General features: G+C 65.4%; 52 protein-coding genes (2 of these 52 only partly in view). 15 read left to right on the top strand and 37 right to left on the bottom strand.

What is annotated here, in order from left to right; genetic code table 11:
* The 5 genes from RT97_RS05485 to RT97_RS05465 all read right to left on the bottom strand — a co-directional run.
* Nucleotides 1-716 carry the 5' portion of an enoyl-CoA hydratase/isomerase family protein gene (locus RT97_RS05485; RefSeq protein WP_042577754.1) on the bottom strand. It extends 76 nt beyond the left edge of the window, so only the first 716 of its 792 coding nucleotides appear in the window; its start codon is at nt 714-716; the stop codon falls past the left edge of the window.
* A 20-nt stretch (nt 717-736) separates the two neighbouring features.
* Nucleotides 737-1,891, bottom strand: coding sequence for a thiolase family protein (locus RT97_RS05480; RefSeq protein WP_042577753.1), 1,155 nt, complete (start codon nt 1,889-1,891; stop codon nt 737-739).
* Complete coding sequence (locus tag RT97_RS33030) at nt 1,888-2,256, bottom strand: zinc ribbon domain-containing protein (protein WP_155403737.1); 369 nt, start codon at nt 2,254-2,256, stop codon at nt 1,888-1,890. Before RT97_RS33030 ends, RT97_RS05480 begins: the two co-directional genes overlap by 4 nt.
* Nucleotides 2,253-3,122, bottom strand: coding sequence for a Bug family tripartite tricarboxylate transporter substrate binding protein (locus RT97_RS05470; protein WP_253278138.1), 870 nt, complete (start codon nt 3,120-3,122; stop codon nt 2,253-2,255). Before RT97_RS05470 ends, RT97_RS33030 begins: the two co-directional genes overlap by 4 nt.
* Nucleotides 3,123-3,342: 220 nt before the next feature.
* Nucleotides 3,343-4,044: a TetR/AcrR family transcriptional regulator gene (locus RT97_RS05465; RefSeq protein ID WP_080898180.1), complete on the bottom strand. Its 702-nt coding sequence runs from the start codon at nt 4,042-4,044 to the stop codon at nt 3,343-3,345.
* Nucleotides 4,045-4,884: 840 nt separating this feature from the next.
* Here RT97_RS05465 and RT97_RS05455 point away from each other — a divergent pair.
* The 3 genes from RT97_RS05455 (at nt 4,885) to RT97_RS05445 (ending at nt 13,633) form a co-directional block, all read left to right on the top strand.
* Nucleotides 4,885-5,175, top strand: coding sequence for a response regulator (locus RT97_RS05455; protein WP_042577750.1), 291 nt, complete (start codon nt 4,885-4,887; stop codon nt 5,173-5,175).
* Between the two features lie 317 nt (nt 5,176-5,492).
* Nucleotides 5,493-7,097 (top strand): hypothetical protein, encoded by a 1,605-nt coding sequence (locus tag RT97_RS05450; protein WP_253278157.1) that lies wholly within the window; start codon nt 5,493-5,495, stop codon nt 7,095-7,097.
* A 1,142-nt stretch (nt 7,098-8,239) separates the two neighbouring features.
* Nucleotides 8,240-13,633, top strand: coding sequence for a trifunctional serine/threonine-protein kinase/ATP-binding protein/sensor histidine kinase (locus RT97_RS05445; RefSeq protein ID WP_172672160.1), 5,394 nt, complete (start codon nt 8,240-8,242; stop codon nt 13,631-13,633).
* A gap of 57 nt (nt 13,634-13,690) precedes the next feature.
* On the opposite strand, the gene RT97_RS05440 is transcribed toward RT97_RS05445, so the two are convergent.
* Together RT97_RS05440 and RT97_RS05435 are read right to left on the bottom strand one after the other, a co-directional pair.
* Nucleotides 13,691-14,320, bottom strand: coding sequence for a response regulator transcription factor (locus RT97_RS05440; RefSeq protein ID WP_042577748.1), 630 nt, complete (start codon nt 14,318-14,320; stop codon nt 13,691-13,693).
* Between the two features lie 50 nt (nt 14,321-14,370).
* Nucleotides 14,371-14,748, bottom strand: a complete 378-nt coding sequence (locus RT97_RS05435; RefSeq protein WP_253278137.1) for a response regulator — start codon at nt 14,746-14,748, stop codon at nt 14,371-14,373.
* Between the two features lie 372 nt (nt 14,749-15,120).
* On the opposite strand from RT97_RS05435, the gene RT97_RS05430 reads away from it, so the two are divergent.
* The 3 genes from RT97_RS05430 to RT97_RS05420 are packed head-to-tail and all read left to right on the top strand — an operon-like array spanning nt 15,121 to nt 18,127.
* Nucleotides 15,121-16,107 carry a LysR family transcriptional regulator gene (locus tag RT97_RS05430; RefSeq protein WP_042577747.1) on the top strand — a complete coding sequence of 329 codons (987 nt, stop codon included), beginning with the start codon at nt 15,121-15,123 and terminating at the stop codon, nt 16,105-16,107.
* Nucleotides 16,108-16,151: 44 nt separating this feature from the next.
* Nucleotides 16,152-17,132, top strand: coding sequence for an oxidoreductase (locus RT97_RS05425; protein ID WP_042577746.1), 981 nt, complete (start codon nt 16,152-16,154; stop codon nt 17,130-17,132).
* Complete coding sequence (locus RT97_RS05420) at nt 17,129-18,127, top strand: Bug family tripartite tricarboxylate transporter substrate binding protein (RefSeq protein ID WP_042577745.1); 999 nt, start codon at nt 17,129-17,131, stop codon at nt 18,125-18,127. Before RT97_RS05425 ends, RT97_RS05420 begins: the two co-directional genes overlap by 4 nt.
* Nucleotides 18,128-18,135: 8 nt before the next feature.
* Here the strand turns inward: RT97_RS05420 and RT97_RS05415 are convergent, their stop codons facing one another.
* The 7 genes from RT97_RS05415 to RT97_RS05385 all read right to left on the bottom strand — a co-directional run bounded on the left by RT97_RS05415 (nt 18,136) and on the right by RT97_RS05385 (nt 24,255).
* On the bottom strand, nt 18,136-18,630 hold the full coding sequence (locus RT97_RS05415; protein ID WP_042577744.1) for an Ohr family peroxiredoxin: 495 nt from the start codon (nt 18,628-18,630) through the stop codon (nt 18,136-18,138).
* Nucleotides 18,631-18,679: 49 nt separating this feature from the next.
* Nucleotides 18,680-20,227 (bottom strand): amidase, encoded by a 1,548-nt coding sequence (locus RT97_RS05410; protein WP_080898178.1) that lies wholly within the window; start codon nt 20,225-20,227, stop codon nt 18,680-18,682.
* A complete protein-coding gene (locus RT97_RS05405; RefSeq protein ID WP_042577743.1) occupies nt 20,224-20,802 on the bottom strand; it encodes a YceI family protein in 579 nt (192 codons plus the stop codon). The genes RT97_RS05410 and RT97_RS05405 overlap by 4 nt, the downstream gene beginning before the upstream one ends.
* Before the next feature lie 96 nt (nt 20,803-20,898).
* Nucleotides 20,899-21,654 carry an SDR family oxidoreductase gene (locus RT97_RS05400; RefSeq protein WP_042577742.1) on the bottom strand — a complete coding sequence of 252 codons (756 nt, stop codon included), beginning with the start codon at nt 21,652-21,654 and terminating at the stop codon, nt 20,899-20,901.
* Nucleotides 21,655-21,689: 35 nt separating this feature from the next.
* Nucleotides 21,690-22,169, bottom strand: coding sequence for a carboxymuconolactone decarboxylase family protein (locus tag RT97_RS05395; RefSeq protein ID WP_042577741.1), 480 nt, complete (start codon nt 22,167-22,169; stop codon nt 21,690-21,692).
* Nucleotides 22,170-22,386: 217 nt separating this feature from the next.
* Nucleotides 22,387-23,553, bottom strand: coding sequence for a LysR family transcriptional regulator (locus RT97_RS05390; protein WP_253278136.1), 1,167 nt, complete (start codon nt 23,551-23,553; stop codon nt 22,387-22,389).
* 66 nt (nt 23,554-23,619) lie between these two features.
* Nucleotides 23,620-24,255, bottom strand: coding sequence for a peroxiredoxin-like family protein (locus tag RT97_RS05385; RefSeq protein WP_042577740.1), 636 nt, complete (start codon nt 24,253-24,255; stop codon nt 23,620-23,622).
* Between the two features lie 259 nt (nt 24,256-24,514).
* Here RT97_RS05385 and RT97_RS05380 point away from each other — a divergent pair, with 259 nt between their 5' ends.
* Nucleotides 24,515-25,495, top strand: a complete 981-nt coding sequence (locus RT97_RS05380) for a LysR family transcriptional regulator (protein ID WP_042577739.1) — start codon at nt 24,515-24,517, stop codon at nt 25,493-25,495.
* A 16-nt stretch (nt 25,496-25,511) separates the two neighbouring features.
* On the opposite strand, the gene RT97_RS05375 is transcribed toward RT97_RS05380, so the two are convergent.
* Nucleotides 25,512-28,331, bottom strand: coding sequence for an ATP-binding protein (locus RT97_RS05375; RefSeq protein WP_080898177.1), 2,820 nt, complete (start codon nt 28,329-28,331; stop codon nt 25,512-25,514).
* Between the two features lie 83 nt (nt 28,332-28,414).
* On the bottom strand, nt 28,415-28,807 hold the full coding sequence (locus RT97_RS05370; protein ID WP_042577738.1) for a nuclear transport factor 2 family protein: 393 nt from the start codon (nt 28,805-28,807) through the stop codon (nt 28,415-28,417).
* A 326-nt stretch (nt 28,808-29,133) separates the two neighbouring features.
* Between RT97_RS05370 and RT97_RS05365 the strand changes: the two genes are divergently transcribed.
* On the top strand, nt 29,134-29,835 hold the full coding sequence (locus tag RT97_RS05365; RefSeq protein WP_052810558.1) for a response regulator transcription factor: 702 nt from the start codon (nt 29,134-29,136) through the stop codon (nt 29,833-29,835).
* Nucleotides 29,836-29,850: 15 nt separating this feature from the next.
* On the opposite strand, the gene RT97_RS05360 is transcribed toward RT97_RS05365, so the two are convergent.
* Nucleotides 29,851-30,486 carry a DsbA family oxidoreductase gene (locus tag RT97_RS05360; protein WP_253278135.1) on the bottom strand — a complete coding sequence of 212 codons (636 nt, stop codon included), beginning with the start codon at nt 30,484-30,486 and terminating at the stop codon, nt 29,851-29,853.
* A 283-nt stretch (nt 30,487-30,769) separates the two neighbouring features.
* Between RT97_RS05360 and RT97_RS33700 the strand changes: the two genes are divergently transcribed.
* The 4 genes from RT97_RS33700 to RT97_RS05345 are packed head-to-tail and all read left to right on the top strand — an operon-like array spanning nt 30,770 to nt 33,628.
* Nucleotides 30,770-31,243 carry a hypothetical protein gene (locus RT97_RS33700; RefSeq protein ID WP_253278134.1) on the top strand — a complete coding sequence of 158 codons (474 nt, stop codon included), beginning with the start codon at nt 30,770-30,772 and terminating at the stop codon, nt 31,241-31,243.
* Nucleotides 31,183-31,812, top strand: a complete 630-nt coding sequence (locus tag RT97_RS05355) for a catalase (protein ID WP_253278133.1) — start codon at nt 31,183-31,185, stop codon at nt 31,810-31,812. Before RT97_RS33700 ends, RT97_RS05355 begins: the two co-directional genes overlap by 61 nt.
* A 27-nt stretch (nt 31,813-31,839) precedes the next feature.
* A complete protein-coding gene (locus RT97_RS05350) occupies nt 31,840-32,595 on the top strand; it encodes an SDR family oxidoreductase (RefSeq protein ID WP_042577736.1) in 756 nt (251 codons plus the stop codon).
* A 49-nt stretch (nt 32,596-32,644) separates the two neighbouring features.
* A complete protein-coding gene (locus tag RT97_RS05345; protein ID WP_042577735.1) occupies nt 32,645-33,628 on the top strand; it encodes a quinone oxidoreductase family protein in 984 nt (327 codons plus the stop codon).
* Nucleotides 33,629-33,642: 14 nt separating this feature from the next.
* Here RT97_RS05345 and RT97_RS05340 read toward each other — a convergent pair whose 3' ends face one another.
* The 11 genes from RT97_RS05340 to RT97_RS05290 all read right to left on the bottom strand — a co-directional run bounded on the left by RT97_RS05340 (nt 33,643) and on the right by RT97_RS05290 (nt 42,413).
* Nucleotides 33,643-33,900 carry a ubiquitin carboxyl-terminal hydrolase 14 gene (locus RT97_RS05340; protein WP_042577734.1) on the bottom strand — a complete coding sequence of 86 codons (258 nt, stop codon included), beginning with the start codon at nt 33,898-33,900 and terminating at the stop codon, nt 33,643-33,645.
* A 27-nt stretch (nt 33,901-33,927) separates the two neighbouring features.
* Nucleotides 33,928-35,619, bottom strand: coding sequence for an electron transfer flavoprotein-ubiquinone oxidoreductase (locus RT97_RS05335; protein WP_042577733.1), 1,692 nt, complete (start codon nt 35,617-35,619; stop codon nt 33,928-33,930).
* Nucleotides 35,620-35,631: 12 nt separating this feature from the next.
* Nucleotides 35,632-36,531, bottom strand: a complete 900-nt coding sequence (locus RT97_RS05330) for a glutathione S-transferase N-terminal domain-containing protein (protein WP_042577732.1) — start codon at nt 36,529-36,531, stop codon at nt 35,632-35,634.
* 205 nt (nt 36,532-36,736) lie between these two features.
* Nucleotides 36,737-37,156 carry a cupin domain-containing protein gene (locus tag RT97_RS05325; RefSeq protein ID WP_042577896.1) on the bottom strand — a complete coding sequence of 140 codons (420 nt, stop codon included), beginning with the start codon at nt 37,154-37,156 and terminating at the stop codon, nt 36,737-36,739.
* Nucleotides 37,157-37,287: 131 nt separating this feature from the next.
* Nucleotides 37,288-38,574: an NADH:flavin oxidoreductase/NADH oxidase family protein gene (locus RT97_RS05320; protein ID WP_042577731.1), complete on the bottom strand. Its 1,287-nt coding sequence runs from the start codon at nt 38,572-38,574 to the stop codon at nt 37,288-37,290.
* 10 nt (nt 38,575-38,584) lie between these two features.
* The gene (locus RT97_RS05315; protein ID WP_042577730.1) at nt 38,585-39,079 is read right to left on the bottom strand and encodes an Ohr family peroxiredoxin; all 495 of its coding nucleotides are present in this window, start codon (nt 39,077-39,079) and stop codon (nt 38,585-38,587) included.
* A gap of 56 nt (nt 39,080-39,135) precedes the next feature.
* Entirely contained in the window at nt 39,136-39,537 is a 402-nt protein-coding gene (locus tag RT97_RS05310) for a carboxymuconolactone decarboxylase family protein (RefSeq protein WP_042577729.1), read from the bottom strand.
* The gene (locus RT97_RS05305) at nt 39,534-40,664 is read right to left on the bottom strand and encodes a bifunctional alpha/beta hydrolase/OsmC family protein (protein ID WP_253278132.1); all 1,131 of its coding nucleotides are present in this window, start codon (nt 40,662-40,664) and stop codon (nt 39,534-39,536) included. The genes RT97_RS05310 and RT97_RS05305 overlap by 4 nt, the downstream gene beginning before the upstream one ends.
* 98 nt (nt 40,665-40,762) lie before the next feature.
* Entirely contained in the window at nt 40,763-41,365 is a 603-nt protein-coding gene (wrbA, locus tag RT97_RS05300) for an NAD(P)H:quinone oxidoreductase (RefSeq protein ID WP_042577727.1), read from the bottom strand.
* A gap of 45 nt (nt 41,366-41,410) precedes the next feature.
* Nucleotides 41,411-41,770 (bottom strand): hypothetical protein, encoded by a 360-nt coding sequence (locus RT97_RS05295; RefSeq protein ID WP_253278131.1) that lies wholly within the window; start codon nt 41,768-41,770, stop codon nt 41,411-41,413.
* Nucleotides 41,771-41,777: 7 nt separating this feature from the next.
* Nucleotides 41,778-42,413, bottom strand: a complete 636-nt coding sequence (locus tag RT97_RS05290; RefSeq protein ID WP_042577726.1) for a glutathione S-transferase N-terminal domain-containing protein — start codon at nt 42,411-42,413, stop codon at nt 41,778-41,780.
* 304 nt (nt 42,414-42,717) lie between these two features.
* Between RT97_RS05290 and RT97_RS05285 the strand changes: the two genes are divergently transcribed.
* On the top strand, nt 42,718-43,659 hold the full coding sequence (locus tag RT97_RS05285; RefSeq protein ID WP_437184092.1) for an RNA polymerase sigma-70 factor: 942 nt from the start codon (nt 42,718-42,720) through the stop codon (nt 43,657-43,659).
* 57 nt (nt 43,660-43,716) lie between these two features.
* On the opposite strand, the gene RT97_RS05280 is transcribed toward RT97_RS05285, so the two are convergent.
* Nucleotides 43,717-44,544 carry an alpha/beta fold hydrolase gene (locus RT97_RS05280; protein ID WP_042577724.1) on the bottom strand — a complete coding sequence of 276 codons (828 nt, stop codon included), beginning with the start codon at nt 44,542-44,544 and terminating at the stop codon, nt 43,717-43,719.
* A 1,069-nt stretch (nt 44,545-45,613) separates the two neighbouring features.
* Here RT97_RS05280 and RT97_RS32015 point away from each other — a divergent pair.
* Nucleotides 45,614-46,459 carry a hypothetical protein gene (locus RT97_RS32015; protein WP_052810557.1) on the top strand — a complete coding sequence of 282 codons (846 nt, stop codon included), beginning with the start codon at nt 45,614-45,616 and terminating at the stop codon, nt 46,457-46,459.
* A gap of 551 nt (nt 46,460-47,010) precedes the next feature.
* Here the strand turns inward: RT97_RS32015 and RT97_RS05270 are convergent.
* From RT97_RS05270 to RT97_RS05255, 4 genes are all read right to left on the bottom strand, one after another.
* Entirely contained in the window at nt 47,011-47,796 is a 786-nt protein-coding gene (locus RT97_RS05270) for a hypothetical protein (RefSeq protein WP_155403736.1), read from the bottom strand.
* Between the two features lie 119 nt (nt 47,797-47,915).
* A complete protein-coding gene (locus RT97_RS05265; protein WP_052810556.1) occupies nt 47,916-48,395 on the bottom strand; it encodes a YkgJ family cysteine cluster protein in 480 nt (159 codons plus the stop codon).
* A gap of 245 nt (nt 48,396-48,640) precedes the next feature.
* Nucleotides 48,641-50,446: a DUF262 domain-containing protein gene (locus RT97_RS05260; protein ID WP_042577722.1), complete on the bottom strand. Its 1,806-nt coding sequence runs from the start codon at nt 50,444-50,446 to the stop codon at nt 48,641-48,643.
* A gap of 178 nt (nt 50,447-50,624) precedes the next feature.
* Nucleotides 50,625-52,385 carry a hypothetical protein gene (locus RT97_RS05255; RefSeq protein ID WP_042577721.1) on the bottom strand — a complete coding sequence of 587 codons (1,761 nt, stop codon included), beginning with the start codon at nt 52,383-52,385 and terminating at the stop codon, nt 50,625-50,627.
* Between the two features lie 151 nt (nt 52,386-52,536).
* Here RT97_RS05255 and RT97_RS33025 point away from each other — a divergent pair, with 151 nt between their 5' ends.
* Nucleotides 52,537-52,800, top strand: coding sequence for a hypothetical protein (locus RT97_RS33025; protein ID WP_155403735.1), 264 nt, complete (start codon nt 52,537-52,539; stop codon nt 52,798-52,800).
* 252 nt (nt 52,801-53,052) lie between these two features.
* Here RT97_RS33025 and RT97_RS33020 read toward each other — a convergent pair whose 3' ends face one another.
* From RT97_RS33020 to RT97_RS05235, 4 genes are all read right to left on the bottom strand, one after another.
* A complete protein-coding gene (locus RT97_RS33020; protein WP_155403734.1) occupies nt 53,053-53,673 on the bottom strand; it encodes a hypothetical protein in 621 nt (206 codons plus the stop codon).
* 21 nt (nt 53,674-53,694) lie between these two features.
* A complete protein-coding gene (locus RT97_RS05250; protein WP_042577720.1) occupies nt 53,695-54,126 on the bottom strand; it encodes a hypothetical protein in 432 nt (143 codons plus the stop codon).
* 353 nt (nt 54,127-54,479) lie between these two features.
* Nucleotides 54,480-55,406 carry a DNA-binding protein gene (locus RT97_RS05245; protein WP_253278130.1) on the bottom strand — a complete coding sequence of 309 codons (927 nt, stop codon included), beginning with the start codon at nt 55,404-55,406 and terminating at the stop codon, nt 54,480-54,482.
* Between the two features lie 379 nt (nt 55,407-55,785).
* Nucleotides 55,786-55,954, bottom strand: partial view of a hypothetical protein gene (locus RT97_RS05235; RefSeq protein WP_155403733.1) — the end only. The gene runs 260 nt beyond the window's last position; the window shows 169 of its 429 coding nt (coding positions 261-429); the start codon falls outside the window, past its right edge; its stop codon occupies nt 55,786-55,788.

The raw sequence follows: 55,954 nt of genomic DNA, 5'->3' as shown, positions 1-55,954 counted from the left end.
ACCAACGCGGCCGCGTATCGCTCGTACTCCAGGCCTGCATCGATGCCCACCTGCAGGCCCGTGTCCACCGCGTGCTTGATGTGGCGCACCGCAAGCGGCGCGTTGGCCGCCATGCGCGCGGCCATGGCCATGGCTGTGGGCATGAGCGCTTCGGGCTCCACGACGTGGTTGACCAGCCCGATGGCCAGCGCGCGCTCGGTGTCGATGTGGTCGCCGGTGAACATCAGTTCCTTGGCGATGCCGGGGCCAACGAGGCGCGGCAGGCGCTGCGTGCCGCCCGCGGCGGGCAAGGCGCCGATGCGTGCCTCGGGCAGCGCCAGCTTTATGCCGCGTGCGGCGATGCGTACGTCGCAGCACAGTGCGATCTCCAGGCCGCCACCCATCGCCACGCCATTGATGGCGGCGATGACCGGCTTCTCGAATTGCTCGATGGCGCGGAAAAGCTCGTGCGTGGCCTTCTGCTGGAGGTGGTACTGGGCTTGCGGCATCGCGCTGTGTGCGCGCTCCTTGATGTCGGCGCCGGCACAGAAGGCGCGGTCGCCTGCACCAGTTACAACGACGCAACGCACCGCCTCGTCATGGCGAGCGCGCTCCAGAAAGGCGTCGCGCAGTTCGGCCTTCATGGCGCCGCCGATCGCATTCATGCGCTCGGGGCGGTTCAGGCGAATCACGGCCACCGCATCGGTGACCTCGTAGAGAAGGGTGTCGTAGTTCATCTGGGTGCTTCTTGCCTGCATCAGGCACGTGCGAGTACGTGAGCGACGGCCACCGAGCCAAGCCCGATCATGTGGGCCAGTGCGAGACGGGCGCCGGGGTGTTGGCGGCCGTCGGCTTCGCCGCGCAGCTGCCGCGCGATCTCGGCCACCTGGCCGATACCGGTGGGGCCGAGCGGATGGCCCATACCGATGAGTCCGCCCGAGGGATTGATCGCGCAGCGCCCGCCAATGTCGGCGTCGCCGCGCGCTACGTAGAGCGCCCCTTCGCCCGCGTCGCACACGCCCACTGCTTCGGTGTAGAGCAGCTCCTCGATGGTGAATGCGTCGTGAAGTTCGACGATGTCCAGTTCCTTCGCACCGATGCCGGCCTGCGCGAGTGCGGCGGCGGACGAGGTGCGCACCAGTTCGACAAGGGCCGGCGCGTCATTGGCCGGCAGCGCTTCGCTGCTGGCGACGGAGGACAGCACGCGCACCGCGCGTTCACGCGGCACGCCCAGCCGGCGCAATGCGTCCTCGGAGACCACGATCACCGCCGCTGCGCCTTCGCCTCTTGGGCAGCACTGCATGGCCGTGAGGTCACCCGCGACAAGCGCCGACGCCAGCACCTGCGCCATCGTGCGCGGCTTGCGAAACTGCGCGTACGGATTGCGCGCGGCGTTGCCATGGTTCTTGACCGCCACGCGGGCCATGTCCTCGATCGTCAGGCCGTAGTCGCGCATGCAGCGCCGCGCCAGCAGCGCGAATTTCACCAGGGGAACGTTCGCTGTGGGGCTGAGCGGCGTCAATCCGTCCTTGAGTACCGCGCGTCGCCCGTCGCCGAACTTGTCCACGCCCATGGCGAGCACCACGTCATGTTCGCCACTGGCCACTTGAAGGCAAGCAATGCGAAAAGCTGTCGAGCCGGACGCCGATGCGTTCTCCACCTGCAGCACTTCCAGGCCCGTCGAGCCGAGGTGGCGCAGCATCACGCGGCCGGCCGCCATGCCGAGTGCGGCGGTGCCTACGACAGCTGAGCGCACTTGCGGCCAATGCATGCCGGCATCGGCCAAGGCTTCTCGCACGGCATGCAGACCGAGTTGGACATAAGGCGTCTCGGACGGAAAGCCGTAGGGGTGCAGGCCGATGCCCACGACGTACACGGCACGTTCGCCCAGTAGGGAAGATGCGCGCGTCATGCGTTCACCTCGCGAGCGAGTGGGCGAAACACCCAGTTGCCAGGCACGTCGGCGGCAGCTGTCTGCCAGACAGGTGCGAGTGCCATGCCGAGCGCGAGCACGGTTTCGTCGGGCACGTCGATGCGGGCTTCTTCCACAAGGCCCGGGGCGAGTTCCACTTCGCCGATCACGGCGGGGACTTCCAGGCCGGGCGCCAGCGGCGAGTAGACGGTGGCGAAGTTCAGCAGGCGCATGGGAACAGCACATGCTTCGGGGCGCAACTGCGCCTTCGCCGCGCCGCAGTGGCGACAACCGGGCACCTCTGCCGGAAAGCTGGTGCCGCCGCACGCGTTGCAGCGCGCAAGTTCAAGGGTGGGGGTGCTCATTCGATCTTCATTCCAGTCTGTTGCACGAGCAAGCGCGCTTCTTGACGTTCTTGGTCCATCGCGCGGGCGAAGGCCTCGGGCGTGCTGCCCAGCACGTAGGTGCCGAGTTCTTCCAGACGACTCTTGACAGCGGGCTGCTTGAGCGCATGGCTGAAGGCCTCGTGCAGACGCTTCACCACGGGCTGCGGGGTACCGGCGGGAGCAACGATGCCCAGCCATGTCGTCACCTTGAAGTTGGGCACGCCGGCCTCGGCCACCGTGGGCACGTCAGGTAGATCGGCCACGCGGCGATCTCCCGTGACCGCGAGCGGCCGCAAGCGGCCGTCGCGGATGAATGGCATCGTGGTCGAACGGCTGTCGGGCATGAAGTCCAACTGGCCGCCGAGCAAGTCGGTAATCGCCGGTCCGCTTCCCTTGTAGGGCACATGCACCAGCGAGGCGCCGGTGCGCATCTGGAGCGTCGCGCCGGCCAGGTGCATCGAACTGCCGTTGCCGGCCGATCCATACGAAAGACCGCCCGCCTTGGACTTGGCGCGGCTCACAAGGTCGGCCACCGAGTTCAGCGGTGACTTGGCCGGCACCACGATCACCATCGGACTTTCCGTGATCTGTGTGACGGGCGCAAAGGCCTTGGCCGGATCGACCGGTACCTGCTTGTAGAGAAAGGGGTTGAAAACCAGCGGCCCAGGATTGCCCAAGAGCAACGTGTAGCCATCGGGCTCCGCGCGGGCCACCACCTCGTTGGCAATATTGCCGTTGGCGCCGGGGCGGTTGTCGATCACGATGGGTTGGCCCAGGCGCTTCTGCAGTTCAGGCTGAAGCAGTCGCGCGACGATGTCCGAGGCGCCGCCGGGCGCGAACCCCACGACAAGGTGAATCGGCTTGGTCGGAAAGTCGTTTGCTTGAGCACAGAGTGCGGTGAAACTCAACGGCACGGAGCACAGGAGCGGGCGGAGCCACTTGGTGCGCATGATGAGGACGTCTCCAAAGTAAAAACTAGAAATCGATCGGGCAGAGCTCCGCCTGCTCGCCGGCCGGGAGGGGGGCGAGAGGGCAGGGGGTGGCGGCGGAGGGTGCGGGCGGGGTTCAGCCCGTTGTCGGCTTGAGCCAGCGGGCGCGCAGGCCGTCTTTGAACGTTTCGATCGCAGAGGCGATGTCACTGGTCTGCGGATTCAGCATGGCCTGCATGCGCAAGCCGCGTGCGGTTGCGATGAGGAGTTGGGCTTCACGCGCGGGATCAACGTCGACGCGGATCTGGCCCGCGTTCTGACCGTTCTCGATCTGGCGCGCAAGCGCGCGGTGCCAACGCGCGCTGATGGCCGCAAATGTCGAGCGGATATGGGGCGCAGGGCCGAGCGACTCCTGCATCAGCATGAAGAAGGCGCGTGAACTGTCGCGCGGGGTGTCCATCCCCTCGAGGTAGCAATCGATCTCGCAGAAAAGCGCATTGATACCGGACAGGCCGCGCATGCGCTCCAGCAGGCGCTCTCGATGGTCAGCGGCGATCTTTTTGATCAACTCGTCGAGCAGCCGGTCCTTGTTGCCGAAGCGATGCTGCACGAGCCCTCGGCTGTAACCTGCCTCGACACCGATCGCTTCGAGCGTCGTTTGGGTGTAGCCATTCTTTGCGATCAAGTGAGTGGCCGCCTCGAGCATGCGGCGGTCCGACTCCGCAACGCGCTCGGCCTGCGTTCGCCGGGACTTGGGGGCGGTGGTGGTCGCGCTGTCGTTGGCCGACCGCGGAGGGGCCTCGCCGTCAAGAGGCACCAAGGGGCGTGTCTGTGTCATGCGGTCAATGCTATTTACTTGCGAGCATGATTGCAAGTATGTTTTGACCTAGGGATTTCCCGTCCTTAGACTGTCACTCGACTATTCGTATGCAGCCTTCGGCTGCTCCTTGCCCATTAACGTAGGGGCCAGCGCATTAGAGTCTGACGCAACGGCCGGCTGCCGGCCGGTTTCGGCCATGACCAGTCATTGACAATGCTCACCCGAAAAGATGGCCAAGTTCTATCTAGGCGCAAAGCTAGACGCAGTTCTCCACCTCATTGAGGGTGCGGTTGCACTCGGCCTCATTTCCGGGGCCGCCTTGGCCGCCATCGTTGGGCAACTGATCCTGGGAGGCGTACTTGCCATGTTGGCAATCGGGATGTTCTTGCGTTTCAAACGCGGCCGCCTGCGCGAGTAAATGTGCTGCTGCAATCGGCCACAACCGGTCCGTCGCTTCCCTCCCTCAACTGTTTCGAACCTGTGTATGTGGCCCTTCAAGAAAATCGCGACGGCCTCGCCGAAAGCGGTCATCCCAACCCGGGAAATGATTGCGGAGGCCAAGGCCAACCCGGGTGGCTGGGTCTACCAAATCGCGGGAAGCTTCGGCCCGAACGATCGAATCCCTCCGGAGTTCATTAAGGGCGCCTTCAAGGTCGATGAAGATGGCAACATCACGGGTGATTTCCAAGCGAACCCGAGGTCGGGGTGGACCCTGAACCTTGGCTTGCACAGCCGGATCCGGCCAGGACCAGACCTTCGTGGTCGGGGCAGAATGTGCTTAAAAGCAGCCGTTCCCGGGCCACGAGATGAAATTTCGCATCGAACACATCTTTCACCAGCAGCGCCCAGTGTCGCTCTTTGCGCGACAACTCGAACCGGGTGAGTTCGCTGTCTCAAGCGGAAACCGAGGGACGACCGTTCGAACTGCTGCTTTGCGACTACCGCTTGGCGAGCGGTGGCAGCGGACTCGACGCGGGCCTGCGCCTGCGTTGGCGCAACGGCGTGCGTTTGCCGCTGCTGATGGTCACCGGCGAGACCGCGCCGGAGCGGCTTCAGAGGGTGAGGGAGTCGGGCGTGCCTGTGCTTTTCAAGCCGGTCGACGCAGACCGGCTGCTGCACGCCATGGACAGCGCGTTGAAGGGCGCCTGACTCAGGTGTCGGGATTCGTGGCCAAGCGTGTCGTCGATCCCTTCTTCACGGACCCGACCGGACAAGGCAGCGGGCTTCGCCTGCCAGTAGGCGACGGATTCGTGCAGCAGTCCGGTGAGCCGTTGAGCGTCGATGGCGAGCGCGCTCACGGCACGACGCCCTCGAAGTGCGTATCGGGCATTCGCAAAAGTCACGTCAGAGGTGCTTGCCCTGGGTGCCGTCCGATGACCCTCCCGCCGCCAAGTGGGGCTGCGATGGCTCAAGCGTCGGTTTGGCGACTGAGTTCTGCGCGTCCCAGAGGTGTAATGCGCAGGATGGTGCCCATCGAAAACGCCTCGATGCCCGACCGCACGGTCATCGAATGGGACAAGGACGACCTCGACGCGCTCGGCCTGCTCAAGGTGGATTGCCTGGCGCTCGGCATGCTCACAGCAATCCGCAAGGCCCTGGACTTCATCGGGCTGCGCAAGGGCTGTGTTTTCGGCATGCAGGACATTCCGGCAGAGGACGGCGACACCTACGACATGATTTGCAAGGCCGACACCGTCGGTGTCTTCCAGATCGAAAGCCGCGCGCAGATGAGCATGCTGCCGCGGTTAAAGCCGCGCTGCTTCTACGACCTGGTCATCGAGGTGGCCATCGTGCGGCCCGGGCCGATCCAGGGCGGGATGGTGCATCCGTACCTCGCGCGGCGGCAGGGCAGGGAGCCCGTGGTGTATCCGAGCGAGGCATTGAAGGAAGCGCTGGGCCGCACGCTGGGCGTGCCTGTGTTCCAGAAGCAGGTGATGCAGATCTCCATCCTCGCGGCCGGCTTCACTCCCGGGGAAGCCGACGGGCTTCGGCGTTCGATGGCGGCCTGGAAGCGCAAGGGCGGGCTGGAGCACTACTACTCGAAGATCGTGGACGGCATGACGTCGCGAGGCTACGAGGAGAGCTTCGCGAAGGCGATCTTCGAGCAGATCAAGGGGTTCAGCGAGTACGGCTTCCCGGAAAGCCACGCCGCTTCGTTCGCGCTGCTGGTCTACGCGAGCTGCTGGATCAAGTGCCATCACCCTGCGGAGTTCCTGGCGGCCATGCTCAATTCGCAGCCGCTGGGTTTTTACTCGCCGTCTCAGCTGGTGCAGGACGCGCGCCGGCATGCCGTCGAGGTTCGGCCCGTCGATGTGATGTACAGCGACGTGGACTGCACCTTGGAAGACCTGCATCACGAACCTGCGGTGCGACTCGGGTTGCGCATGATCGCCGGGCTCAAGGCGTCGTCAGCCGATCGCATCGTCGCGGCGCGCAGTCAGCAGGTCTTCGACAGCGCCGAAGACCTGGCGCTGCGTGCGCGGCTCGAGTTGCACGAGTTGAAGCTGTTGGCCGCCGCCGATGCACTGATGAGCCTGTCGGGTCACCGGCGCCAGCAGGTCTGGGAGGCGGCGGGGCTGCATGCTGCGCCGGGCCTACTGCGCGAGGCACCGGTTGACGAGGACTTCCTCGCGCTGGACGAAGCGCCGGAGGGCGAGGAGATCGTGTTCGACTATGCGTCCACCGGGCTGACCTTGCGCCGGCATCCGCTGGCTTTGCTGCGAGAACGCCTGACGCTGCGCGGTCTGATGACCGCACAGGACCTGGAAGGGATCGAGGATGGCGAGCACGTGAGCCACTGCGGCATCGTCACCCTGCGTCAGCAACCAGAGACGGCGAAGGGCACGATCTTTCTGTCGTTGGAAGACGAGACGGGTGTCGTCCAGGTCATCGTTTGGAAGAGCCTGCGGGAAGTGCAGCGCCAGGAGCTGCTCGGTGCGCGGCTCATGGTCGTGCACGGCAGGTGGCAACGCGAAGGACTGGTGAAGAACCTGATCGCGGTGCGGCTGGAAGACCTGACGCTGTTGCTCGGTCGGTTGGGCGCGGCCACCATGAGTCGGGATTTTCGTTGAGTGGCCTTGAACAGAGGACCACGCGCCGAGGAGGTGCGCGAGGACCTTCCATCTCCTCGGCGTGCTGCAACTGGCGACTTTGGCAACTACTGCTACGGGGAAGAGGCCAGGCTGGACGGCACGTCGTGCCGCATCAGGGCAGGCGAACCGCCGCGGCAGGTTGGGCTTAGTTGTACACGCAATCAGGGCCAGCGACCTGTGGCTCGCCGCATGGTGCGGCCCGCGGCACAGAAGAACATCCTTTGGCGTGGCGACCCATGAAGTTGTCGAATTGCATGCTTCGGCGGGTTATGCTTGCGTCAGCAACACCGCCACGCTTTCCTCGGTTGAAAGGCCAGGAGTCCATCACGGAGCGCACCAGGGTTGGTTACGTCGGACCCGTCAGTGTCGAAGAAGCCTCGCATTCGCGAGGCTTTTTTATTTCCGCTGGTTGTGTTCGCCGTGTCGACATGCTCTCGATGCGACTGGAAGACCCAGCGTCGCCGGAATGGCTGAGCGCATCGGCCAAGGCTAGTCGGTATTTCCATTGGACAGGGGTGAATCTTTTCATCACTGCCTGGCATTCGCCGCGTCGAGGCAATGATCCCGGTTCGCTCATGCTGGACCGACCCGAGGGGCCCATCTGAACGCTGAATGGGTTGCGCTTGGCTGCCGAAAGGAGCAACCAACGCGATCGACTCGCCCGAGATCGCTTACGCGACGTAACACGAACGCCATGCCCCCGCGCCAAGCGCGAAGATGCGCCGAAGGAGATCGCAACACGCTCATCGTCTGTCAAAGCGAACTCTGTGATCACTCTCGGCCGGATCGCGGTCGATGACCGCGGCGCTGAAGTCGACGTTGTTGGCTCATCAATGGTCGATACCGGCGGGTGTCGCAATGACGCTGCGTCCCGGGAATCAACCAATCGGACCAAAAGGCATTAAGCACTAAAAGTGTCGCGCGACTCTCGTCTTCGAAGATCGATACCAAAGTAGGGATAGACGATGTATGCGCAAACATTCATGATCGGGAAACGACTATGTCCAAAGGGCCCGATGCCAGAGAGCGGATATTCATTTGAAGTCCTCAGGCCCGGAACAGACTTCACCTTGTACAGACGCCGTGCCCCCGGCAGGCCGTCTGTGCTTGCGCTCGCTCTCATGGCACCCTCGTCCGCGCGCAGCGTCAGGCGCTTGGTACATGAAAACTCGCTGGCCGGTGATCTGGATTCGTCCTGGGCGGCACGCCCGCTCGCCCTGACGCGGTTCGAAGGCCGGCAAATGCTGCTGCTTGAGGACGCAGGTGGCGCGCCGCTGGACGTTATCCTCGCCAAGTCGCGCAACGAAGCCCTCGATCTGCCACAGCAGCTGCGATTGGCGGCCGACCTGGCCAACGCCATTGGTCACATTCATCGACAGGGCCTCATCCACAAGGACATCAAGCCAGAGAACGTGCTGGTCGACAGCGAAGGGCAGGTGCGCCTGACGGGCTTCGGCATTGCGTCCCGCCTGCGCAGCGAGCGCCAAGCGCCGGCGCCTCCCGAGGTCATCGCGGGCACCTTCGCCTACATGGCGCCGGAGCAGACGGGTCGCATGAATCGCTCAATGGACGCGCGCAGCGACCTGTATTCGCTCGGCGTCACCCTGTACGAGCTGTTCACGGGCCGCTTGCCGTTCACCGCCAGCGAACCGATGGAATGGATCCATTGCCACATCGCGAGACAGCCTCTGCCACCGAGCGTACGCGCCGACGGATTGCCTCAGGCCATCGACGGCATCGTCTTGAAGCTGCTGGCCAAGAACCCCGAAGATCGCTATCGCACGGCCAAGGGTGTCGAGGCAGACTTACGCACGTGTCTTGCGGCCCAAGTTGCGCATGGCACCGTCGAGATGTTCGCGCTGGGTGAACAAGACTTGGGGGAAGCGTTGCTCATCCCCGAGAGGCTCTACGGCCGCGACGTGGAGATCGCTGCGTTGCTGGCCGCGTTCGACCGGGTCATCGTTCAGGGCAGCTGCGAAATCGTCTTGCTGTCGGGCTATTCGGGCATCGGCAAGTCGTCGCTCGTCAACGAGCTGCACAAGGCACTCGTTCCGCGTCGTGGCATGTTCGCCACCGGCAAGTTCGACCAGTACAAGCGTGACATTCCGTACGCCACGCTGGCGCAGGGCTTTCAGGGCCTGGTGCGCGAGCTGCTGAACAAGAGCGATGCGGAGCTTGCGCAATGGCGCGACGCCCTGCTCGTGGCGCTGGGTCCCGATGGGCAGCTCATGGTGAACATAATTCCCGAACTGGCGCTGGTCATCGGCGAACAGCCCGCCGTCGTGCAGCTCGATGCGCAGTCGGCGCAGGTGCGTTTTCACCGGGTGTTTCGCGACCTGCTCGGGGTTTTTGCCACGCCGGACCATCCGCTGGTCCTGTTCATCGATGACCTGCAATGGCTGGACTCGGCAACCCTCGAGTTGCTCGAGCGGCTGGTGACGCGCAAGGAGGCGAACCACCTCATGTTCATCGGCGCCTATCGCGACGACGAGGTCGGCGACGCGCACCCGCTGAGCCGCACGCTCGCGGGCATCCGCTCCGGCGGCGGCGCCGTGTGCGAGATCGCGCTGGGGCCCTTGCAGGTGGACCACCTGGCGCAGCTTTGCGCGGACGCGCTCGGCACCGACGCCGCGCGGGCGCGCCCGCTCGCCGAACTGGTGCGCGAGAAGACAGCGGGAAACCCCTTCTTCGCCGTGCAGTTCATCACCGCGCTGGCCGACGAGGGATTGCTCGCCTTTGACGCCGGCACCACCGCCTGGCGGTGGGACATTGCAGGCATGCGCGCCAAGGGCATCACGGACAACGTGGCGCACCTCATGTCGGCCAAGCTCAGACGCCTTCCCCGCAGCACACAGGAGGCGCTGGGCCAGCTTGCCTGCCTGGGCAACGGTGCGGCAATCCGAACGCTGGCGCGGGTTCGAGAAAGCGCCGATGCCGAGGTGCAGGCGGCCCTGCAGGACGCCGTCGACGCGGGCCTGCTCCTGCATGCCGGCAACGCCTTCAATTTCGTGCACGACCGCGTCCAGGAGGCGGCCTACGCGTCGATCCCCCAGGCGGCTCGGGCTCGGGAACATCTGCGCATCGGCCGGGTGCTCTTGTCGCTGACGCCCGCGTCGGAACTCGACGAGAAGGTCTTCGAGATCGTCAACCAGTTCGAACGCGGCGCGCCGGCCATCGAATCGCCCGTGGAGCGCGAGTCGACCGCAGCGCTCTACCTCATGGCCGGCAAGCGCGCGAAAGCCTCCAGCGCCTACGCTGCCGCCAGGGCGTACTTTGCATCCGGCCTCGGCTTGCTGGGCGAGAGCGGCTGGGCGCACCATCACGCGCTCGCCTTCGAGCTGCAGCGAGACTGCGCCGAATGCGAGATCGTCTGCGGCGAGATGGCCGGCGCCGAAACGCGCCTGGCCGAACTCGCGCATCGGGCGCAAGGGCTGATCCCGCGGATCGAGGTTGCGTGCCTGTCGGTGCTGCTGTATTTCACGACGGGAAGGAACGAGCGCGCCGTCGATGTGGCCCTGGCGATCCTGCCGAGCGTGGGCATCGCCTGGACCTCGCGTCCCGCCGAAGAAGAGGTTCGCCGCGAATACCTCGAGATGAAGGAGCGCTTCGCGCCCCGTCAGGCGTCGGCGCTCATCGACATGCCTGTCATGGACGATCCAGTCTGCATCGCCACAATGGCGATCCTGACCGAGTTGTTTCCAGCGGCGTATGCCGTCGACCGGCATCTCCTCGGGCTCGTGCTGCTGCGAATGACCAACCTCAGCTTGCAGCATGGCAACTGCGAGAGTTCGAGCGTTGCCTACTCCGCGCTCAACATGGTGCTGGGCCCGCAGTTCGGCGACTACACCACCGCCTACGCGCTGGGCCAGCTTGCGTGCGACTTGGTGGACCGCCGTGGCATGGACCGTTTCAAGGCGCGCGTGTACTCGTGCTTCGCGGCCTTCACGATGCCGTGGATCAAGCACCTGCCGCTGTGCGAACCGCTCATGACGCATGCCTTTCGCGTGGGCAGCGCGATGGGCGACAAGGCTTTTGCCGCCTACAACTCACGCAACCTGATCACGCACCTGCTTGCATCGGGTGTTCCCCTGGGCCAGGTGCAACGTGAAACCGAGCAGGTCATCGCCTTCGCGAGCGGTGTCGAATTGGGACTGCCCACTGATCGCTTCATCGGGCAGCTCGATCTCGTGAGGAAGCTTCGCGGCCTGCAGACCGAGCACCGGCCCGACGACGATGCATGGGCTGGCCAGGACGTGGAGCCGCATCCCGGCCTGGCGATGATGGTCTGCTACTACTGGGTGTTCCGGCTGCAGGAGCGCTTCTTCGCGGAAGACTTCGAGGCGGCGTTGGCCGCCGCCGGGCACGTGGAAGGCATTCGCTGGGCCATGCGCTCTTCCATCGAAGAGGCCGAATACGACTTCTACGCGGCATTAACTTGCGCAGCCGCGGCCGACAGCGACGCCGTCGGCCAGCGAGAAAGCCGTCTGCGGGAGCTTGGCGTGCACTACGCCCGGATCACCGCCTGGGCGGAGAACTGCCCGGAGAACTTCGGCAATCGCAAGGCGCTGGTCGGCGCCGAGATCGCACGGCTCGAAGGCCGCAGCCTGCAGGCGCAGGCCCTGTACGAAGAGGCGGTTCGGCTCGCACGCCGCTACGGCTTCGTGCAGAACGAAGGCCTTGCCAACGAGCTTGCCGGTCGGTTCCATGCCGCCTGCGCGCTGGACACGGCGGCCGACGCCTACTTGCGCAACGCACGGGCCTGCTACGAGGAATGGGGCGCGATGGCCAAGCTGAAGCTTTTCGACGCGCACTATCCGCATCTGCGCGAGCGCGCGCCGCCCGGCGCCGGCATTGCGACCATCGAGAAGCCGGTGGCGCAACTGGATGTCGAGACCGTCGGCAAGGCCTCCAAGACGCTGTCGAGCGTGATGATCCTGCCCAGCCTGCTCGAAAAGCTCATGCGCCTGGCCGTCGAGCATGCCGGCGCCGAGCGCGGTCTTCTGATCCTAGTCCATGCGGGCGAGCCTCATGTCGAAGCGAAAGCCTTCACCGGCCAGGGCCGCGTGGAGGTCGTGGTGCAGAGCGTGCGTGTCCTGCCGTCCGACCTGCCGCAGTCGGCGCTGCACTATGTCCTGCGCACGGGCCAGCGGGTGGTGCTGGACGACGCCTCCGCCGACGGCCTGCATGCGCTGGACGCCTACGTTCGCAGCAACAGGCCCAGGTCGGTGCTGTGCTTGCCGATCTTCCGGGAGGAGGACGTCATCGGCGTGCTGTACCTCGAAAACAACCTCGCCACGCGCGCGTTCACCGCGGACCGGGTGGCCGTGCTGGACTTTCTTGCGTCGCAAGCGGCCATCTGGCTGGAGAACGCGCGGCTGTATTCCGATCTGCAGCGCAGCGAAACCTGGTTGAGGGAAGCGCAGTACCTCAGCGCGACCGGGAGCTTCTATTGGCATGTCGCCACCGACGCGATCACGTTCTCGGCACAGACCTACCGGCTTTACGAGCTCGACCCCGACGAGCCGATCACGCCGGCGCTGATTGCCGCCCGCTACCATCCTGAAGACCTCCCGGTGCTGGAAGAGATGATTGCCATCGCGCGCGGCCCGGCGACCGATCTGGACTACAGGGTGCGCATGGTCATGCCCGATTTCTCGGTCAAGCATTTCCATCTGGTGGCGCATGCCACGCGCGACAAGAATGGCGAAGTCGAATACATCGGCGCCGTCCAGGACGTCACGCAGCGCTACCTGGCCGAAGAGGCGCTCGGCAAGGCGCGCTCCGAACTGGCGCACGTGGCCCGCATCACCACGTTGGGCGTGCTGACCGCATCCATTGCGCACGAGGTCAACCAACCCTTGCTGGGCATCGTCACCAACGCGAGCACCTGCCTGCGGATGCTGGCCGCCGATCCGCCGAACATCGAGGGTGCGCGCAAGACCGCGCAGCGCTCGATACGCGACGGCCATCGCGCAGCTGATGTGATCAAGCGCTTGAGGGCGCTGTTCGGCCAGAAAGGCACCATCACCGAGCTGGTGGACCTGAACGAGGCGGTGCGCGAAGTGCTTTCGCTGTCGTCCATCGAGCTGCAACGCAGCAGGGTGATGCTCCAGATCGACCTGGCGGCGGACTTGCCGCCGGTGCTCGGCGACCGGGTGCAGCTCCAGCAGGTCATGCTGAATCTGCTGCTGAATGCATCGGACGCCATGGCCGACGTCTACGACCGCCCGCGCCAGCTGACGATCGCAACCAGCGTCGACGAAAACGATGAAGTGCGCCTGACCGTGCGCGACACCGGCAGCGGGCTCGACCCCAAGGGCATGGACCGGCTCTTCGAGGCCTTCTACACCACGAAGGCTGGTGGCATGGGAATGGGGCTGTCGGTCAGCCGCTCCATCATCGAAAGCCACCATGGACGTCTGTGGGCGTCGTCGAACGACGGCGCGGGCGCCACGTTCTCGTTCTCGGTGCCGCGCGGCGTGCCGCCGCCGGACGGCGCGTTTTCGGCGCCTTGAGGCCTCGGCGCTCGCGTCCGTACCTCAGCGTCAGCGGTCAGCGGCCGTCAACGGTGGTCATCGGCCTGGTGCGGCCGGCAGCCCCAGTCGCGCCGCCATGTTCACCAGGTCGGCCAGCGAGTTGGCGTTCATCTTCTGCATGACCCGGCCGCGATGCGCCTTCACAGTGATCTCGCTGATGCCGAGCTCGCTGCCCACCTGCTTGTTGAGCAGGCCGGAGACAACCAGCGCCATGACCTCCCGTTCGCGCCGGCTCAGCGCCTCGTGGGTCTCGCGCAGCGTACGCATGCCTTCTTCGCGGGCCAGCGCGATGCGGCTGGTGTCGATGGCGTGGCTGATGGCGGTGATCAGCACTTCGTCGTCGAAAGGCTTCGTCAGGAACTCGATCGCACCGGCCTTCATGGCCTGCACCGTCATCGGCACGCTGCCGTACCCGGTGATGAAGATGATCGGCATGTCCGTGCGGTCCACGCCGATCTGCTTTTGCAGGTCGAGCCCGTTGAGGTCGGGAAGGCCAACGTCCAACACCAGGCAGCATGGCGCGCAAGGGCGTTCGCGGGCAAGGAAGTCGCGGGCCGACGAGAAGGTCTCGGGCGTCCAGCCGGCGCACTCCACCAGAGACTCCAGCGACTCGCGCACGGAAACATCGTCGTCGACGATAAAGACAAGGGGCGTGGTGCTGATCATGGCGTGTGCGCTAGGGCTCATGGTCGCATGGATACGGCCGGGCAAACTGTCTATTCCCGCTGCAGCGCGGTATTCAGCGCGTCAAGCAGTGCGCTTTCGCTGAAGGGCTTGAACAGGCAGTCCACCGCGCCTTGCTCAATCATCAGCGGGCGGATCGATTCGTCGGCGTGCGCGGTGATGAAGACGATCGGCACCGCATGGCCCCGCAGCCGCAGCTCGCGCTGCAGTTCGAGGCCCGAAATGCCCGGCATCGTCACGTCCAGGATCAGGCAATGCGTCTTGTCGATGAAGCCGGATGCCAGGAACTCTTCGGCCGAGGCAAAGGTTTCGACGGCAAAGCCGAATTCGTTGAGCAGGTCGGGCAGCGACTCGCGCACGGACTGGTCGTCGTCGACGACGGAAATAAGTGAGCGGACCACCGCCATCATGAATGCCTCATTGCTTGCTGCGCCGCGGCACCGGGCCCATGCCTTCGCCTGTGCATGCCTGCCATCGGCATCGCCTCCGCTTGCCTGTGGTCGTTATCCATTCAGGCCCTTTCCGTGACAGTCGCCAAGTCGCGAGAATGCGCCAGGCGGTTACAAACGTCCATGACACCTTGGTGTTGGTTTTCCATCATTCGCGGTTCGGACGGTTCGGTCGGTTCGGGCCGGCCTGCCGCCGGACACCATTCCTGTCATACCTTGGTGTCGCCGACACCAACGTCCAATGGCGGTGGCACGCGGCTGGCGTTCTGATCGGGGGGTGTGGAAGTCGGCGCTCGGCCGGCTTCCAGGCCGAACCCTCCCCAGAGAGCCCTCATGCCTTCACTTCAAGCAAGCCCCGCGCCCGGCAGCAGCAGCGATGCGGTGGCATCGAACTTCTCCACGAGCTATGCCGGCGTCGTCACGTTCATCGCGGTGGCGACCGAGGGCAGCTTCGCGCGGGCGAGCGACCGGCTGGGCGTCGGGCGCTCGGCCGTGAGCCGCAGCGTGCAGAAGCTGGAGGCCAATCTCGGGACGCGGCTGTTCCATCGCACCACGCGGGCGACCTCGCTTACCGCCGAGGGTGAGCTCTTTTTCGCCAACTGCCGCCCCGGCGTGGAGCAGCTTGCACAGGCGCTGGACAACATGCGCGAGCTGCGCCAGGGCCCAGTCCGCGGCCATCTGCGCGTCGGCTCGACCGTGGGTTTCGGACGCAAGGTCGTCGCGCCGCTGCTCAAGGGGTTCAGGCAAAGCTATCCGGACGTCCACATCGACCTCGTGCTGGACGACAGCCTGAACGACTTCACGCAGGACGGCATCGATCTTTCGTTTCGCAACGGACGCCTGGAAGACAGCCAGATCATCGCCAGGCAGATGATCCCGATGCAGATGCTGGTGTGCGCGTCGCCCGGGTATGCGCTCGCGCACGGGCTGCCCGGCACCATCGAGGAGATTGCCGAGCACCGCTGCATCAACTTCCGGCTGGCGTCGGGGCGCATGTACGAATGGGAATTCAAAGCCGGCGGCATCATGCAAAAACTGCTGCCCGGCGCGCTGTACACCTTCAACGACGCCGACCTGGTGCTGCAGGCGGTGCTCGACGGGCAAGGCATTGCGCAGATGGCGGCCTACCAGGTGTGCGACCTGTTGCGCAGCGGCGATCTGGTTGCGTGCCTTCTGCAACACGCGCCCGACGACAGCGGGCACTACCTCTGCTATCAGAGCCGGCAGCATCTTCCCGAAAGAATGCGCGTCTTCATCGACTACATGGCGGCGGGCATCCGCGCGCTCGACCTGTCGTGCGCCGCGGACTGCACCGGATGACGCCGTCTCTGACCTCACCATTCTTCAAGAAGGAAAACGGCGACATGCCATTCAATCAGGTTCCCATCGGCACCGGCTTCAACGCGAGCACCACGGCCGAAGAAGCCATTGGCCAGACCTCCCTGGCCGGCAAGACGGCCATCGTCACCGGCGGATATTCCGGGCTGGGCTTGGAGACGGTGCGTGTCCTGGCACAGGCCGGCGCCCGTGTGATCGTTCCGGCGCGTTCGCCCGAGCGGGCCCGCGCCGCGCTCGAGGGCTTGCCGAACGTCGAGCAGGAAATGCTCGAACTGTCGCAGCCCGAGTCCGTCGACGCGTTTGCCCTGAGGTTCCTCGCGTCCGGCCGCGCGCTGGACATTCTGGTCAACAGCGCCGGCATCATGGCGACGCCGTTCGCGCGCGATGCGCGCGGCTATGAGTCGCAGTTTTCCACCAACCACCTGGGGCATTTCCAGCTGAGCGCGCGGCTGTGGCCGGCGTTGCGCAGGGCCGGTGGTGCCCGCGTAGTGTCGCTGTCTTCGGGAGGGCACCAGATCGCGGGCATCGACTTCGACGACGTCCATTTCGAACGCCGCGCCTACGACAAGTGGGTGGCCTACGGCCAATCCAAGACCGCCAACGCGCTGTTCGCAGTCGCGCTCGATGCGCTGGGCGCCCCCGAGGGCATCCGTGCCTTCTCGGTGCACCCGGGCTCGGTGCTGGGGCCGCTCGCCCGCCACCTGACACCGGAAGAAATCGCGACCTTCGGCGTGCATGACGCCAATGGGCAGGTGATCGTGGCTCCCGAGCGTGACCTGAAGAACGTGCAGCAGGGTGCGGCCACCACAGTCTGGTGCGCCACGAGCGCGCAGCTCGACGGCCTCGGCGGGGTCTATTGCGAAAACTGCGATGTCGCCCGCATCAACGCCGCAGGCAGCGGCGAGCGTGGTGGCGTGCGTCCTTGGGCCGTCGACCCGGACTTGGCCGACCGGCTGTGGCGCTTGAGTGAATCGCTCACCGGCACGCAGCTGAACGGGTCACCATGAAGCCCTACAACGAAGCCGCCGATGCGTTGCGGCGTTCGCTCGTGACTGCGGGCGTGGCGTCGCTGATCGCCCGGCCGGCGCTGGCCCTGGCGCAGTCCGACATCGTGCAGCTGACCGTCGGCTTTCCGCCGGGCGGTCCCTCGGACATCGTCGCGCGACTGCTGCTCGACGCCGGGCTCGGCGAGGCCTACGGGCGCCGGTTCATCGTCGACAACCGCCCCGGCGGTGGCGGCATGATCGCCGCCCGCCGGGTGGCCAGGGCGGCACCCGACGGCCACTCCTTCCTCATGACGCCGTCGTTCCTGCTGTCGAACGCCCTGGTCTATGCCCAGCCCGGCTACGACCCATTGAAGGACTTCACGCCCGTGGGTGCGATCGGTTCGTCGTACCTGGTGCTGGCGGTGCATGCCGACGCGCCCTTTCAAGGCTTTGCCGATCTTGCCGCCCATGCGCGCGAGAAAGGGCCCGAGGTCTCGTTCGTATCGCCGGGCGCCGGCTCGCATCACCATCTGGCGGGCGAGGGGCTCAACCGCAGCATCGGTGTGCGGATGACGCACGTGCCCTACAAGGGCGAGGCGGCGGCCCTGCAGGACGTGCTGGGCCGCCAGGCGACGTGCGGCTTCTTCGCCATCGGGCTCGTGCAGCAGCACGTCGGCGCCGGCCGGTTGCGGCTCCTGGCCGTTGCCGCGCTGCAGCGCATGCCCGAGGTGCCGAACGTGCCCACCCTGCGCGAGGCGGGCGCCGATCACCCGTTGTTCGACATCGTCAGCTGGTTCGGCGTCTTCGCGCCCGCCCGGACGCCGGATGCCATCGTCCGGCGCCTGGCACAGGCGCTGGATGCCGTGCTCGGCAAGCCGGCTGTCGCGCAGCGGCTGGCGGAGTTCGGCATCCGCCCCTGGCGCCTCGCGCCTGAAGAGTTTGCCGGGCTGCTGGTGCGCGACCTGGCGCTGTGGAAGAAGGGCATCGAGGCGACCGATGTCAGGTTGGCGCTGTGATGCGCGGCCTAGGTTGCCAGCGCAACGATGCTGGTGATGCCGTTCCGGGCCATCTTCGCGTAGGGGCAGAACCTCTCGGTGTTGCGCACCAGCGTTTCGGCCACGCTCTTCTCGACGTCGGGCAGGTGAATCCTGACATCCGCCGTGAGCATGAAGAGGCCGTCCACCGGGTCGCGCCCGAAGGCCACCGACACCTCCACGCTCGCGTCGTGCACCGCGACCCGGCTCCTTGCCGCCAGCAGGTTCAACGCGCCGTGAAAGCACGCGGCGTAGGCCGCGGCGAACAACTGCTCCGGGTTGGTTCCGCCACCGTCCCCGCCGAGCTCGACCGGCAGCCGCAGCGCCACGTCGAGGTTGCCGTCGTCGGAGCGCGCGACGCCCGAGGCTCGCCCATGCCCGGCCTCGCCGCCGGTGACCGTGACGGTCGTCGTGTAGATCGGTTCGAACGCCGGCCCATGGTATTTGTCAAGCAGCGTGGTGGGAGGCGGTTGCAACGGGGTCATGGCAAGGGAATGGTCTTTCGTGTGGGTGTGGCCCGCCAGGCGCACGACCTCAGACGGTTCCCGCGGCTAGAGCGGGGCCGTGGCCGTGGCCGTGCGCACCGCCGTTGGCGCCCGGGCGCTGCTGGCGCGTGAAGGGGTAGGTGTGCGCCCAGGGCCGGGCGCGTTCGAACTCGGCGCTCGCGGCCAGCACATCGGCGTCCGCGCGCCGGCGGCCGATGATCTGCAAGCCGACCGGCAGGCCGTCGACCAGGCCCGCGGGAATGGACGCTGCGGGATGCCCGGTGAAGTTGGTCAGGTAGGTCAGTGCCCCGCCGATCAGCGGGTCGACGTCGATGCCGTCGATGCGGCTCGGGCCGACGGTTCTTCCGCGCGCCATGTTCTTCACCGCAAGGCACCCCACGGTCGGCGTGAGCAGCAGGTCGAACTTTTGGAACGTCGCCTCGAAGCTGTCGTAGACCGAGGTGCGGGTCTGCTGCGCCGCCTGGATTTCCGCGAGCGTCATGCGCCCGGCGTCCTCGATGCAGTCGAGCAGCTCCTGCGGCACCTGTGCGGTGCTCATCAGGTCGAGGCCCTGCGCCTTGAAGGCCTCGAGCCCGGCGAGCATGCGCGTGCCGACCAGGCGGCACCACAGCGCGCTGAGCGACTGCTGCGAATGGCGCAGCGGAAAATCGACCAACTCCACCTTGGCACCGAGCTGCTCGAACACCAGCGCCGCGCGCCGGATCGCGTCGGCCACCGGGGGCTCCACCGCGAATCCGCCGAGGTCGAGCGACAGGCCGATGCGCATGCCGGAGACGGATCGGCGCAACGGGGCCATCCAGTCCATCGCGCTCGCCACGCTGGTTGGGTCCGAGGTGTCGTAGCTTGCGAGCGCCGACATGGCCAGCGCGGCGTCCTCGACGGTGCGCGCGACCGGGCCGTCGTAGACATACGGTGACACCTGGTCGAAGCCGTTGGGCCGGGCAGCCTGCGGCACCACGCCCTGGGAAGGCTGGAAGCCGAACACGCCGCACCAAGCGGCGGGAATCCGGATCGAGCCGCCGCCGTCGTTTGCGCCAGCCAGCGCCAGCATGCCGTCCGCGACGGCGGCCGCGCTGCCGCCCGAAGAACCGCCGCTGTTGCGCGAAAGGTCGAACGGATTGCACGTCGGCCCGAAGAGCTCGTTGTCGCAGGTTCCGCGAAAACCGAAGACGGGGCTGTTGGTCGCGCCGACGACGATCGCGCCGGCACGCTGCATCCGTTGCGGAAAGAGGCTCGGCGCCTCCGCGCGGCTGTGCCTGAGCGCCGGGATGCCGCCGATCGTCGCGGGCCATCCGGGGTAGTGGCCGAACAGGTCCTTCATAGCCGTCGGCACGCCGGCGAGAACGCCCACGTACTCTCCGTCGAACAGCCGTTGCTCGAGCCGCCGGGCACTCTTGCGCGCGTCGTCGAAACCCAGGTGGACGAAGGCGTTGAGTGCCGGGTTGCGTGCCTCGATGCGGCGGATGGCCGCGTCGAGCACCTCCGACGGGCTCAACCGGCGAGCCTGCACCAGCCGCGCCGTTTCCGCCGCGGAGAGTGCGTCGATGTCGTTGTCGATGTCGTTGGGGGGGGTCATGCTGCGGCCTCGAGTTCGAAGGCCGCGCTGATGATCAGGCCAAGTTCGTCGCCGATCAGCGGCAGCCCGGCGTTCACGCCGAAGTCGCTGCGTCGGATGCGTCCGCGAATGTCGAAGCCGATGGTGTAGACCTGCTTCTTTGGGTTGATCCCCGCACCGACGAAACTCGCATCGAAGGTGACTTCGCGCTCGACGCCATGCAGCTGGAGCGTGCCCATCACCTGGAATGAGTTGTCGGCCAGGGCGACGGGCGATGCCGACCTGAAGGCGAGCAACGGAAAGCGCTCGGCATCTAGCCAGTCGCTGCTGCGCAGTTCGCCGTCCAGCGTGCGGTTCGAGGTCGACACGTTGGCCACCGGCACGGACACGGCCAACTCGGCGGCGCCACCGCTGGTCGAGGGCGCCACGTCGAGCGTTCCCTGCGGCCCGGTGAATTCGCCGAAGTAGGTCGAGAAGCCGAAGTGTGAAACGCTGAACAGCACCCGCGTGTGGGTCGGATCGACCACGTAGCGTCCGCGGCGGATGGCCGCCAGCTTCGTATCGGCAATGGCGGAGTGCGCGAGGTTTTGGGACATTCGATTTCCAGAGAATTGAAGGAGGGCGCAGGCACGCGCCGGTCCGAGGGACGCCCGGCGACGATGCGTGCCTGCGATGGCCGTGGCGGCCGGTTTTCAGCGTGCCGGCTTGGGCAACGCGAACCAGGTTTCGAAGTTCAATGCGCCGATGCGCGGGTTGGCGCCGGGCACCAGCGTGTCGTCCTTCAACTCCGCGCCGAAGTAGCGTGCGTGCACGTCCTGCACGACCTTGCGCTGGTCGTTGGTGGCAGTGAGAAAGCGCTGCACCAGGTCGGACAGGCGCACCCGCTCCGGGCCTGCGATCTCGACCACGCCGTTCAGCGGGGTGCCGACGGTGTAGTCGGCCACCGCGGCGGCCACGTCGTCCGAGGCGATGGGTTGCACGAAGGCCGGCGAAAGGCGCACCGTGTCACCGTCGGTGCCCGACTGCGCAATGCCGCCGAGGAACTCGAGGAACTGCGTCGAATGCACGATCGTGTAGGGGATCTTCGATTCGCGGATGAGCTTTTCCTGCGCGATCTTGCCGCGGAAGTACCCGCTCTCGGACAGCCGGTCAGTACCGACCACCGACAGGGCAACGTGGTGCTTCACACCGGCCACGGCTTCGGCGGCCAGCAGGTTGCGCCCCGAGGTCTCGAAGAACTCGAGCACCGCCTTGTCCTCGAACGAAGGCGAGTTCGCCACGTCGAGCACCACCTGCGTGCCCTCGAGTACTTCGGCCAGGCCTTCGCCGGTGAGGGTGTTGACGCCCGATGCGGGCGATGCGGCGACGACTTCATGCCCGCCTTCGCGCAGCTTGTTGACGACCTTCGAGCCGATGAGGCCTGAGCCGCCGATGACGACGATCTTCATGATGGTTTCCTTTGGAAGTGGCAAGAGACTGGCGCTCAGGCCAGTTGGGCCTTGTCCAGGCCGAAGACCTTGTCGGAGGAGCCCGGCACGGTCTTGAAGGCGACGTTCAGGCGGCTCCAGGCGTTGGTGGACATCACCAGGAAGGTGAGGTCCGAGATTTCCTTTTCCGACAGCTGCGTGCGAACGCGCTCGTAGATGTCGTCGGGTACGCCCTGCTCGGGCAGCTTGGTCAGCACTTCGGTCCACGCCAGCGCTGCACGCTCGCGCGGAATGAAAAGCGTGGAGTCGCGCCACGCGGCCAGGTGCAGCAGGCGCAGTTCGCGCTCGCCCTGGATCTTGGCCTGCTTCACATGCATGTCCAGGCAAAAGGTGCAGCCGTTGAGCTGTGCGGTGCGGATCGACACCAGGTTGCGCACCGGCTCTTCGATGGCGCCTTCCTTGATGACGTTGAGGAATTCGACGAACTTCTTGAAGAGCTCGGGAGACTGCTGGACGTAGTTGACGCGTTGGGTCATGAACGACTCCTTGGATGTGGCGAGTGCCTTGCGGCTCATAGCGGCTGGGCTACCCGTTTGCGGGAACCGCGGAAACAGGCGCAAGCGTAGGTTTGGGGACCCGCAAGCGGTAGCCATGCAAGAGGCCTCACCGTGTTGCCCGATGCGCACCAATCGCGCGACGCCTGCAAGCCGGGCCGCCGCAAGCCAGCTCCCGGCGGTATGCCCCGCCGGTGCGTCAGGCCCTCAGTGCCTGCACGCTTACAGGGTGGGCCGTACGCGGTGTGCAGTCGAGGTCGAGTGAGCGCGTTGCCGCCGCCATGTAGTCGACGAACACGCGAATGCGCGATGGCAGGTGCTGGCGGCTCAGGTAGCAGATGTAGTGGCCGCGATCGTCCGGCGCGTGCTGCGGCAGGCAGTCCACCAGGCGTTCCTGGCGCATCAGTTCGCACACCTGGTAGGCCGGCATCTGCGCGATCCCCTGGCCTTGCAGCACGGCATCGAGCACTAGCTCCTCGTCATTGAAACTGCTTGTCGCGCGCGGCACCATCTTCTGGACGGTGCCGGCGACCTTGAATTCCCATTCGCGGGCCCGCCCCGACGCGAGCCGGAAATTGATGCACGCGTGGCTCGCGATGTCCTCCACGCTCGCCGGCAAGCTGTGCACCCGGGCGTAGGCGGGCGAGGCGCACAGCAGCATCTGCATCGGGATCAGTTGCTTGGCGACGACCTGGCTGTCCTCCATGCGCCCGTTGCGAAACGAGATGTCGACACGGTCCGAGGTGAAATCGGCGAAGTTGTCGTTCAACACCAGTTCCAGCGCGATGGCCGGATAGGCCGCGTGAAAGCCCTGCAGAAGCGGCGCCACGACCTTGCGGCCGAAGCCCACGGTCGAGCAGATCCTCAGTTGCCCGCTGGGTGGTCCCTGGCGCATCTCGCGCATGTCTTCCAGCGCATTGACGATGTGCTCCACACCCGGATGGCAGTTCGCATGGAAGCGCTCGCCCTCGATGGTCAACGTGGTGCTTCGGGTGGTGCGGCTGAACAGCCGCGCATCGAGTTGTTCCTCGAGTTTCTGCACGCTCCGGCTGATGGCCGAACGGCCGACGCCCAGGCGGTCCGCGGCCTTGGCGAAGCTGCCTTCCGCCACCACGGCCATGAAGGCGACTACGCCCGCGTAGCTGGTCGTGAAACTTGTCGCGAGCGCGTCGGTCTTGGCGGGCACCGTGGTGCCGCTGGCGGGGTCGCGCACGCGGCGCACCGCATCCGGGCGAACCACGCGGTCCGTGGGGTTTTCGGTTTTCAAGGCGTCCCAGAAGGACGCGTTCGACTCGTTCGCCGAGTCGCTTTCGCTGGGCACGGCCATCGGCGCGCTGTTCGTGCAGTTCTGGTTTTTGGTGTCCATGGTCCTTAGACGTTTGACTGCACCCTTCTGTGACAGACCCCGGTTTTCGCCGTTTGGACGCCCGCCTCAGGGGCCGGTGCTCGCTGTGCGCCCGGGGTCCTCGAACAGGTCCGCGATGACGCCGATCACGTCGCCCGGCTCGGCGCGCTGCCGGATGTCCTCCTCGATGTGGGCGAAGCGGATGCGGCCTTCCTTGTCGATCACGTAGGTCGCGGGAACCGGCAGCACCCACAGGCCGTTGCCGTTGAGCACCGGAATGTCGGTGCCGACCGATCCGTAGAAGCTCACGAGCTCGGGCGGCAGCGTGAACGCGAGGTCGAAGCCGTTGGCGGCTTCGAGGTCGGAATCGCTGAGCACGTTGAATGCGAGCTGGTTGCGCTCGGCCGTGTCCAGCGAGTGGTCCGGCGTCTGCGGCGAGATGGCCAGCAGGGTGGCACCCAGGCGCGCCAGCGCCCCCGACTGCTGGTGCCAGGCGCGCAGCTGGAGATTGCAATAGCCGCACCAGCCGCCGCGGTAGAACACCAGGACGAGCGGGCCCTTGCGCCATACGTCGGAAAGTCGCACGCGCTGTCCGCGCGCATCCGGCAGCGTCACGTCGGGCGCAAGATCGCCGGCGCGCTTGGCACGGGCGGCGACGCCCGTGGCGTCGAACACGGCATCGGCGATGTCGTTGCGCTCGAAGGTCGGAAGGGGTGGGCTCATGGGGACTCCGGGGGGAAAGGGGGCAAATGGGGACGGTGACGGGGATGCCCGATGCGGCGCAGTCGAGCGTAGGCAGCACCGCATCGCCGCGGTAGGCCGGGCGGCGTGTCCACCGTGTTGCGCTGCGCGCACCAATCGACACCGCGCCGCGTGCGGCGTCTCCGCCATGTGGCGGATTTCAAGCGCCGGGCGCCGCCGACACACTGCATGGCATGACGCAGCGCGAGGGCGCGCTGGTCTCGAACCGCAGGAGCCACCCATGTTTTCCGTATCCCCCGGACCTTCTCGCCAGATCGGCGGCGACACGCTGGCATCGAGCTTCGCCACCAGCTATGCGGGGGTCGTCACCTTCATCATGGTGGCGGCCGAAGGCAGCTTCGCGCGGGCAAGCGACCGCCTGGGCATCGGCCGCTCCGCGGTCAGCCGCAGCGTGCAGAAGCTGGAGGCGAACCTCGGCACGCGGCTTTTCCACCGCACCACGCGTTCCACCACGCTGACGCGCGAGGGCGAGCTCTTCTATGCGAACTGCCGCCCCGGCGTCGAGCACCTGGTCCAGGCGCTCAGCGAGATGCGCGAACTGCGCGAAGGCCCGCCGCGCGGGCATCTGCGCATCAGCTCGAGCGTCGGCTTCGGCCGCAAGGTGGTGGCGCCCTTGCTGAAAGGTTTTCGCGAGGCCTGCCCGGAGGTCACGCTCGACCTGCTGCTCGACGACAGCCTAGGCGACTTCGCGGCCGACGGCGTCGACCTCTGGTTTCGCAGCGGCCGGCTGGAAGACAGCCAGGTCATCGCCAGGCAACTCATTCCGATGCAGATGCTGCTGTGCGCCTCGCCCGGCTACGCACGGGCGCACGGCTTGCCGGCCAGCGTCGATGACATCGCGGCGCACCGCTGCATCAACTTCCGGCTGGCTTCGGGGCGGGTATTCGAATGGGAGTTCAAGGTGGCTGGCCAGTCGCAGAAGCTGCTGCCGCGTGCCTTGCACAGCTTCAACGATGCCGAACTGGTCCTGCAGGCCGTGCTCGACGGGCAGGGCATCGCGCAGATGGCGGCCTACCAGGTGTGCGATTCACTGCGTGCCGGCACGCTGGTCTCATGTCTCGCGCAGCATGCGCCCGACGACAGCGGCCACTATCTCTGCTACCAGAGCCGCCAGCATCTGCCGCAGCGCATTCGCGCCTTCGTCGACTACATGACGCTGCACACGCGCACGCTCGACCTGCGCTGCGCCGGCGAGTTCTGAGGCCGGGCCGCCAGGTTCAGCCGGCAAGCCCGATCGAGCCGGCGTCGGCGACGCTGCCTTGCTGGTCGCGAACCTCCGCCAGCGCGGCCAGCGCGCGAAGCTCCCATGGCCTTGCGCCCTGCGACGCGGCCAGCTCCGCCGCCTGCGCGAGGAGAGCGGCGGCCTGGTCCGGCTCGCCCCGCCTGGCCAGGATGCTGCCGTTCATTCGCAATGCCTCCGGCAGGTGGAAGAGGTCACCGCCGCTGTCGATGCGGCGCATCGCCTCGGTGATGGCCGCCACGGCGTCGTCTTGCTGGCCCGCGTCCGACAGCGCCTGCGCCAAGGTGATCACGAAGGTGGTCGACAGCATTTCGTAGTGGTTGGATCTGAGCGCGCGCAGGCATTCGCCCAGCAGCGCAACGGCCGCATCGGGGTGGCCTTGCTGAATGAGCAGCTGGCCCTTCAGGCCCTGCGCCACCGCCAGGTACGGGCCGAGCGAATGCAGCTGCGCCTGCATCGACAGCTTCTCGATGACCTCGGCGATGCGCGGCAGGTCGCCTTGCCACACGAACACCGCGCCGGCCCAGATCAGTGCGATGCACAGCGTGGCGGGATGGCCCAGCCGCTCGGCTTCGTCGATCGCCCGCAAGGCACAGGCCGTCGCCTGTGGGTGCTCGCCCTGCAGCCACAGGCTGCGCGCGCGTCCGCAGAGCGCGCGAACATGGTGGTCGAAGCCGAAGCGAGCGGTGGTCGCGAGCCGGTCGGCGCTTGCGCCGTACACGATCACCCGCTGCCAGCGCCGGTCTGCCTCGGCGACCTGCCCGACCATGTGCAGCGCAACGCCCAGCATGGAGTCGGCGATGGCCACGTTGTCCGCGTCGTGCGCGGCTGCAGCGGTGGTTTCCGCCTGGCGCGCCGTTTCCAGCGCGCCCCGAAAATCGCCAGCGCGGTGCCGCGCCATCGCCAAGCTGTTCAGGATGCGGAACCGGCTGGCGTTGTCCTGCAGGGCCGACGCAATCTCCAGCGCGCGCGCGAAGGCGCGCTCGACCTCGAGCCTGTCGCCGCCCGTGAAGGTCAGGGCCTGGCCGAGTACGGTCTCCAGGTCGAGTTCGTGCAGCGTTCCCCGTGCATCGGCGGGAAGGTGCCGCAGGGCCAGCGAGACCCAGGTCGTGCACTCCACCAGCAGCGAGCGTGCAAGGAAGATGCGCGCCGACCCGGCGGCAAGCTCGCAACCCAGCGCCGGGTTGCGGCCGTCGGTGAAGCAGGTGGCGAGCGCCACGCGCAGGTTGCCGACTTCCGCCGTCTCGGCGTCGCGGTCGGTGCCGCTCGCAGCCGTGCGCCCCTGGAGCCAGCTCGCGAAATAGCGGGCGTGCCGCAGTGCAGCCTCCTCGGTCTCGCCGCTGTCGAGCAGTTTTCCGGATGCGTAGGCGCGCGTGGTGTCCAGCAGCATGTAGCGCAGCGTCGCGCCGCCCGCGTCCACGTTCAGCAGCGACTTGCCAACCAGGTTGCCGATCGCCTCGGCGGCGTCGGCGATCGGGATGTCCTGGCCCGCGACCACGAACGCCGCCGCTTCGAGCGAGAAGCCGCCGACGAACACCGACACGCGCCGCAGCGCGGTGCGCTCGACCTCCGTGAGCAGGTTGTGGCTCCAGTCGAGCGTGGCGCCCAGCGTCTGCTGCCGAGGAACCGCGGTGCGACGGCCGTGCCACATCAGCTTGATGCGGCGGTCCAGCAGATCGACGATGCCGCGCAGCCCGTAGGCTTCGAGCCGGCCCGCGGCCAACTCGATCGCCAGCGCAATGCCGTCGAGCTCGCGGCACAGCTTGGCCACCAGGGGGGCATCGGCATCGCTGAGCACGAAATCCGATCCGCTCGAGGCGGCGCGGTCCACGAACAGCCGCACGGCCGAGAAGGAGAGCGCCTGCTGCGCGCTCAACTCGCCGGTGGCCGACGGGTAGTCCAGCGGTGCCAGTCGATGGACGTATTCGCCGTCCACCCTCAAGGCCTCGCGGCTGGTGACGAGCACATGCACTTGCGGCGCATCGCGCACCAGCCGCTCGGTGAGCGCGGCCACGCTGTCGATCACGTGCTCGCAGCAATCGAGCACCAGCAGTGTCCGGCGGTGCGCAAGATGTTCGGCAAGGCCCGCGGTGCTGTCGTCGGGACGCAGCGTCAACCCCATCGCGGCCGCGAGGGTCGGTGCCACCAGCGCCGGGTCGTCGATCAGGGACAGGTCGGCGAACACGACGTCCCCGCCGAAGGAGGCGACCAGCGCGTGGGCCGCCGCGATGGCCACTGTCGTCTTGCCGATGCCGCCGGGGCCTACGATGGTGACAAAACGGCGCTGACGCAACTGCGCCACGACTACCGAGATGGCATCGCCGCGCCCGACCACCGAGGCGGCGCTGGCCGGCAAGGTGCGCGAGGAAGTCACCGACGGCGCCGACGGCGTCGTCGGCGGCGCGGCGGTGCTGTTGCCTGCAGCCGGCGGCGCGCCGTCGCTGCGGATCACCGGGAACACGAACGAGTAGCCGCGGCCCGCGATGTTGGTGATGTACGTGCTGCCGGAGCCGCCGTCCGTCAGGGCCTTGCGCAGTGCGACGAGATGAAAGCGCAGACTGCCCTCTTCGACGATGGTGTCGGGCCAGACCCGGGCCAGCAGCGTCTTCTTGCTGACTACTTCGCCCGCGGCCTCGGCCAGGGCGACCAGCAGGTCGAGCGCGCGGCCGCCGAGCCGCACCGGCGCGCCGTCCCGCTCCAGGCGGCGCTCGGCGGGAAAGAGTTGGAAGGGGCCGAACGAAAGGCGCTGCGTCGCGGGTGCGATCACGCGCGCCGAGGCGGGACGGTCTGCGTTCACAGGGTCTTGATGGTGGGATGCGACACCCGGCCGATACTACTGGCGCACCCAAATCCCGCGTGGGACAAGTTCTTGTGGTCGCCCTATGGCGCGGGCCCCGAACCCGGCTTTGCGCCCGGCGGCGACACCCGGATTTCCGGCGCCGCATCGGCGTGCAGCTTGCTCAGGATGATCAGCCGGCAGATCAGCCCGGCGTCGATGGAGAAGTGAAAGTCCAGCAGCAAGGGCGTCGGGAGCCCGGTCTTGTCGAAGTCGCCCGCGACCTCTGCCGTCAGGACGATGTCCTCGAAGTGCCGCACCGCCACCCGCACCGTCAGCTGAAGCCCGGCGCCCACCACCTCCGTGGCGAGCCAGGCGGAGATGACCGCCAGTCCCCAGAAGTCGCGCAGTTGGTCGTTCACCAGCGCCTCCGGCGCGAACAGGCCGACCAGGGCTGCGTGGTCCATGGCATTGACGGCGCGAACGAACGCCGTCACGGGCGGCGGAACTTCGCGCTCTGAAAGTACGGCCCGTGCGACGGGCGCTGTTGGATGGACGGCAGGTGACATGCCGGAATCATCGGCCTTGCCACGCCCTCCGGATAGCAATCGTTGTTAGGCGTTGTTAGCCGGCGGCACACAAGGCCCGGCTGCGCGAGCGAGCGCTGCAACCGTGTTTGCAGCGGTGTGGCCGCCGCGCTATCAACGCCTTGCAACCGATAACTCGCTTCGGCGCAGCGATGCTCGCAACATAGCTGCATCGGGAGCGGGAGCCGAGGCCCCCGCACCGCATCGACCGAAAAAGAAACCGAGGAGTACATGCCATGAATGCTTTCGAACCGGGCGCCATCGCCGTCGTCGTGATGCACCCCGAGCCGCTGATTGCCGCCGGCCTGGCCACGGCGCTGGAGGGACACCCCGGCATCAAGGCGACCTGCGACCGCGTGGAGCATGGCCACGACCTGATCTATGCCGCGGACGTGCTGGTGACCGACCACCGCAACGCCCTGGCGTTGCGTGCCGCCATGACACAGGCGGACGGCGCGTGGGTCTTCCGGCAGGCGAAGCTGCTGATCGTGACCGACCTGGATCGCGAGCACGACATCCGGCTGGCACTCGAACAGGAGGTGGAAGGCTACCTGCTGCACGGCTGCGCCCTGGAAGAGCTGGTGCATTGCGTGCGAACCCTGGCGCAGGGTGGGCGCTACATGGCGCAGGCGGTCGCGCAGTGCGTGGCCGACAGCCTGACGCGCCAGCCGCTGACCACCCGCGAGACCGACGTGCTTCGGCTGCTGGCGTTGGGGCAGTGCAACAAGACCATTGCGCGGGAGCTCGATATTTCGAGCAGCACCGTCAAGTCGCATGTGCAGGCCATTCTTCGCAAACTGGCCGCTGCGAGCCGCACCGAGGCGATCAGCCTGGCCGATCGAAGGGGCTTGCTCGGCGGCCGCGCGATGCGGCAGCATGCACCGGATGCCGGACGCCGCGACGGCGGCGCACGGACCGCCGACGCGGTCCTTGGATGAAGCCCGCGGGCGGGCTCAGGCCTGTGCGGCGATCTCCCGGATGGCCTGCTCGAAGATCTCGGGGGGCTGGCCGCCCGAGATCAGATGCCTGCCGTTGATCAGGATCGCCGGAACCGAGTGAATCCCGCGCGAGCGCCACATGCGCTCGGCATCCTGTATTTCCCGGGAAAAGCGATCGGAGGCCAGCACCGCTTCGGCGCCCGCGCGATTCAGGCCGGCCTTCTCCGCCGCGTCGGCCAGCACCGTGGGGTCCGACACGTTGAGGTTCTCGGTGAAGTTGGCGTCGAACAGGCGGTGCTTGAGCTCCGCCTGAAATCCCTCGCCGGCGGCCCAGTGCAGCAGCCGGTGTGCATCGCGGGTGTTGTAGATGCGGCTGTGCGCCGGCACCGGCATGGCAAAGCCGACGTCGGCCGCGCGCGCCCGAAGAATGTCGCGGTTCGCTTCCGACTGCTCGCGGGTCGAGCCGTACTTCTGCGCGACGTGCTCCACGATGTTCTGGCCCTGCGGCGGCATCGTCGGGTTCAGTTCGTAGGGCTGGAACTCGATCGTGGCGTCCACGACGTCGCGCGTCCGTTCCAGGGCCGCCTCCAGGCTGTGCAGGCCGATAGCGCACCAAGGACAGGAGACATCGGAAATGAAGTCGATCTTCATGGGCTGGATCATGTGCGTGCCTGTGGCGTCGGTGAAAAAAAGAGGGTGCAGGCCATCGTAGGCAGCCCCCGGCGCGGCCGGTAGCGCCGCCCGGCGAACCAGGGCGGTGCCCAACAAGCACCAATGGCGGCGCTTCCCGATTGGTGCGCACCGCTCACCACGATGGCGTGCGCCGCATGCCTTCCGCGGCCCGCACCCCTTGCCTACGATTTGCGGACGCCGCGCCGTGTGGCTGCGAACGGGTCCGTATGGCCCGCGATTTTTTCCGATGAGGAAAGCACAGATGAAACCCCCACGCGCTCCCGCCCGCATGCTGCGCCGGGCCACCCTTGCGACGGCGATGCTCGGCGGCGTGCTCGCCGCCGCTACGAATGCCGCGGCGCAGACCGCGCCCATGCCCGCACAGGCGGGCATGCCGGGCGCCACGCCGGGCGACATCGTCACTGCGTTGAAGGCAGTCGCGGGCGACCCGCCGAACGTGCGTGCCACTTTCGCCAAGGGCCAGTGCGTTCGCGGCACCTACACACCTGCCAGGGACGCGGCGCGGGTCACCCGCTCGCCGAGTTTCAACCGGCCATCCGCCGTCGTTGCACGCTTCTCGGTGGGTGGCGGCAACCCCAAGGTCGCGGACAACAACAAGGCCGTGCTGAGGGGCTGGCGCTGCGGCTGGGCAACGAGGGCGAAAGCTCCACCCTGGTGCTGGAGAGCGCGCCGGTGCATTTCGCCAGCAGCCTGGACCAGATGCTGGCGTTCCTGAAGGTCCGTGCGCCGGGGCCCGACGGCAAGCCCGATGCCGAGCGGCTGAAGTCCTTTTCGGACGCCCATCCCGAAACGCTCAACCAGGCGCGCTTCGTGGCCGCCCGGCCCATGCCGGCGAGCTTCGCGGGGGTCACCTATTGGGGCGTGCATTCGTTTCCGGCGACCAACGCGAAGAGGCAGGTCCGCTTCATCAAGTTCAAGATCGTGCCGGTCGACGGCGAGCTCACGTTGACCGACGAAGAAGCCAAGGCCAAGCCCGCGGACTTCCTGGTGCAGGACCTCGACACGCGCATCGCCGCGCACGCGGTGCGCTTCGATGTTCTCGCGTTGCTGGGGCGCTCGGGCGACCCGACCCTGGACGTCACCGTGCGTTGGCCCGACGAGGACCGGCGCGAGTTCGTGCGCCTGGGAACCGTCGCGATCACTGCCCTGGACCACACCGGCCTGTGCGACCCACGCATCTTCAACCCCGCCGAACTGGCCGCCGGCATCGGCCAGCCGCCGGACCCGATGTTCGCGGCGCGCCAGACGGCCTATGCGCTCTCGCTGTCGGCCCGGCGCAACTGACAACCCGAACCACCGAAGGAACACATCTTGAAAATCGCAGTCATGGGCGGCACCGGCCTTATCGGTGCAAAGCTGGTGAAAGTGCTTCGCCAACGTGGGCACGACGTCGTGGCGGCATCGCTGAAGAGCGGGGTCGACGTCATCACCGGCGAGGGACTCGAGGCCGCGCTGCAGGGCGTGGAGGCGGTGGTCGACGTGCTGAACGCATCGTCCTTCGAGCCGGCAGCCGTGCTGAAGTTCTTCGAGACCTCCACGCGCCATCTGCTGGCGGCCGAGAGGGTGGCACGCGTGAAGCACCACGTGGTGCTTTCCATCGTGGGCATCGAGGGGCTGCCCGACAACGGCTACTTCCGCGCCAAGGTGGCGCAGGAGGCGCTGGTGCGCGCCTCGGGGGTGCCCTTCACGATCGTGCGCGCCACGCAGTTCTTCGAGTTCATCGGCGGGCTTGCGCAGCCGCAGGCGAAGGATGCAAGCCTGCGGCTCACACCTGCGCTCATGCAACCCGTGGCCGCGGACGATCTGGTCGACCGACTGGCCGACGCCGTGCTGGCGACCGCCCGCAATGCCGTGGTCGAGGTTGCCGGACCCGAGCGCATGTCCGTCGCGGACGCCGTGTCGCACTGGCTCGTTGCACAAGGAGATTCGCGCGAAGTGGTGCGCGACGCACAGGCCCCTTACTTCGGCGCGGTGCTCGCCCTGGAGTCCCTGGTTGCAGGTCGGGACGCGCACCTGGGCAAGACGACCCTGGCCGATTGGCTGCGCAGCAACGTTGCGCAGCGCTAGCCCGCGCGAAACCCTTCAGCAAGCAACCCAAACACGAAAGATCATCGCAATGAGTCAAACAGTCCAGGCCGCCCGCATCCATGCCTACGGAGGACCGGAAGTCCTGCAGTTCGAGGACGTGCAGCTCGAGGCGCCCGGCCAGGGCGAAGTCCTCGTCAGAAACAAGGTGCTGGGCCTGAACTTCGTGGACGTGTACTACCGGCGCGGCACCTTCCCCGTGGCGGCGCTTCCCGCGATCCTCGGCAACGAGGCCGCAGGCGTCGTGGAGGCCATCGGCCCCGGCGTGACGTCGGTGGCCGTGGGCGATCGCGTGGCCTATTCGGACGACATCAACGGCTCGTATGCGACGGCCCGGCTGTATGCGGCCGACCGGCTCGTCGCCATACCGGCCGGCGTGAGCGACGAGCAAGCCGCGACCGTGCTGCTCAAGGGGCTCACGGCGCGCTATCTGCTCAAGGAGATGCTGCCCCTGAAAGCCGGGGACACGGTGCTCTACCACGCTGCCGCGGGCGGCGTCGGCCAGATCGTGGCGCGATGGGGCAAGGCCATGGGCCTGAAGGTCATCGGAACCGTATCGAGCGACGCGAAGGCCGCGGCAGCACGGGCGGCGGGTTGCAGCGACGTCATCAACTACCGGACGGAGAATTTCGTCGAGCGCGTCATGGAAATTACCGCGGGGCGTGGCGTGCGAGCCGTGTTCGACTCGGTCGGCAGGGACACCTTCAAGGGCTCGCTGCAAGCACTGGCGATTCGCGGAATGCTCGTCGTCTTCGGCAAGGCGTCGGGCGACCTGCCCAACCTCAATCCCTTTGAGCTCGCGCCGAAGGCGCTGCAGCTCGCCTGGCCGATCCTGCCGCACTACGTCGCAACGCGCGAGCAACTGGCTGCCGCCGCCGCGGACCTGTTCGATGCCGTGGCTCGCGGCATGGTCGACGCGACGCCTGCGCGCGTGTACCCGTTCGAACAGCTCGTCCAGGCCCACCGCGACCTCGAGCAGCGGCGCACCGTGGGCTCCGCCGTTCTCGTTCTTTGAATCCCGTCGGCGGGTCAGATCATCTGCCCGTCGACGTAGCACCACCTCCACGATTCGCCCGGCTGCGCCGACTGCATGACCGGGTGGCCGGTGTCGTGGAAGTGGCCGGTCGCATGCTTGCCTGGCGAAGAATCGCAGCATCCGACGTGGCCGCAGACCAGGCACATGCGCAGATGGACCCAGCGCCCGCCCAGCCGCAGACATTCCTCGCAGCCTTCGGTGGCCGGTAGCACGGGGCGGATCTGGTCCTGGTGGGTGCATGGGGTGTTCATGGGGGCTCCTTGGTATCGGTGGGCGACCTACATCGACGCATAGGTCGGGCCGTCGCCGCCTTCGGGCGCGACCCACACGATGTTCTGGGTCGGGTCCTTGATGTCGCAGGTCTTGCAATGAATGCAGTTCTGCGCGTTGATCTGGAGCCGGTCGCCGCCCTTCTCGTCCTTGAGAAATTCGTACACGCCGGCGGGGCAGTAGCGGCTCTCGGGGCCGGCGTACACGCGCAGGTTGATGCCGACCGGCACGGCCGCGTCGCGCAGCGTCAGGTGCACCGGCTGGTCTTCCGCGTGGTGGGTGTTGCTCAGGTACACCGAACTCGCCCGGTCGAAGCTCAGCTCGCCGTCGGGCTTCGGGTAGGCGACGGGCTGGCACTGGTCCGCAGGACGCAAGCCGGCGTGATCGGGCAGCCTGCCGTGCAGCGTCCACGGCGGCGAGGCGATGCCCAGCCTGGGCATGAGCCATTGCTCGATGCCTGTCATCAGCGTGCCGACGAGCATGCCCTTCTTGAACCACAGCTTGAAGTTGCGGGACTGGTGCAGTTCCTCGCGCAGCCAGCTGGCCTCGAACGCCTGCGGATATGCCGCGAGTTCGTCGCCCGAGCGGCCCTGCTGCAGCGCCGCGCAGGCGGCTTGCGCGGCCAGCATGCCGGTCTTGATCGCGGCGTGGCTGCCCTTGATGCGTGCCGCGTTGAGGTAGCCCGCGTCGCAACCGATCAGCGCGCCGCCGGGGAACACGGTGCGCGGCAGGCTTTGAGGAAAGCCGTTGTTGATGGCGCGCGCGCCGTAGCCGATGCGCTTGCCGCCCTCGATGTGCCGGCGGATCGCGGGGTGCGTCTTCCAGCGCTGGAACTCGTCGAACGGGCTCAGCCAAGGATTGCGGTAGTCGAGCCCCATGACGAAGCCCAGCGCAACCTGGTTGTTGTCGAGGTGGTAGAGAAAGCCGCCGCCGAAGGTCTCGTTGTCCATCGGCCAGCCCGCGGTGTGCACCACCAACCCGGGGCGTGCTTGCGCCGGGTCGACTTCCCACAGCTCCTTCAGGCCGATGGCGTAACTGGCGGGATCGCGCCCTTCGCCGAGACCGAAGCGCTCGATGAGTTGTCGCCCGAGCTGCCCGCGCGCACCCTCCGCAAAGAGCGTGTACTTGCCGCGCAGCTCGACGCCGGGCTGGAACGACGCGGTCCGTTCGCCGTGGCGGCCGATGCCCACGTCGCCCGTGGCGACGCCCGCGACGCGCCCCTGCGCGTCATGGAGGACCTCGGTGGCGGCAAAGCCCGCGAAGATCTCGACCCCGAGGCTTTCCGCGTGCACACCCAGCCACTTGACGAGTTCCCCGAGGCGAACGACATGGTTGCCTTCGTTGCGAAAGCACCGCGGCACCAGGAAGCCCGGCGTGCGCAGCCAGCGGCGCTTGCCCAGGAACAGGAACTCGTCCTGCGTGACGGGCTGGGCGAGCGGCGCGCCCAGCGTCTTCCAGTCCGGCAGCAGCTCCTCGATGGCCCGCGGGTCCATCACGGCGCCCGAGAGCGTGTGCGCACCGGGCTCGCTGCCCTTTTCGAGCACCGCGACCGAGACACCGGCCTCGATCTGCTTGATCCGTATGGCCGCCGCCAGTCCCGCGGGTCCGCCGCCCACGATGACGATGTCGTAGTCCATCGATTCGCGCGGGGCGGCCGATCGCGTTGGGGGTGGCGCGGCCGCCTTGGTCGGTTCGGTCATGGGCGCCGGCGCCTACAAGGCCAGCCGTATCGCACCGTCGCTCACGTAGCGTGCGAAGTTCTGGAAGGGGATGGCCGTCTGCGCACTGTAGTTTTCGTCGCGCCAGCTGAAGACGGTGTCCTGGCGCGAGATCTCGATGTCCACCATGCCCCGGCGCACTTCCAGGGCGGCGCCGTCGCCCTCGCTGTACGCCACCGTTCCGACCACCTCGGCCTGCAGCGTCGTGGCGAGGTTGTCGCGGATGCGATCGTTCAGCCGCATCAACTGGTCCGGGGCGCCGCGCGCGCGCTCGGTGGCGCTGGACAGTCCTTCTTCCATCACCAGCGCCGCGTGCACGCCCTCGTCGGCGTGCATGCGGCGCACGAAGGCGGCGAGGTTGTCGAAGCCCTGCAGGCCGACCTTGGTGCCGATGGCCCAGCGCAGCATCACGAAGAGATAGGCGTCGGCGACCGAGCGCGTGCCGGTGAGCCATTCGCGGCCCTCGAGTTGCGCGTCGAGCCGCTGCAGGTACTCGCGCACATGGCCGCGTGCCGTCGCGGCGAGCTGCGACGCAAGGCCGCCGTCGGGCAGATAGCGCGCGGGAAAGAAGATCGGCCTGAAGGCCTTGTGCACGTCGGAGTTCAGGTAGCCGAGCCAGCGCATCACCTCAGCGCGCGAACGCGCGGAGCCGTCACCGGCCAGTTGCAAGTGCGGGTGCAGGTCCGAGAGGTAGCCGAGGATGGCCACGTTCTCCGTCAGGGCGAAATCACCGTGCACCAGCAGCGGCACGACACCCGTGGGGTTGAGCGCCAGGTACTCCGGCGTCCTGATGCCCAGGCGGTCCATGCGGACCGCCTCGTAAGCCTGGCCGGACCATTCGAGCACTATGTGGTCGGCCAGCGAGCTGGCACCGCGCATGTAGAAGAGCTTCATCGCATTGCTTCCTGTCGAGGGAAAGAGAGGGTTGCCTTCCACCCGTCGCGTCGCCGTGTTGCTGGTCGGATTTACGCGGGGAACACCGCGCCGACGTGAGTTCGTCCCGTGCACGAACGGATGGAAAGTGCACGCCTCGTTACAGCCGCCTCGGCGATCTGACATCCGTCATCTTCGTTGCGACGGGCAGAAGGCAGGCGGTGGGCTAGTTGACCGGAAGCACGGCTTCGGCGCCCTTGTTCTTCACGAGCATCACCAGAAACCTGGCGGGCTTCGTCTTGCTCGCATTGCGTCCCACGGTGTGGATGTCATTCGGACCTTCGTAGAAGGTCTCGCCGGGCTTGAGCGTGATTTCCTTGCCGCCTTTCACGCCCATCACGATCGAGCCCTGCAGCACATAGATGAAGCCGTGCGCGTCGTGGCGGTGAACGGGGTCGGCGCCGCCGGGTGGATAGTCCACCGTGATCATCAGCACTTCCTTGCCGGGGATGTCCGTGAGCTCCTTGAGCAGGAGCGGCGTCACCTTGACGTCGTGCGGCGCGCCATGCGCCGCGGTGTGCTGCGCCATCGCGCCGCCGGTGGTGAACAACAGTGCGAGCCCGAGGCTTGCTGCGATCCTGGTCATAGTCTTGCCTTCGTCGATGCCCGACATGTCGAGCGCGCCACAGTGCGGCTGTGGCTTCCGTTTGCAAAGGAGCTTCGCGTTGGTTCGATCGTAGGATCGGCCGTTCGCGCGCGGTAGCCCCGGGCGATGGATCACGGTGTTGTCGCGGAGTCACCAATCGGGTGCTGGCGATCGGCTGCGAGCTGGCGATGGCGCAGCAGCGCCGATGCGTTGCGGGCTTCCAGCGCGCCGAACATGTCGGCGGCCTGTGGCCCGCCCAGGGCGAGGTCCGGCTCCAGGCCGTCGGCCATGCGCTCGAGCTGCATGATGTGCCAGGGCAGCACATGGAAGATCTCGAGCGCGTCCTCCGTGCGCGGGGCGACGGTGACGGCGCCCGACAGCAGGCGCGCGGGCAGGTCGGGGTCGGCCGCCATGGGGCGGCCCAGTCCCACCACGTCGAGCTCGCCGTGCTCGATGGCCGCGGCCATCACGCTGGCCGACCTGAAGCCGCCGACGACCATGACGGGCATGCGCGCAACGTCTCGCACGTCCTTGGCGAAGTTCAGAAAATACGCTTCGCGCTGCACCGTGCTCTGGGGCGGCCCGTCTTCGCCTTCGTCCTTCAGCGAGATCCCCATGACCTTGGGCTGCTCCAGCGAGCCGCCCGACAGCTCCAGCAGGTCGAGGGTGCTGCCGTTGAGCATCTTCACAAGCTCGATGCATTCCTCATGGTTGAAACCGCCGCGCTGGAAGTCCGAAGAGTTCAACTTGATCGCGACCGGAAACCGTGGGCCGACGGCACGTCGAACCGCCTCGAGCACCGACAGCAGAAAACGGGCGCGGTTGGCCAGGCTCCCGCCCCAACGGTCGTCTCGCGTGTTGGAGAGCTTGCTCAGGAACTGCGAGATCAGGTAGCCGTGCGCCGCGTGCAGGGAAACGCCCGTGAAGCCGGCGTCGCGTGCCTCCAGCGCCGCGAATGCGAACTGCCCGATGGCGCGCTCGATCTGCGCTTCGGTCATGGCGCGCGGCATCGCGAATTCGCCGAGGCCGCGCAGGACGTCGAGTGCGACGGCCGAAGGCGCCAGCGGCGCCGCGTTGATGGCGATGTCGACCTGCCGGCCGGGGTGTGAGAGCTGGGCCCAGAAGTGCGCGCCGTGCGCCTTGCCGGCCGACGCGAGCCGTGCCAGCTGTCGCCGGCCGCTGTCGTCGTCGATAACGATGTTCAGCGGGCGCTCCAGGTGCAGGCGATCGACCTGGATGTTGCCGCTGAGCAGCAGGCCCGCACCCGAGCGCGCCCACCGCTCGTACAGGGTGTCCAGCCGCAAGGTGGCATGGTTCGCGGTGTTCGCCATGCCCTCGCTCATCGCCGCCTTGGCGATGCGGTTCTTCAGCGTGGCGCCACAGGGCAGCTCGAGGGGGCGTGCAAGTACGTTGTTCATGGTAGGCACCTCAGACCAGGCGAACGGTCGACTGCATGCCGGTGCGGGCCATCTTGGCGTAGGGGCAGACCTTCTCGGCCTGCGCGACCAGCGCCGCGGCGTCTTCGGCATCCATCGCGGGCAGGCTCACGGACAGGTCGGCCCGCAGAAGGAACAGGCCGTCGGCGGGATCGCGGCCGAAGGTGACCGTCGCGGCAATGTCGATGTCGTGCGGCAGGCGGATTTTTCGGGCAGCCGCTACCAGCGTCATGGCGCCGTGAAAGCACGCGGCGAACCCCGCGGCGAACAGCTGCTCGGGGTTGGTGCCCCCGCCGTTGCCTCCCAAGGCCTCGGGCAGGCGCAGGACGAGGTCGAGGTTGCCGTCGTCGGACACCGCGCGGCCCGACGCCCTGGCATGGCGTGCCTCGCCGCCGGAGACGGCCACCGTAGTGGTGTAGAGCGGCAGCATCTCACTGCCGGTGTAGGGTGCGAGCAGTGCGACGGAGGGGGCGGCAAGGAGGGGCATGATCGGTTCTTTCGGTGGTGGGTACGGTGGGAACACAGGGGCCTGCGCTCGAAGCTTCAAGGCCAGCGTGTTCGACTCAGGGCGTTTTCCAGTGCAATGGCCAGGCTGAGCCCTACCAGCTGCTCGTGGCCGAGCACCGCGGCAATCTGCTGATGCAACGCGTCGGAAATCGGCGGTGCGGTGCGCGGCGCCAAAGCTTCGGCCCATGCCAGCGTCGCTTGCTCGCTGGGCGCGAGTGCCGTGCCCGATTCACGCCAGTGCGCCACGCTCGCCAGCTTCTCCATGGACACCGACGCGCCGATCAGGGACAGGAAGTGGGTGTCGATGCGCGCGTCGCAGCGATGGATCTGCGCCACGCGCAGCCGGGCGAGGCCGATCAGGTCGGCGCCGAGGCCGGCTTGCGCAACGCACCGGTGAAGGGTGACGACGGCACTCGCAATATTCGGGGGCGCGCTCATGGCGGCGGCTCTTCTTGCGCGGGGTCGAAGCTCACGCCTTGTGCGAGCGTGCGGTGGACCGGGCAGCGCCGCGCGATCTCGATCAATTGGGCGCGCTGTACCGGATCGATCGCACCGTCGATCGCAATCCGCCGGCTGAAGACGTCGGGCGGCGAGAGGGCCTTGTCCTTGCGGTGGTTCACGGCGGTGCGGATGCGGGTGACCGGCCAGCCCTTGCTGTCGGCGTGATGCCGCAGCGTCATCGTCGTGCATGCTGCCAGCGCCGACGACAACAGGTCGTAGGGCGTGGGCCCCGAGCCCAGGCCGCCTGCGGTCGTCGGCTCGTCCGCCAGCCAGCGCGAGCCGCCCGAACGCAGCGCCAGCTGGAACTTGCCGAGGCCCGTTTCCTCGGCCTCGGCATGCGCAGTGGCCGGCCGGGCGGCAGGGGCCTCTGGCAGGTAGCGTGAAGCCCAGGCCGCAATCAATTGCGCGACGTGCTCAGCGTCCTCGCGGCGCGACAGCAGATGGTCGGCTCCGTCAAGCGAGACAAAGCTTTTTGGATGCCGAGCGGCAAGGAAGATCCGCGTCGCGTTCTCGATGTCCACGGTGCGGTCGTGCGGCGCGTGGAGCAGCAGCAGGGGCCGGTGCAACGCTGCAATGCGAGCGCCCTGGTCGTGGGCGTCGAGGTCCTCTACAAAGGCCTTGCTGACCACCATCGGCCGTCCGCTCACCTTGACCATCGACTGTTCTTCGGCCGCTAGGCGCGCAAGCCCAACGGGATCGAGCAGTCGCAGCACATGTGCCACATCGAACGGTGCTGCAATCGTCGCGACCGCGCGTGCGGAGGCAATCCGCCCAGCAGCGGCGAGCATGGCCGAGCCGCCCAGGCTGTGTCCGATCAACAGATCGGGCGCCATGCGGGCGGCCGCCATCGCATCGGCGGCCGCCACCAGGTCGTGCACATTCAGCGCCAAGCTCGATTCGGCGAAGCTGCCCTCGCTGTCGCCCAGCCCCCTGAAGTCGAAACGCAGCACGCCGATGCCCATGCTGGCCAGGCTTCGCGCGATGCGAACAGCCGCCAGGTTGTTCTTGCCGCAGGTGAAACAGTGCGCAAAGAGCGCCCAGCCCCGCTCGATGCCTTCGGGCATCTCAAGGCTGCCGGACAGGCGATGCCCGCTGCGGTCGTGAAACTCGAAGGAGCGGGTGGGCACGGATTGCTCTCGCTGGCGCGAAGGTGAACGCAGTCTCAGCGCGCCAGCCGGCCCGCAAGCCGTGCCACGTGCTCGCCCTGGAAGCGGGCGATGGACAGTTCGTTGTCCGTCGGCGAGCGCTTGCCGTCGGAGCCGGCGAGCGTGCCGGCGCCATAGGGCGATCCGCCGGTGATCTCGTCCATGTTCGTGAGGCCCGCGCACGTGTAGGGCACGCCCGCGATCAGCATGCCGTGGTGCAGCAAGGTCGTGTGGAAGGACGTGATGGTGGTTTCCTGCCCGCCGTGCTGCGTGGCGGTGGAGGTGAAGACGCTGCCGATCTTGTCGACCAGCGCGCCCTTGGCCCATAGCCCGCCGGTCTGGTCGAGAAAGGTCCGCATCTGGCCGGCCATGTTGCCGAAGCGTGTGGGCGTGCCGAAGATGATGGCGTCGTAGTCGGGCAACTCCGCCACCGTGGCGAGCGGCGCAACCTGGTCGGCCTTGCCGCCGGCCTGGCGCAGGGCGTCGGCGGGCATGGTCTCGCTCACGCGTTTGAGCGCGACCTCGCAACCCTGGACCGATCGGGCGCCTTCGGCGACCGCGTTGGCCATCGCCTCGAGATGGCCGTACATGCTGTAGTAGAGAACGAGAACCTTGCTCATGGAGATGCTCCGAGGGTGAAGAAGTGGGAAGGTGAGGGCGTTTTTTCAGCTCGAGGGCGATGTCGAGTCACGCCAGCAGAGCGCCGACAGGACAGCGCCTTCGCCGTCGATCTCGAATTCGTCTGGCAGCGGGCCGTCGATGCGTTCGAGCTGCACTGCGGCGTCGAGCCTCTCGCGCAGCTCGCGTGACCATCGGCTTCCATGCGCCATCCAGACGGGGCTGATCTCGTCGCCATCCAGCGAGGGCTCCAGCATCACGATGACGCGCAGTGCGGTGTCGTCGGCCGGGCGGATGGCCCACAGGCGCCGCACGGCGGCTTGTTCGCCATACCAGCGGGCGAGGGCGCTCGACGCGGCGCACCCGTGTGCGTGCGCGTCGAGGGACAGGTCCAGCGAGAGCTTCATGCGACGCTCACTGCGCGACGCCGGCGCGTGGCGGCGCGCCTGCTTCTGCCGTCAGCGCAGCCTGCACGCCGGCATCGGCGTCCATCATCCGCACGAAACGCGCGAGGTTGTCCAGGCCTTGCATGTCGACCTTCTTGGCCGCGGACCAGCGCGAAAGAACGAAAAGGTAGGGGTCGGCGACCGAACGCTCGCCCGTGAGCCACTTGCGTCCCGCAAGCCTTTCGTCCAGCCGCGAGAGGTATTCGCGCACATGGCCGCGCGCGGTTTCCGCGAGCGCGGGCGCCAGGGCTGCGTCGCGCAGGAAGCGCTGCGGCGTGAAGATGGGCTTGAAGGCCTTGTGCACGTCCGAGTTGAGAAAGCCGAGCCAGCGCATCACTTCGGCGCGCTCGCGCGGCGAGCCGTCGCCCAGCAGCCGCGCCTCGGGGTGCAGGTCGGCGAGGTAGCCGAGGATGGCGACGTTCTCGGTGAGCGACAGGTCGCCGTGCGCCAGCAGGGGAACGGTGCCGCCTTCGTTGATGGCCAGGTAGTCCGGCGACTTGATGGTCTCCAGACTCATGCGCACCGGCTCGTGGTCCGCGCCGATCCATTGGAGAACGATCAGGTCGGCAAGGGAGCAGGCGCCGGGCATGTAGTAGAGCTTCATGAATATCCGTTGGTTGAAGCGGTCCGTTCCAGGCTCGCCGAGACGGTTGGCTTCGCGTTGTGAAGGTGTTTGCTGCGAACGATTCGATGCTAGGCAGCGCGGCCTGTGAGCGGTAGGCACGTGGTGAAGCGCACCGTGTTGCCTCGGGCGCACCAATCGACGTGCCGTGCGATCGGGGCTTCAGGCCCGTGCCATCGGTTTGCTGGTAGGCTGGCCCGCTTCCGGGGAGTCCGGCACAGAGCGGGTTCACCCGCCGTGCCCGTTCAAAACGCGTGCTTTCGCCACGGCCGGCCGGCGCATGCTCATGGGTTCTATGCAAGACGAACGCGCAGGCGTATTCAACGAGCAGCGCGTGCGGCTGCAGGGCATCGCCTACCGCATGCTGGGTTCATTGGCCGACGCCGAGGACGTGGTGCAGGACGTCTGGCTGCGCCTGAGCGAGTCGACCGAGACATTCAAGAGCACGCAGGCTTGGCTTGTCACCGTCACCACGCGGCTGTCGATCGACAGGTTGCGCACCGCCAGGATCCAACGCGAGAGCTACGTAGGGCTCTGGCTGCCGGAGCCCGCGCCCGACCAATCGCCGCCCACGCCCGAGCAACTGCTCGAGCGGGCCAACGACGTCTCGACGGCTTTCCTCATGCTCCTGGAGCGGCTAGACCCCGAGGCGCGCGCGGCGTTCCTGTTGAGGGAGGTGTTCGACGCGGACTACGAGCTGGTCGCGCAGACGCTCGGCAAGAGCGAGGGCGCCTGCCGCCAGATCGTGCACCGGGCCAAGGCCCAGATGAGCGAAGGGCGTCAGCGGCGCATGGTGTCCCCCGAGCAGCACCTGCAGCTGCTGCGCAGGTTTGCCGAGACGCTGGCGCACGGCGATTTCGCGCTGCTGGTGGCCATGCTCGCTGACGATGCCGAGTTCATGGGCGACGGCGGAGGCCAGGTGCCGAGTCTCGGCAAGCCCCTGTTTGGCGCGCAGCGGGTCGCGCAGTTGTTCTATGCGACCTACCGGCGCTTCGGGCGCGCCATCCGTGTCGAGCCCGTGGTGTTCAACGGCCAATGGGGCCTGGTTCGCTTCGTGCACGGCGAACTGGAGTCGGCACAGTCGTTCGAGACGGACGGCGTGCGGATCAACCGGATCCATGTGCAGCGCAATCCCGAGAAGCTCGCGCGCCTGACCACGGCGCTGCAGACGAGTGCCTGGCGCGAGTTGGGGAATTTCTGGATCGAGACGCCCGCCACGGGCGGCTGACCCCTCGGCGCAGACGGCTGGGCCGGGCCGCGAAGGGCTGCCCGGTCTGCTGGCACTTCAGCTTTGCAGGAATGCCAGCAGGTCCGCGTTCACCCGGTCCTGCAGCGTGGTGGTGAGCCCGTGCGGTGCGCCGGGGTAGTAGATGGCCCTGGCGTGCTCGATCAGCAGCACCGACTTCCTGGCGGAGTCATGCACGGGGACGATCTGGTCGTCTTCGCCGTGCATGATCAAGGTCGGCACGTCGAACTTCTTCAGGTCCTCGGTGAAGTCGGTTTCGGAGAATGCCGCGATGCACTCATAAGCGTTCTTTTGGCCGCTTTGCATGCTCCAGAGCCAGAATTGGTCGAGCACGCCCTGGGAAACCTTCGCGCCCGCTCGGTTGGCGCCGTAGAAGGTGAGCGCCAGGTCTTTGTAGAACTGCGAGCGATCGCCTGCCACGCCGGCGCGAATGCCGTCGAACACCTCGATCGGCAGGCCTTGCGGATTGGCCGCGGACTTCAACATGACCGGCGGCACGGCGCCGATGAGCACGGCCTTGGCCACGCGCTTGCTGCCGTGGCGCCCGATGTAGCGCGCGACTTCGCCGCCGCCGGTCGAGTGGCCGACCATCGTGACCTCGTTCAGGTCGAGTGCGTCGAACAGCGCCGCGAGGTCGTCTGCGTAACCGTTCATATGGTTGTTCGACGACGACTGGGTCGACCGGCCGTGGCCGCGCCGGTCGTGCGCGATGACGCGAAATCCGTTGCGCGCCAGGAAGTGCATCTGGCCGTCCCATGCGTCGGCGTTGAGCGGCCAACCGTGCGAGAAAGTGACCACGGGGCCTTGACCCCAGTCCTTGTAGTAGATGCGGGTGCCGTCGTCGGTGGTGATAGTGTCGCTGGTCATGCGGGGCTCCGATGGGTGGGTTGAGTGGTGATGACAATTCGAATCCTGCGGCCAACGTCCGCGCGGGGGTAGATGCGTCGACGGACCTACAGTGGTGCGCATGTGGCATCAGTGCCCATTGATGCCGCACGTGCAACACCACGGTAACTGCCGAAGGGCTACCTCAACCCGGATGCGAAACCTAGCATTCGAGCCGTCTCGCGATACCTGCGAGCCGGACCCCCAGCCGTCCTGGGGTCAGGGCCTCGCGGCCCTCTGGGAATCACCATGACGCAGGGCATTCATTCTTCGGCTCACTCGCGCACGTCACGCCTCGCACGCTCGGCACACGGCCCGGTCGTGCGCACCGCGGCCGACGTCGGATCTTCGCTGGAGGCGGACCGCGCGTGGCCCCTGGGGTACATGGCCGTCTCGCTGCTCGCCATTACCGCTGCTGCTGCCATCGCATGCGGAGAGACGGCCAGCGCAGAGCTCCGGTTCGCGACGGCCGCCGTGCGTGCGACGCCCCTGTCCGCCGACATCTGTTCTGCGAACGGCGAGCCGCAACCCGGCGCGCCGACGCGGTCCTGCGCCGACGCACGCGACCACGGACCCGATGCCACGGGCTTCGCAGCTGTGCATTGCTCCAAAAGGTTGGGCCGGCAAGGTAGAGGCATGTGACGAACGAGATGCCAAACGATTCCGAAGATTGACCAGTCGGGCGAACGGCGAGCATGAACCGACTGTGCGTTTCCCGTATACCCGTTGAAAGTTGCATCAGAACCATCGCACGTGTTTAAGAACTCGTTCGCTCTGGCGACGAGCTTGGGCCGGAGGCACATGTGAGGCAATACAATATGTGTTATGTTAACTAGTATGTGGGTGCGCGTGGTTTGCAAAGGTGTCGTATCCCATCATTGATGTCCACAGCCCAGCATTGACGTCCTGCCCTCATGCCCCACTCTTTGGGGGGGCCGATTCCGCGTGACTTTGTACTCTTCAATCAAGATCCCGTCCACTGACCACCGGAGTTGCTTCCGCGCACGTCAGCATTTGTGCGCCTGCAAAAGCCATAGGGTACGCTCCAGCCATGGAGAAGAAGAAAGCAACTCGACTCGAAATCGCACGCTCGATCCAGTTCGCCTTCGTCGACGTCGTCCTGACAATCCTGGGACTCGCCGTCCTTGGCCTTGGCGTCTGGGCGATTTGGAAGGAAAACTTGCCCGTTGCAGGTACCGCCATAGGTGCGGGCGTTGTGCTTCTCTTCGCTGCGACGATTGAGCGCTTCGAATCGCTGAAAGGCCTCGGGATGGAAGCCAAAACCCGAGAACTCAAGAAATCAATCGATCAAGCGGAAGTCCTGACCGAGCAGCTCAAGGAACTTGTGGATCTGGTTGCTACGAACCTCGTGCTGCTCTCAAGCTCGAGTGGTCGATGGACAGACGCCCCTCCGATCATGGAGGCGTACCAGTTATCTCGCCGCGTTCGGAGGATGCTGGAAGAAGTCAATTCTGAAGAAACGGCGATTCGCGAAGCCCTGATGCCATGGGCGAAAACTGTCGCGTTTGATGCCGTCGGTGCGATCAGCAAGGAGGTTCAACTCGAGGCTCGAAAGAGCCTGAATGCGCTCAGACTTAAGCTGACCGAGCCCAGCAAGGACAACACAGAGATTCGAACGCGCATAGCTGCAATTGAGGCCTTCTTTGAGCGCCGTCCGCAAGGCGTTGACAAGTGGTCGTTGAGCGAGATCATTGAGGAAGTCGGAAAGTTGCCGGAAATTGGGCCAGAGCTTCCCGACGCGAGAAGGACTGAACTCCGGAGCAAGGCCGCGGCCATTCAAGAGCAGCTCCGGTACCTTGCCGAACATATGGACTTCAAAGACCCTGATTTCTGGGTTCGTTTTAAGCGGGCCCACGAGATCGAGTCTGAAGACTAGGTAGCCACGGCACCATCAAGCAGCGCAGCAAGGTCGCGGCCCTCACGTCATATGTTGATGCGTCTTATCGCAACAGGGTGCTCTACTCCGCCCGCCTGACGCCGCGCGGGCGCATTGGCGCCCCCTCCAGGGTGTTATGTCACCTAATCTAGTCGCACCCTCCCCTCCATCTCCAGCAAGGCGCTGGACAGCACGAGGCATCCATTGACCTAGCCGTCCATATTCAGAAATGTGTTCGCCGATTTTTCAGAAATGTGTTCACGACTTAATCCACCATCTACTGCTTTCTCAGGATCCGAGGCTAAGTCCTTGTCGCAGATCAACGTCCTACCGCTGTTCCGACGGGGCTAACTTAGGTCTGCGTTTCTCGTGCGATGCGCCGTCTGCCGCGAGCATCTGAAATCGGGAAAAAAGCGTAAGCGACCGGTCATGTCATCTTGACGCGGATACCGCGTCAAACACCATTGATCTCGTCGATGGCTTGCCCGTCGTCGTAGAACTGGGCGATGGCTTTATCAAGCCGCTTGAGCAACGCGTCTAGCGTTTCGCCTTCACCACGAACAAGCATGGCCACGCTGTTGTGGCCGTCGGCGGCTGACCGCCAAGACGTCCGCAGGGGGAACTGGCCGCCGGATGTTCGTCTCTGCCTCCCACACATGCGCGTCAGGCCGGACGGTGCGGTGGTATGCGCTCAAAAGCGGTAGCGCCAAGCGCAGCGGGGCCGTCGTCCCAGGTTGCAGGCGCGCTTCAACGACGACCGGGGTCCCAATCTTCCCCAACTTCAGCGCAATAGTGGGATGGTCTTTCAGCGGCATGAACACTGCCTCGCCACCGAAGTGGTCGAAGAAGACTCGCGTCCCGTGTACTCGCGCGCTGCATTCAGTCAGGCAAAACCAGAGCATCCCGTTTCGCGCTCGCTCTTGGCCGGTACCGACGAAGTAGCTGTTCCACGCGCGGCGCATGTCCTCCTTTTCGCTGTCGGTGAACAGGTGACCCCACTGCGCGAGGAACTCCGCTTGGTGGCTTGCGATGTCCGTCAAGCGAAGACCATGGTTGCTGAAGTAGCCCGGCATCGGCTCGCGTGTGCAATGGTATCCACGGACGGGCTGAGTTCGCAAGTAGTCTTCCACGTCGTACTGCAGGCGCCCCGCGCGAGGGTCTTGCGTGAGGGAGTCTATGTACTTGTGTTGCCTAAAGAGGTGTTCTAAGGGCTTCAGGCGCGCGAGGAACGCGGCCGGCATGGCTCCAACATCGTCGAGCCGAATCGGCTTCACATGGAATTCCTTTCGGTTCTGTCCGTTGCAAGGTTTTTTCGCGAGCGCGAAATCAGGCTTCAACCTTCATTCATCCCCTGCCGGGAAAAAGTCGCGAATGTCCGCCAGCAGTGGGTTCTTGGTCTGCTTGAGCACCTCGATCAGGGCCTGCTTGGCGCCGCTGAGTTCGAGCATCGGCAGATTTACCGTTTGCATGCGTTGCGGATCGCATCAATAGGCATCGGCATCGAATGTCGAATGGTTGCGACAGACATAGGGCGGTGCTCGTAGATCGAGCACGAGCTGTCCATGAGGAACGGGCAGGCCTTGCCGGCAAACTTGTCATCCGCGTGCTGCACTTCCCTGGTCAGGGGCCGGGCTCGGCGCCCGGTCGCTGCCGCGATACGGGCCGCTTCTTGGTTCGAGATCTGTACATTCATCCGGCAGCAGTCCGAGCATCCTTGTCGGCACGCAATATACGGTGCGCGGTGTGCGGAAAACTCGTCGACCAGCGCATAGATGCGGCCAAGCTTGGATTGCACGCTGGCGTTGCCGGCGCGGATGCGCGCTGGCAATACGTCTTCGCGGTCTTTGAGCTCGCTGGGCAAGATCGCGACCATTGCAGCACGCCGCTCCTCCATGCGCTGCGTCGTGCCCTCCAGGCTGTGATCAATGGGGTTCAACTTGAAACTCCGGTCATCGTGAGGCGGCCGTCATAGGTCCAACGTCTTGTTTTCACAGCAGTGATCCTTCCTGCATCGGAGTGCCGCGAATTGATGAGGACATTTATCCCTTCTGCCACTTACCACTCCCCTGACCTTCACGCGAGTGGAGTGACGACCACGATTCCTGCAAAAATTGATAGGCTGTGCGCGGAGCAAAATACCCACCACTACTGCGCCGACGGTCGCCGCCTCTTTGTGGGCGACTACATCCCCGCCAAGAAGCGCTTGAATAGCTCTCCATACTGGGCGGCCGGCACCTCCGCCAATTGGTTTCCATGCCGCACATAGAAGACGTTATTGAAGTTCGAGGGTTCTTCCTGCGCCTGAGCCTCGAAGACAAAGACGGTCTTGTCATAGTAGCGAACCGACTTCACATTGCGAGCAACATAGTCTCTCAGCGGTTCAGACAGCGCCGACCTCTTGATTCGCGAAGTCAGCTCCATGAAAAGATCATCGAGCGAGCGGCCCAGCGCCTTTGCCTCGTGCTCAACGCCGGTGATAAAGAATCTCTCAAACGGCTTGGCGTCTACTCCGTAGAGTTGTGTCACCCGTGCCGCATCGGCGCCGGTGTCGGCGACACCAACAAGAACGTATCCGCGCACCCCCTTTCGGATGTTGGCAATGCCAGCCAGCGTTTTGAGGATCTTGTCGAAGCTGTCCTCATCGAAGGTGTGTTTGCCGTCAAGTCGAAGGAATCCCTGCTTGAAGTCGTAGGCCGCTTGCTCCGTATACGACTGCGTAAGGATGTTTTCCATCTGCGTGATCCAACGCACCTGAGCCGGATCGTAGGCCTTGGCGGGACCGAAAGCGGGGCCATAGACACCCGCGGCTCCGTTCACCAGATTGGCTCGATCTTCTGCTCCCCAGCGGCCACCCTCCGGCACTTGGATCTGCTTCCCACTGCCGTCCAACAGCTTGACCAGCTGATCCTGATCAACAACCTCTTGGTTCTGAACCACCATCAGCTTGTGCAGCGCGAGGAAAACCACTTGAAAATACCGCGGTGCCCTCGGTGGCTGGTCACCCAGCAGCAATTGACCCAGCGTGCGGCCAGATCGATTTAGGGTGATCTTGAGTTGATCCAGAACCCGCTGAAAGTCCGCGGTAGCAACTTCGGTCGTGATTTTCTGAGTGGCTAACTCGATTTGCGCGTGCCTCTGTTGCTGTGATTCTCCCTCGCTGTATCCGAAGAAGTCATCAAGTACTTCGCTGCGCGACGGCGGTTTCGGCTCCAGAAGCATGAACGCCAGGATGTCAGCGATGATTTCCTCATCCCTCGATTCCCGCACTTGTTCCTTGGTCAGGACGCCTTGCTTGATCCAGAAGACCTCGTCCACGTCGATGCCGTAAGGCAGCTCTCGGTTGGTGATCGAGATTTTCTTCATTTCGTTGAGCGGCAGTTCATCCGAGGCCGAAACGTCGCCTCGCACCTTGGAAGCGATGTAGCGAACCGCCTGAGCAAAGTGACCAGTCGAGCCCGCAATTCGAAGTTCTTGCCGCGAAAGCTTCCGACCTCCCGAGTTGATTCGACGAAAAACCTCGTCCACGTCTCCATCTCCGGCGAACTCGTAGATCGAGAGCGGCACGGTATACGATGCAATCTGCACGCATGCGTCTCGGGAAAGAAGGGGCTCGCGCTGCACAAGCTTTCCTGCATCGAAGAGAGCCTTCGTTTCAGCCATCGTGTTCAGGTCGAAGAAGTGCCCGTCTACGCCGTACTCGTTTTCGATGTACCCGAAAACGGCATTTAGGCGTTGCATGCCATCGATGATTTCGAATTGGCTGGGGCCGGCCGCTGTGGCTTTGCGCTCGGCCAGGAGCACGATAGGGACCGGGTATCCGTTGATGATCGAGTCAATGAAGCTACGCTTCTCTTCGAGCGACCAGACCAGCTTGCGCTGGTACCGGCGATTCACTATGTACCGCCATGCCTGGTAGTTCCCGAAGATGCGTTCGACGGACTCCCCTTTGACAGTAAGGTCCTGTCTAGCTTTTTGTACTTCGGCCATGTGCTGATTTCCTTGCTGTTTGACACTAGCGTAGCCGATCGCAGTTGATCCAACCGGGCTCGGTGAGATAGAAAACTTGAACTATCGTCCCCGAGCAACTGAACTTGAATCATATGTTGGCTACAGGAGCGACGATCATTCGACGTGGATGGCCACGCGTTCACCGTTTTGGCAGCAATCACTTCCCTGCCCTTACGCCGGAGTAACGCTCCACTCGCCATTTGTTAAGCGGTGAACTGCTCGCTATCTCTTCCAGCGCTTGCCTAGCGTTTGCAAGCAATTTCTGTTGCTGCGGGTCAGGATTTGTGAGCGACGCGTATTGCAATGATCCGACCACGACGTTTCGCATTCGCCGCCCTTTCATACTCATGAAAAGATTCTTCATGCCGTCGGGTCCCAGCATGGCCAAGCGTGAGTCATCTTGGCTGTTTCCGCTTCTTTCGCCTATCTTGATCAATGCCTCTTCCGGATCGAACGGAAGCTCTTCTTGGTGCATTGTTCTAGCGATGGCTGCAACCGATGGCTCGAACTTCCCGAGGATCCACTGGTCTTCCAGACTCCAGAAGGAGGCATCTGAGGCTCTTGCAACCTTGTACAGCGATAACAGCTCATCCACCTTGTCGCTTGCTCCCAACGTCTCTAGAAAAGCAACGGCTCTGTTGAGGTCCGAAAGAGAGGCAAACTCACGGCACTGACTCGTCACTGTGAAGATCTTTTCGGCAGCTTCCTCCTCGTTGTTGTCGAATGAATCGAAGACGATATTCCACGCCTCCTGAATTGTCGCGTTGGACTCGAGCGTTTCGATCTCCCGCTGCATTTCGGCTCCAATCTTTCGTAGCAGGGCTGGATCGAAGAATCCGCGCTGTGCTTCTTTTATCAAGGTGAGATCGAAATTGTTCAGGAAGGTATAGCCGTACCTGCTCATGGTCTCATCATCCTTTGTTGGCGTTCGAGACTCGTCCTCCGCTGCGAAGGCATGCCAGTCCCCGGGGCTATTTGCCGCCTCAACGGCCTCGTTATGCCAGCTTGTTGGCGCCTCAGCCGGTTCGTAGATCACCCAGCCGACGACAGTGAGAATGAATATCGCGCGCTCTGCCACCTTTGGGTGGAAGCCTGCGAAGTGGACTTTGGCGCTTCCTATCAGCCGTGCTATGCGGCGGAGGACACGGACGTTCCGAATGCCCAAGACTGAAGCTCGCTCTGCGATCTGAGCTGTGATTTGATCCGGCTGCTCGCCGAACGCAATGGCGACCGATTCTTGCGAGGTCGGCGCCATTCTTACGTGAATGTCGATGACCTTCTCTAACTGGCTTTCGAACAGCTTCTTGTCGCCGTCTGAAAGAGAGTCTGAGTTTAGTAACAACGCAACGCGGCATCTTCGCTCCTCCTTCAAGAACGTGATGAGGCCGAGCAGCTCGTTGAGCTTCAGCCCTTCGCCTCGACGCTCTATGTCATCAATGCAAACAAGTTGATCGTGGACGGCCGAGAAGTACAACGGCGACAGGGCCTTTGAGATACTTGCGATGGCGAAAGGCATTCCGTCGGCATAGCGCCGACTAAGTCGAGCTCCGGTTACAGCATCAGAAGTCAGCTGCTGGCGCAGGGCCTTTGGACCGGCCACATACCCTAGTCTGACGCGGTCGCCGATGGCGCTTTGGACCCTCCCCCAAACACTCTTAGTTTCTGCATCTGGAGTAAGCATCAACGTGCTCTCGAAGAGACTCAGCTTAAGCTGGTCTAGGCTAGACAAGCCGAATAGCGAAACGTAGCCGTAGCTGCGCAACCCGAGAGTCTCGGAGACGCGCGCAGTGTCCAGCGTGGTTCGCCAAAGGTGGGTCTTGCCAACCCCCCAACCTCCAGCAACGGCAAGCACTTCAGGTTCCGTGCCACGAAGAAATGTTTCAACGGTGGCACGTACCTCGTGCATCGGCATCGACATATGCGCTTTCCTTTGTGTTATTCGGCCGGAGTTCAGGGGCAGCCAGAATGCGGCCAGTTTTTAGTCATTAAGAGCCCTCTGCTTATGCAGTCATTCATTGCCACGCGGAAACGGAGCCTGATGCGCCCGCTCAATTGCCGGATGTCGTTCTATGTCGGATGATCGCAGCATCGGACTTCATCTTCAGGGAGAAATTCTCTTCACCATTCAAAAACCACTGCCACCGCCCGTCGGTTACGCCAGTTGGCTCGACTACGCGGTCGAAGCGTTCAGCACAAGGCAGGCCTGGCTCGAAAGCCTCTGGGAAACTTGGGCCGGCGACACCGCAGTCGAACTGGATCGAGAAGAAATTCGCGAGTCGGCTCGCTTGGAGCTATGCGCGCTGCGCAAGGCAGCCGGAGTTGCGGACTCATAGGATCGGCTGGCCAGCGCCTCCGCTACCACCTAGCCGGGCCCGGATTCCCTTGCCCTCGGCTTGCTCGATGGCCGCCTAATCCCAGTGATCTCGGTTTCTGTACAAATCCCCACAAACGCAGTGCGCAATTTAGAGCGGAGGTCTTGAATGTGTGCGGGCCCTCCCCCGGCTTGTGCCGCGGCAATCGCGAGGCTGCACAGCTAGACTGAAAATAGTGCAGCACATGTGCGCGCCGACGATCGGACGCACCAATCAACAGCTGGTCGCAAAAAACAACTCTTTCTGCTTCGGGTCAAGTGGTACGCCAAAGCTGCAGCTGTACTCGCCCTCGTTACTCAGACTGCACTGGAGCCCCTTCCGGTCCTTGTATTTACCTCCGGTACATTCGTCTTTTATTGCGGGCATTGACATAGCGCCGTACATCGCCTTTGCCGCTGCACCGTTTATTGTGAATGCCATGTATTCTGGCTGCTTCTCGGGATCTTCATCTTCTCGCGAAAACCAATAGTCACCTTTGACTGGTATTTCCGCGCCCAAGATGCCTCGAGTGCACACAGGCCCTGCGCCGCCCGTCACGAGATTGATGCTGATCCAGCACGCCGCTGTCCCTTCGAACCCTCGCATGCACTGATAGAAGCGCCCGCTGCGAGTCTCCGCAACCGAAGCCATCTCCGGATTGCAGATGTTTAAAGCACCTTGCTGCCTGGCTGTGCTGAACAGTTCGCTAGCAGCGCGCCTTTCGAGGATGCGCAGAGTAAGGTTTCGAGAAGAATCAATCTGAACTGAACCAGAGAAGCCTCTATCTTGACCGGCAGCAATACCGAACCAAGTAAGGCAAACAGCGAAAGTCGCAACAAGTCGAAAGCTAGGCATAAGGCCTCCCGATGACATCGTTTAGCCGCAGCGCCGAAGACAATAGGTTCCAAGCCGCTCGCGAATGTACTTTCTGTCAGTGGGATGAAGATCTTTCATTGCACTACGAAAGACGTCCCTGTTCTTGTCATAGATCGGTGCTACGTAGTCGATGGCCGTCGGATTTCCGCCATCCGTCATTTCGATCATGAGCAAAGCTCGCATCATCTGGAGGGCAGCTGGCTTACTTGCTTGGCGCCCCTTGAAGTATTCCGATGCCGCTTGGAGGTCATGGTCGAGCGCATCTGCTTTTAATGTCTTGCCGCGCAAAGGGCGACCGAGTTCTGCTTCGCGACGCAAATCATTGAAGCTGTACGAACTCAGCTTTTGAACGACTTGGTCGCCAGATTGAAAGGGTTGCGCGATGACGGGGGCCGCGGCGAGAAAACTTGCAAGGGCCAGAATTCTGAGCATCCGCTGCCTCCTAGCGAAAAGACGGCCTAAGTTTTGTGTGGCAGAGATCAAGCTTAGGCCTTTCAGCGGGTCCCGTAAAGATGGGCTTGCAGCCCCTGAAGCCTAAGTCTAGGCCGCCTGCCAAGCACGCAGCAGTCAACTGACTATCAGGTCTTTCGCGCGCCAGCCCTCGTGGCTCTCGATGCCGGAACCTCTTGTTGCGAGAGGAGCTTCGGGGGCGAGAGCCGCTCGAGCATAGTGCGCAGCGTCTGTGCTTCGGCTTTGAACTGCGTTGCTTCTTGCTGGACCACCGCGAGCCGCTCCCTCGTCGCTTGGAGATCATCGACAAGGCTGCGGTTGGTGCCCGCCAGTTCTCATTGCGAATCCTCGGCCGCATCGGCCCTGACCTGCAACCGCGTGACGGCATCGGCTTGCGCCAACATGCTCTCGCGATGGCGGCCCTCGGTCTGTGCCAATTGGCCGCGCAGCGCATCGAGCTGCTTGTCGGCCTTGATCCGTGCCTGACGCTCCTGGTCGATCTCCAGCAGCGCGCGCCGTTCGGCGGCATCCGAACGGCCGTTCGCGACGTCTACGGCCGCTCGTGCCTTAGCCAACTCCGCGCTGAAATCCGCCCGAACCCGCTCCTGCTGGTTGCGCGCTTCCTCAAGATGGCGCTGCAGTTCCTGCAGCCTGGTCACAGCGCCCGCATGGGCGCGCCGCTCGGCCTCCAGGTCTGTCTGCCGCTGCTGGAGCGCTTCCTGAAGCGCACCCAGTTGCTGACGCAGGGTGCCGGCGCTGGCCAGCGCCTCCGCGGCTGCCTGACGGGCCCGGGTTTCCTCATCCTGCGCCTGCTCGAGAGCTGCCTGATCCTCCAGGCGCAGCGCCGCGAGCTCGTGGCGCGCTGCGGCCGTGGCCTGCCGCCACAACCCGGCGATGGCCTCGGCGGCCGACGCCTTGAGTTCCGGTGGCAGATCCGGATGATCGATTTCGACACGCGCCTTGCTGCGCAGGTCCTCCCAGAACTTGGCTAGGGCGTCCGCCGGCGCACTCATCGAGCCCTTGCGCACAAACTGGTACAGCTTGCTCGCCGTGGAAGTGATGCCGTAGCGGAAGAACAGCAACGCGCAAACCTCACGATAGAGGTCTTTCGTCTCCGTAAATCTCCCCCTGAGGGCTTCGATGTCGCTCTGGAGTTCGATTTGGTGTTCATTGATAAATATCTGTTCAAGTGGCCCTTCCTCGCAGACAACGCCGTCGCACAAGAAGCACACCTTCGACGAAACCTCGCGCGCAAAGCCCATTTGTGGCTGGCGAGCAGCATGGTCATGCCTTCGTTCGCCAGCTCGCGCACGATGTTCAGCACGGCCGTCACCAGTTCGGGATCGAGCGTCGAAATGATTTCATCGAGCAGCAGCACCATGGGATCCATGGCCAGCGCACGCACGAACGCGACGCGCTGCTGCTGGCCGCCCGACATGCGATCGGGATATTCCTTCGCCTCATGCGCGAGGCTGAAGCGCTGGAGCAATCCCATGGCGTGGTCTTAGGCCCCTGCCCTCCACTGCTTCAGGACCTGGATCGGCACGAGCGTGACGTTCTGCGCGGCCGGCTTATCGCCGAAGGTATGGCTACGAGACGCCCCTGAAGTTCCAGAAGGGCAGCTCGATCTGGTTGTCGCTATCACGTTTTTTTCACTGGCGGGCGCGCATCGGGCGGCGCGAGTCCAGCGATCATCCGGTATGGGATGAGTTGCATCATCGTCTTCGCCTCTTCAACTGCGCAGGAGAGACACCGGTCAAAGTCGTGCTCTTCGATTGCGACGACTGAACCCTTGTCCTGGGCCTCTACC

It is taken from the genome of Variovorax paradoxus, assembly GCF_000834655.1.
GTDB lineage: Bacteria > Pseudomonadota > Gammaproteobacteria > Burkholderiales > Burkholderiaceae_C > Variovorax > Variovorax paradoxus_F.
Note: the sequence above shows the minus strand (reverse complement) of the source record. Positions and strands in the feature narration are given on the sequence as shown.

Excerpts from the sequence above, each read along its gene's own strand:
- RT97_RS05395 (WP_042577741.1), bottom strand. The coding sequence starts at position 22,169 with ATGACCCAACGCGTCAACTACGTCCAGCAGTCTCCCGAGCTCTTCAAG.
- RT97_RS05315 (WP_042577730.1), bottom strand. The coding sequence starts at position 39,079 with ATGCCCCTCCTTGCCGCCCCCTCCGTCGCACTGCTCGCACCCTACACC.
- RT97_RS33700 (WP_253278134.1), top strand. The coding sequence starts at position 30,770 with ATGAAACCCCCACGCGCTCCCGCCCGCATGCTGCGCCGGGCCACCCTT.
- RT97_RS33025 (WP_155403735.1), top strand. The coding sequence starts at position 52,537 with ATGTCGGATGATCGCAGCATCGGACTTCATCTTCAGGGAGAAATTCTC.
- RT97_RS05420 (WP_042577745.1), top strand. The coding sequence starts at position 17,129 with ATGAAGCCCTACAACGAAGCCGCCGATGCGTTGCGGCGTTCGCTCGTG.
- RT97_RS05340 (WP_042577734.1), bottom strand. The coding sequence starts at position 33,900 with ATGAACACCCCATGCACCCACCAGGACCAGATCCGCCCCGTGCTACCG.
- RT97_RS05400 (WP_042577742.1), bottom strand. The coding sequence starts at position 21,654 with ATGAAGATCGTCGTCATCGGCGGCTCAGGCCTCATCGGCTCGAAGGTC.
- RT97_RS05365 (WP_052810558.1), top strand. The coding sequence starts at position 29,134 with ATGAATGCTTTCGAACCGGGCGCCATCGCCGTCGTCGTGATGCACCCC.
- RT97_RS33020 (WP_155403734.1), bottom strand. The coding sequence starts at position 53,673 with ATGCCTAGCTTTCGACTTGTTGCGACTTTCGCTGTTTGCCTTACTTGG.
- RT97_RS05360 (WP_253278135.1), bottom strand. The coding sequence starts at position 30,486 with ATGAAGATCGACTTCATTTCCGATGTCTCCTGTCCTTGGTGCGCTATC.
- RT97_RS05390 (WP_253278136.1), bottom strand. The coding sequence starts at position 23,553 with ATGGACACCAAAAACCAGAACTGCACGAACAGCGCGCCGATGGCCGTG.
- RT97_RS05440 (WP_042577748.1), bottom strand. The coding sequence starts at position 14,320 with ATGATCAGCACCACGCCCCTTGTCTTTATCGTCGACGACGATGTTTCC.
- RT97_RS05465 (WP_080898180.1), bottom strand. The coding sequence starts at position 4,044 with ATGACACAGACACGCCCCTTGGTGCCTCTTGACGGCGAGGCCCCTCCG.
- RT97_RS32015 (WP_052810557.1), top strand. The coding sequence starts at position 45,614 with ATGGAGAAGAAGAAAGCAACTCGACTCGAAATCGCACGCTCGATCCAG.
- RT97_RS05425 (WP_042577746.1), top strand. The coding sequence starts at position 16,152 with ATGCCATTCAATCAGGTTCCCATCGGCACCGGCTTCAACGCGAGCACC.
- RT97_RS05445 (WP_172672160.1), top strand. The coding sequence starts at position 8,240 with ATGGCACCCTCGTCCGCGCGCAGCGTCAGGCGCTTGGTACATGAAAAC.
- RT97_RS05310 (WP_042577729.1), bottom strand. The coding sequence starts at position 39,537 with ATGAGCGCGCCCCCGAATATTGCGAGTGCCGTCGTCACCCTTCACCGG.
- RT97_RS05435 (WP_253278137.1), bottom strand. The coding sequence starts at position 14,748 with ATGATGGCGGTGGTCCGCTCACTTATTTCCGTCGTCGACGACGACCAG.
- RT97_RS05255 (WP_042577721.1), bottom strand. The coding sequence starts at position 52,385 with ATGTCGATGCCGATGCACGAGGTACGTGCCACCGTTGAAACATTTCTT.
- RT97_RS05320 (WP_042577731.1), bottom strand. The coding sequence starts at position 38,574 with ATGAACAACGTACTTGCACGCCCCCTCGAGCTGCCCTGTGGCGCCACG.
- RT97_RS05330 (WP_042577732.1), bottom strand. The coding sequence starts at position 36,531 with ATGAAGCTCTTCTACATGCGCGGTGCCAGCTCGCTGGCCGACCACATA.
- RT97_RS05250 (WP_042577720.1), bottom strand. The coding sequence starts at position 54,126 with ATGCTCAGAATTCTGGCCCTTGCAAGTTTTCTCGCCGCGGCCCCCGTC.
- RT97_RS33030 (WP_155403737.1), bottom strand. The coding sequence starts at position 2,256 with ATGAGCACCCCCACCCTTGAACTTGCGCGCTGCAACGCGTGCGGCGGC.
- RT97_RS05385 (WP_042577740.1), bottom strand. The coding sequence starts at position 24,255 with ATGAGCCCACCCCTTCCGACCTTCGAGCGCAACGACATCGCCGATGCC.
- RT97_RS05290 (WP_042577726.1), bottom strand. The coding sequence starts at position 42,413 with ATGAAGCTCTACTACATGCCCGGCGCCTGCTCCCTTGCCGACCTGATC.
- RT97_RS05335 (WP_042577733.1), bottom strand. The coding sequence starts at position 35,619 with ATGACCGAACCGACCAAGGCGGCCGCGCCACCCCCAACGCGATCGGCC.
- RT97_RS05295 (WP_253278131.1), bottom strand. The coding sequence starts at position 41,770 with ATGAAGCTCTCGCTGGACCTGTCCCTCGACGCGCACGCACACGGGTGC.
- RT97_RS05480 (WP_042577753.1), bottom strand. The coding sequence starts at position 1,891 with ATGACGCGCGCATCTTCCCTACTGGGCGAACGTGCCGTGTACGTCGTG.
- RT97_RS05405 (WP_042577743.1), bottom strand. The coding sequence starts at position 20,802 with ATGTCCCAAAACCTCGCGCACTCCGCCATTGCCGATACGAAGCTGGCG.
- RT97_RS05410 (WP_080898178.1), bottom strand. The coding sequence starts at position 20,227 with ATGACCCCCCCCAACGACATCGACAACGACATCGACGCACTCTCCGCG.
- RT97_RS05345 (WP_042577735.1), top strand. The coding sequence starts at position 32,645 with ATGAGTCAAACAGTCCAGGCCGCCCGCATCCATGCCTACGGAGGACCG.
- RT97_RS05280 (WP_042577724.1), bottom strand. The coding sequence starts at position 44,544 with ATGACCAGCGACACTATCACCACCGACGACGGCACCCGCATCTACTAC.
- RT97_RS05380 (WP_042577739.1), top strand. The coding sequence starts at position 24,515 with ATGTTTTCCGTATCCCCCGGACCTTCTCGCCAGATCGGCGGCGACACG.
- RT97_RS05430 (WP_042577747.1), top strand. The coding sequence starts at position 15,121 with ATGCCTTCACTTCAAGCAAGCCCCGCGCCCGGCAGCAGCAGCGATGCG.
- RT97_RS05325 (WP_042577896.1), bottom strand. The coding sequence starts at position 37,156 with ATGACCAGGATCGCAGCAAGCCTCGGGCTCGCACTGTTGTTCACCACC.
- wrbA (WP_042577727.1), bottom strand. The coding sequence starts at position 41,365 with ATGAGCAAGGTTCTCGTTCTCTACTACAGCATGTACGGCCATCTCGAG.
- RT97_RS05245 (WP_253278130.1), bottom strand. The coding sequence starts at position 55,406 with ATGGGCTTTGCGCGCGAGGTTTCGTCGAAGGTGTGCTTCTTGTGCGAC.
- RT97_RS05285 (WP_437184092.1), top strand. The coding sequence starts at position 42,718 with ATGGGTTCTATGCAAGACGAACGCGCAGGCGTATTCAACGAGCAGCGC.
- RT97_RS05415 (WP_042577744.1), bottom strand. The coding sequence starts at position 18,630 with ATGACCCCGTTGCAACCGCCTCCCACCACGCTGCTTGACAAATACCAT.
- RT97_RS05260 (WP_042577722.1), bottom strand. The coding sequence starts at position 50,446 with ATGGCCGAAGTACAAAAAGCTAGACAGGACCTTACTGTCAAAGGGGAG.
- RT97_RS05305 (WP_253278132.1), bottom strand. The coding sequence starts at position 40,664 with ATGCCCGAAGGCATCGAGCGGGGCTGGGCGCTCTTTGCGCACTGTTTC.